The sequence below is a fragment of the Prevotella sp. TF12-30 genome (genome assembly GCF_003436715.1).
Classification (GTDB): domain Bacteria; phylum Bacteroidota; class Bacteroidia; order Bacteroidales; family Bacteroidaceae; genus Prevotella; species Prevotella copri_A.
In genome coordinates, this window is the sequence record NZ_QSQJ01000037.1 from 1 (window position 1) to 43,064 (window position 43,064).

Annotated in this window: 32 protein-coding genes; 16 read left to right on the top strand and 16 right to left on the bottom strand. The window is 46.2% G+C overall.

Going from position 1 to position 43,064, the window contains the following annotated elements:
- Window positions 1–12: 12 nt before the first annotated feature.
- Complete coding sequence (locus DXD25_RS12485) at window positions 13–600, bottom strand: hypothetical protein (RefSeq protein ID WP_117663795.1); 588 nt, start codon at window positions 598–600, stop codon at window positions 13–15.
- Between the two features lie 374 nt (window positions 601–974).
- Between DXD25_RS12485 and DXD25_RS12490 the strand changes: the two genes are divergently transcribed.
- Window positions 975–2,690, top strand: a complete 1,716-nt coding sequence (locus DXD25_RS12490) for a hypothetical protein (protein ID WP_117663796.1) — start codon at window positions 975–977, stop codon at window positions 2,688–2,690.
- A 78-nt stretch (window positions 2,691–2,768) separates the two neighbouring features.
- Here the strand turns inward: DXD25_RS12490 and DXD25_RS12495 are convergent, their stop codons facing one another.
- Window positions 2,769–3,968 (bottom strand): serine/threonine-protein kinase, encoded by a 1,200-nt coding sequence (locus DXD25_RS12495; protein ID WP_158556337.1) that lies wholly within the window; start codon window positions 3,966–3,968, stop codon window positions 2,769–2,771.
- Between the two features lie 199 nt (window positions 3,969–4,167).
- Here DXD25_RS12495 and DXD25_RS12500 point away from each other — a divergent pair, with 199 nt between their 5' ends.
- From DXD25_RS12500 to DXD25_RS12535, 8 genes are all read left to right on the top strand, one after another.
- Window positions 4,168–5,163 carry an NAD(P)-dependent oxidoreductase gene (locus DXD25_RS12500; RefSeq protein ID WP_117663798.1) on the top strand — a complete coding sequence of 332 codons (996 nt, stop codon included), beginning with the start codon at window positions 4,168–4,170 and terminating at the stop codon, window positions 5,161–5,163.
- A gap of 50 nt (window positions 5,164–5,213) precedes the next feature.
- The gene (locus DXD25_RS12505; protein ID WP_233522308.1) at window positions 5,214–6,167 is read left to right on the top strand and encodes a phosphatase PAP2 family protein; all 954 of its coding nucleotides are present in this window, start codon (window positions 5,214–5,216) and stop codon (window positions 6,165–6,167) included.
- Between the two features lie 71 nt (window positions 6,168–6,238).
- Window positions 6,239–7,573, top strand: coding sequence for a tRNA (N6-isopentenyl adenosine(37)-C2)-methylthiotransferase MiaB (gene miaB / locus DXD25_RS12510; RefSeq protein ID WP_117663800.1), 1,335 nt, complete (start codon window positions 6,239–6,241; stop codon window positions 7,571–7,573).
- 182 nt (window positions 7,574–7,755) lie between these two features.
- On the top strand, window positions 7,756–9,609 hold the full coding sequence (locus tag DXD25_RS12515; protein WP_117663801.1) for an ABC transporter ATP-binding protein: 1,854 nt from the start codon (window positions 7,756–7,758) through the stop codon (window positions 9,607–9,609).
- 41 nt (window positions 9,610–9,650) lie between these two features.
- The gene (locus DXD25_RS12520; RefSeq protein WP_117663802.1) at window positions 9,651–10,574 is read left to right on the top strand and encodes a lysophospholipid acyltransferase family protein; all 924 of its coding nucleotides are present in this window, start codon (window positions 9,651–9,653) and stop codon (window positions 10,572–10,574) included.
- Window positions 10,575–10,624: 50 nt separating this feature from the next.
- Window positions 10,625–12,349 (top strand): ATP-binding protein, encoded by a 1,725-nt coding sequence (locus DXD25_RS12525; RefSeq protein ID WP_117663803.1) that lies wholly within the window; start codon window positions 10,625–10,627, stop codon window positions 12,347–12,349.
- A gap of 26 nt (window positions 12,350–12,375) precedes the next feature.
- Window positions 12,376–13,407, top strand: coding sequence for a hypothetical protein (locus DXD25_RS12530; RefSeq protein ID WP_089544752.1), 1,032 nt, complete (start codon window positions 12,376–12,378; stop codon window positions 13,405–13,407).
- A 43-nt stretch (window positions 13,408–13,450) separates the two neighbouring features.
- The gene (locus tag DXD25_RS12535) at window positions 13,451–14,506 is read left to right on the top strand and encodes a glycosyltransferase family 1 protein (RefSeq protein WP_089544753.1); all 1,056 of its coding nucleotides are present in this window, start codon (window positions 13,451–13,453) and stop codon (window positions 14,504–14,506) included.
- Between the two features lie 50 nt (window positions 14,507–14,556).
- Here DXD25_RS12535 and DXD25_RS12540 read toward each other — a convergent pair whose 3' ends face one another.
- Window positions 14,557–15,258 carry a glycosyltransferase family 32 protein gene (locus DXD25_RS12540; RefSeq protein ID WP_117663804.1) on the bottom strand — a complete coding sequence of 234 codons (702 nt, stop codon included), beginning with the start codon at window positions 15,256–15,258 and terminating at the stop codon, window positions 14,557–14,559.
- Between the two features lie 245 nt (window positions 15,259–15,503).
- Here DXD25_RS12540 and DXD25_RS12545 point away from each other — a divergent pair, with 245 nt between their 5' ends.
- Window positions 15,504–17,069 (top strand): DUF6056 family protein, encoded by a 1,566-nt coding sequence (locus DXD25_RS12545; RefSeq protein WP_117663805.1) that lies wholly within the window; start codon window positions 15,504–15,506, stop codon window positions 17,067–17,069.
- A gap of 147 nt (window positions 17,070–17,216) precedes the next feature.
- Here the strand turns inward: DXD25_RS12545 and DXD25_RS12550 are convergent, their stop codons facing one another.
- Together DXD25_RS12550 and DXD25_RS12555 are read right to left on the bottom strand one after the other, a co-directional pair.
- Window positions 17,217–17,969 (bottom strand): lipopolysaccharide kinase InaA family protein, encoded by a 753-nt coding sequence (locus DXD25_RS12550; RefSeq protein ID WP_089544756.1) that lies wholly within the window; start codon window positions 17,967–17,969, stop codon window positions 17,217–17,219.
- Between the two features lie 55 nt (window positions 17,970–18,024).
- Window positions 18,025–18,573: a hypothetical protein gene (locus DXD25_RS12555; protein WP_233522309.1), complete on the bottom strand. Its 549-nt coding sequence runs from the start codon at window positions 18,571–18,573 to the stop codon at window positions 18,025–18,027.
- A gap of 373 nt (window positions 18,574–18,946) precedes the next feature.
- On the opposite strand from DXD25_RS12555, the gene DXD25_RS12560 reads away from it, so the two are divergent.
- The 3 genes from DXD25_RS12560 to DXD25_RS12570 all read left to right on the top strand — a co-directional run bounded on the left by DXD25_RS12560 (window position 18,947) and on the right by DXD25_RS12570 (window position 23,762).
- Window positions 18,947–20,092 (top strand): ATP-binding protein, encoded by a 1,146-nt coding sequence (locus DXD25_RS12560; RefSeq protein ID WP_117663806.1) that lies wholly within the window; start codon window positions 18,947–18,949, stop codon window positions 20,090–20,092.
- Between the two features lie 146 nt (window positions 20,093–20,238).
- Complete coding sequence (locus DXD25_RS12565) at window positions 20,239–22,041, top strand: LTA synthase family protein (protein ID WP_233522310.1); 1,803 nt, start codon at window positions 20,239–20,241, stop codon at window positions 22,039–22,041.
- A 14-nt stretch (window positions 22,042–22,055) separates the two neighbouring features.
- Window positions 22,056–23,762: a glycosyltransferase family 39 protein gene (locus DXD25_RS12570; protein ID WP_117663807.1), complete on the top strand. Its 1,707-nt coding sequence runs from the start codon at window positions 22,056–22,058 to the stop codon at window positions 23,760–23,762.
- Between the two features lie 95 nt (window positions 23,763–23,857).
- Here DXD25_RS12570 and DXD25_RS12575 read toward each other — a convergent pair whose 3' ends face one another.
- Together DXD25_RS12575 and DXD25_RS12580 are read right to left on the bottom strand one after the other, a co-directional pair.
- Window positions 23,858–24,787 carry a glycosyltransferase family 2 protein gene (locus DXD25_RS12575; protein WP_117663808.1) on the bottom strand — a complete coding sequence of 310 codons (930 nt, stop codon included), beginning with the start codon at window positions 24,785–24,787 and terminating at the stop codon, window positions 23,858–23,860.
- Window positions 24,788–24,953: 166 nt separating this feature from the next.
- A complete protein-coding gene (locus DXD25_RS12580; protein WP_117663809.1) occupies window positions 24,954–27,026 on the bottom strand; it encodes a helix-hairpin-helix domain-containing protein in 2,073 nt (690 codons plus the stop codon).
- 207 nt (window positions 27,027–27,233) lie between these two features.
- Here DXD25_RS12580 and DXD25_RS12585 point away from each other — a divergent pair, with 207 nt between their 5' ends.
- Window positions 27,234–27,872, top strand: coding sequence for a DUF4294 domain-containing protein (locus tag DXD25_RS12585; RefSeq protein ID WP_117663810.1), 639 nt, complete (start codon window positions 27,234–27,236; stop codon window positions 27,870–27,872).
- Between the two features lie 1,286 nt (window positions 27,873–29,158).
- Here DXD25_RS12585 and DXD25_RS12595 read toward each other — a convergent pair.
- The 8 genes from DXD25_RS12595 to DXD25_RS12630 all read right to left on the bottom strand — a co-directional run bounded on the left by DXD25_RS12595 (window position 29,159) and on the right by DXD25_RS12630 (window position 37,511).
- Window positions 29,159–29,542: a hypothetical protein gene (locus DXD25_RS12595; RefSeq protein ID WP_147327911.1), complete on the bottom strand. Its 384-nt coding sequence runs from the start codon at window positions 29,540–29,542 to the stop codon at window positions 29,159–29,161.
- A 230-nt stretch (window positions 29,543–29,772) separates the two neighbouring features.
- Window positions 29,773–31,518: a hypothetical protein gene (locus tag DXD25_RS12600; RefSeq protein WP_117663813.1), complete on the bottom strand. Its 1,746-nt coding sequence runs from the start codon at window positions 31,516–31,518 to the stop codon at window positions 29,773–29,775.
- Between the two features lie 8 nt (window positions 31,519–31,526).
- Entirely contained in the window at window positions 31,527–32,558 is a 1,032-nt protein-coding gene (locus DXD25_RS12605; protein WP_117663814.1) for a M28 family peptidase, read from the bottom strand.
- A gap of 4 nt (window positions 32,559–32,562) precedes the next feature.
- Entirely contained in the window at window positions 32,563–34,311 is a 1,749-nt protein-coding gene (locus DXD25_RS12610) for a membrane dipeptidase (protein ID WP_117663815.1), read from the bottom strand.
- Between the two features lie 25 nt (window positions 34,312–34,336).
- Window positions 34,337–34,804: an Lrp/AsnC family transcriptional regulator gene (locus tag DXD25_RS12615; RefSeq protein WP_089544771.1), complete on the bottom strand. Its 468-nt coding sequence runs from the start codon at window positions 34,802–34,804 to the stop codon at window positions 34,337–34,339.
- Between the two features lie 175 nt (window positions 34,805–34,979).
- Window positions 34,980–35,954 (bottom strand): FKBP-type peptidyl-prolyl cis-trans isomerase, encoded by a 975-nt coding sequence (locus DXD25_RS12620; RefSeq protein ID WP_117663816.1) that lies wholly within the window; start codon window positions 35,952–35,954, stop codon window positions 34,980–34,982.
- A gap of 40 nt (window positions 35,955–35,994) precedes the next feature.
- Window positions 35,995–36,870 (bottom strand): FKBP-type peptidyl-prolyl cis-trans isomerase, encoded by an 876-nt coding sequence (locus tag DXD25_RS12625; RefSeq protein ID WP_089544773.1) that lies wholly within the window; start codon window positions 36,868–36,870, stop codon window positions 35,995–35,997.
- A gap of 38 nt (window positions 36,871–36,908) precedes the next feature.
- On the bottom strand, window positions 36,909–37,511 hold the full coding sequence (locus DXD25_RS12630; RefSeq protein WP_089544774.1) for an FKBP-type peptidyl-prolyl cis-trans isomerase: 603 nt from the start codon (window positions 37,509–37,511) through the stop codon (window positions 36,909–36,911).
- Window positions 37,512–37,686: 175 nt separating this feature from the next.
- On the opposite strand from DXD25_RS12630, the gene DXD25_RS12635 reads away from it, so the two are divergent.
- Window positions 37,687–38,385 carry an NAD-dependent deacylase gene (locus DXD25_RS12635; protein WP_117663817.1) on the top strand — a complete coding sequence of 233 codons (699 nt, stop codon included), beginning with the start codon at window positions 37,687–37,689 and terminating at the stop codon, window positions 38,383–38,385.
- Window positions 38,386–38,473: 88 nt separating this feature from the next.
- On the opposite strand, the gene DXD25_RS12640 is transcribed toward DXD25_RS12635, so the two are convergent.
- A complete protein-coding gene (locus DXD25_RS12640) occupies window positions 38,474–40,183 on the bottom strand; it encodes a Na/Pi cotransporter family protein (protein ID WP_117663818.1) in 1,710 nt (569 codons plus the stop codon).
- A gap of 343 nt (window positions 40,184–40,526) precedes the next feature.
- Between DXD25_RS12640 and rnr the strand changes: the two genes are divergently transcribed.
- The gene (gene rnr, locus DXD25_RS12645; RefSeq protein ID WP_117663819.1) at window positions 40,527–42,824 is read left to right on the top strand and encodes a ribonuclease R; all 2,298 of its coding nucleotides are present in this window, start codon (window positions 40,527–40,529) and stop codon (window positions 42,822–42,824) included.
- The last annotated feature ends 240 nt before the right edge of the window (window positions 42,825–43,064 follow it).

Genomic DNA, 43,064 nt, shown 5'->3' on the forward strand with positions numbered 1-43,064 from the left:
TTGTTTGCTTCCCTAATTAAGTTTTCGGACGGCCTCCCCCAGATTCCACTTGATTCCTCCATTCTGACCTGCTACATAGTTGCAGAGCGGGATGCCGGGATGGCTGAGGTTGGAAAGATAAAGTGGCTGATCCTCAACAAACTGCGGACAGGTGAAGGTATCCCCCTTTGCCAGCTTGCTGTTGATGCTATCCACAACCTCGAAGGTATCATTGCCCTTGTACATGATGGTAAGCACTCTGCCCGGGCACCAGGTCAATCTCACCTGTCCCCCCTTCTGCAGGGCATCCGCTATAAGCTTACTCTTCACGAAGAAGCGGCTGGAAGACAAGCCCTCCTGCCCACCTACAAAGGAAGCCCAATCAGGATAGCCCACCATGCGGGAAAGCAAATTGAGATTATACTTGCTCGGATTGCATGGCGAAGCCACATAGCCCCACATACGCTTCAGGGTACTCACCGAGATGGTCTCGTTGGTATAGCCCTCTATCTGGCGGGAGAGAAATTCAAAGTCTTTAGGTGTCTTGACGGATCTTCCCACCAAGGTTTCCACTTCCTGCTTCAAGCGCTCGAAATCTTCTGGATTATAATTATCTATCATTTTCTATTCCTTTCTTTTTTGCAGCAAAGATACACATTTTTTCCCACTCCCAATCATTCTTTTTTCATTTTCTTCATCAGTCTTTGAAAATGAACCAATTTGAACCAATGCTATCTCAAAAGTTTTTCGTAATTTTGCAGCACAAATAGAAAAACTAGGATATGACAATCCATCTATCAAACATAACCAAATAGGAAACAACTCCTATTCCGGGACAGAATCTTCGCTAAGAACGGTACATAGATAGGCTCTCCTCCCAATATTTTAAGGTAGGAGAGCCTTTTTCCTTAAAAAAGTTGGGCGATTAAGAAAAAAATCGTATCTTTGCCCCATATCTATCAATACGGAAAGTAGAAATCTTAAAATTACAGATTATGAATAGAATTTATCCTACTCTCAGTTTCATATTGCTGCTCGGTTTGCATGCAACACCAAGCTTTTCGCAGAACGATGACTTTGTGAAACAGTTCCAGCAGTCAAGACAGGCGATGCTGGATGATTACAACAAGTTCCGCAACACCATACTTACCGACTACGATAAGTATATGCAAGGCGTATGGAAAGAATACAAGAAGTTTAAGGGAGATGTGCGCTCGCAGGTGCCTAAGCCTAAGACGCCACCAACATATACAGCTCCGAAACAACCGGAGAAACCGGTTACCGTGAAGCCTAAGATGCCGGTAAGCCCGATCCTGATTCCGGAAGGCGGATTCGGAGATCTCGTAAACAGACCCGACCTCTCGAAGGTACCAGCCCTGCCAGACGATCCGCTGGCTAAGGTTCCTGCCGTTCCGGTAACTCCGGAGACTCCGAAGAAGCCAGATCCAAAGGCTCCTACCGTCCGTCCAAAAATAGAACCGGTGAAGAAGCCGAAACTGCCAGAGGTAAAGCCTGATATTCCAGACATCGAATACACCGGTTCGGGTATCGAACTGCCGCTGATGCCTGCCGTAGCAGCCGTGCCAGTCATGCCTGCCCTGCCAAACGTGCCTCACGTCAACATTCCGGCAAGCAAGCAGACCATTGACGTCAACTTCTATGGTGCAAACCTGCAGATGCAAAAGGCAACCCGACTCGCTTCCATGAGCATCAGCTCTACCGATGATGTGGTGAACTACTGGAAGAATCTCAAGCAATCAGACCTCAAGGAAGTAACCCAGGCTTTCGCCACCGAATCACGCAAGATGGGACTCAGCGACTGGGGTTCTGCCATGCTCGTAGAGAAATACATCGATACCGCCATGCCAAACGCCAGCCAGAATGAGAAGATCATCGCTTCGCAGTATGTGCTTGCCAACTGCGGCTACAACGTACGCCTTGCCCTGTGCGGCAACCACGTTGTGATGCTCATCCCTTACGTGGAGCACGTATTCGAGAAGTCGTACCTCAATATCGACGGCAAGCGCTACTACATCTATCCGAACGTAGAGGATGAAGGATCCTTCCGTTCCTGCGAACTGCCTAAGGGCGCAGAGCTGGGTAAGGACATGGGACTGAGATTCACCGGCAAGACCGTGATTGGCGATGAAGCCAAGCCATTCAGATACGAAGCTGCGGGCATCACCCTGCAGGGCGAAGTACCAACCGGCGTCATGCCGCTGCTCGATGAATACCCTATCATAGATATTCCTACCGTAGCCGCATCTGTAGTAGATAAGAGTCTGCGCGACGATGTGGTGAAGCAGATCAGAGCACAGGTACAGGATCTCGGCGAACAGGAAGCAGCCAACCGCATCCTGCGATTCATACAGATGGGATTCCCATACGCTACCGATGATGAGCAGTTCCATCGCGAGAAGTATTTCTACTTCGAGGAAAGTCTCTACTATCCTAAGAACGACTGCGAAGACCGCGCCATCTTCTATGCCTATCTGGTACACGAGATCCTCGGACTCGATGTACATCTCATCCAGTTCACAGGACACGAATGTACAGCCGTAGCCTTCCATGAGCCGGTAGAGAACGGAACCTCATACGAGTACAAGGGCAAGAAGTTCTACATCTGCGACCCAACCTACATCGGAGCCAAGATCGGTAAGTGCATGCCTAGCTATGCCAAGGAATCACCACAGATAGAAGTATGGTATTGATACATATATAATAATGCAAATAGCCGCATCCCATGTGAGATGCGGCTATTTGCATTATTATTCGTAATCTATCATATTCTATTCATATTCAATGATATTCTCAAACTGATTCCATGCAGAATTGCGATAAGCATCGAAGCTGCCTTTTGGAACATACAGGATGACACGCTTGAAATCAGATTCACTGAAGACATCCTGAATCCTGGTCTTCCAGATGGCATTGCCGATGACTGGCGGCAAGGCGCTTCGGAAACAGATGCTGTGCAGATTCGGACTGTTCTCCACCATCTGCTTCATCACATGGAACTTGGTATCCGGAAACACCAGTTTCCTCAGATCGGGCTGATCGGCAAACGCCTTCTTTTCGATTTCATCTATCTTATAGGTCATTCCCTGGAAGTTGACCGTTTTAGGTACCTCGATACAGGAATCCTTGGAATTGGCAGCCCTGACCGATACGACTCCACCACCCCACGACTTATAAGCCAGGTTTCCTATCTTAAACTCTGCCACCACATCGTATCCACGAGGAGGCTCGTTCACCTTATTATATATAACCACACCCGTAGTACATGCCGCCAATATTCCCGAAGAAATCCAGAAGGCAAGCAGGTTGCGATGCAGAGAATGAATATGCTGGCGCATGGCGGTCATGTTGGGATATCGCTCCTCCAACGGACGGAGGCAACGCCTCAATCCCAGGCGATAAGAGAAATTCAGCCTCATCTTATCCAGGATAACGCCCACGCTGTAGATATCATTGCGCACATCGGTAGGTCCGCCCTTCTGCTGTTCTGGAGAAACATATCCATCTGTTCCCGCCGGTTCCTTCAGTACGGCATAGCTGTCAGCATCAGCCAATCCGAAATCTATCAGCTTCAGCACGCGTCCATTGCGGGTAACCATTATGTTGGAAGGTTTCAGGTCACGATGCACCACCTGCATGTCGTGTACAAACTCAAGTACCACGAGCAGCTGGTTGGCGATATGCACCCTTTCCATCTTGGAATGATGTTGCAGGAGCCACTCTTCCAGAGTCACTCCATCTATCCATTCCATCACAAGACATTTGCCATATCCGTCCACTTCTTCGATACCCGTCACCTCGACAACTCCGGGATGCTGGACATGCTTCATGATATCGAATTCCTTCTGAAGCAAGCTCTGATACACCTCGCTATTGCGCACAGCGGGAGCGAGCGCCTTCAAGATCCACCACCTGCCATCACGCTTGGCACGGATAAGGATATTAAAGCCACTAGCCGAGATTTCTGTCATGTTGCTGAACTGCGCAGAAGTCGTTTCTGAGGGAGGGAAATAAAAACCCGATACTTGCTCCATGCATGCAAAGATACAACATTTTATAGAAACCCACACTATTTTTTCAAATTTTATCTCCTTTTTGAACAGAATCATGGTGATAAATCATCAAAAAGTCGTATCTTTGCAGCCGAAATTGCAATTTTATATATAATTAATGAAGATTCTAGTAACGGGTGCGTCGGGTTTTATCGGCAGTTACATCGTAGAAGAAGCCTTGCGACAAGGCATGGAAACCTGGGCGGCAGTACGCCCTACCAGTTCCAGAAAATACCTGCAAGACGAGCGCATCCATTTCATCAACCTCAATCTTTCTTCAGAGGAAGAGTTGGAGAAGGAACTCGCTCCGCACGAGTTCGACTATATAGTGCATGCAGCTGGCGCTACCAAGTGTTTGCATGCAGAGGATTTCTATAAGGTTAACACCGAGGGCACCAAGCACCTGGTGAATGCCATCCTGCATCTGGGGATGCCCATCAAGCGATTTGTCTTCGTCAGCTCGCTCAGCATCTTCGGAGCCATCCGCGAGGAGCAGCCTTATCAGGAAATCTGCGAGAACGATGTGCCTAAGCCTAATACGGCATACGGCAAGAGCAAGCTTGCCGCAGAGCGCTATCTCGACAGCATCGGCAACAATTTCCCTTATATCATCCTGCGTCCTACCGGCGTATATGGTCCAAGAGAAAAAGACTATTTCCTCATGGCGCAGAGCATCAGGCAGCACGTGGATTTTGCTGTAGGATTCAAACGTCAGGACATCACCTTCGTGTATGTTCAGGATGTGGTGCAGGCTGTTTTCCTTGCCCTAGACCATGGTATGAACGGCAGGAAATACTTCCTCAGCGATGGCGAAGTTTACCAGTCGGAAGCTTTCAGCGACCTGATTCATAAGGAATTGGGCAATCCATGGATGTTGCGCATCAAGGCTCCTATCTGGGTGCTCCGCATCGTAACCTTCTTTGGCGAGTATCTCGGCAGAATGACCGGTAGGATGTCGGCACTGAACAATGACAAGTATAACATCCTGAAACAGCGCAACTGGCGTTGTGACATCGAGCCAGCCATGGACGAGCTGGGCTATCATCCCCACTACCCTCTGTCAAGAGGTGTAAAGCTTGCCATCAAGTGGTACAAGGATAACGGATGGCTGTAAAAGCATATCATAAAGTTCAATGTTCAAATCTCAAAGTTCAAAGTAACACCGTGATAAAAGATTATTTTAAGATAGAAAAGAACCCCAAGAAGGGACTCCTGCCACTGGAATGGGTGATGCTGGGCTATATGGCGATAACAGTCTTCACCATGCTCTTTACCTTTACCAAGGTGGTGAATCCGGAGTCGATGCTTTGGGGCAGATTGAGAATTCTGGTCATGACCCTTGCCCTTTGGGGCGTATATCGCATGATTCCATGCAGGATAACGAAGATGGTGCGCATCATGGCGCAGATTGCCCTGCTTGCCTGGTGGTATCCAGACACTTACGAGATCAACCGAATGTTTCCCAACCTCGATCATCTCTTTGCGGGATGGGAACAGGATCTCTTCGGATGCCAGCCTGCCCTGCTCTTTGCCAAGGCAATGCCGTGGGCGGTGGTGAGCGAACTGATGTCGATGGGATACTTCATGTATTATCCGATGATAGCAGCGGTAGTACTCTACTATTTCTTCTGCAGATACTACGAGGCAGAAAGAGTTAGCTTTGTATTGCTTGCCAGCTTCTTCATCTACTATCTCATCTACATCTACGTGCCGGTGGTAGGACCAACGTTCTACTTCGACGCCGTGGGAGTGCAGGATATTGCCAAGGGCATCTTCCCGGCAATGGGCGATTACTTCAGTACCCATACCAACTGTCTGCCAACCCCAGGCTATACCGACGGAATCTTCTACCAGCTCGTAGAGGATGCCAAGGAAGCAGGAGAGCGACCTACCGCCGCCTTCCCGAGTTCGCACGTGGGCGTAAGTACCATCTGTATGCTCCTTGCCTGGCACAGCAGAAACCGCAAGCTGCTCTTCACCATGCTGCCATTCTACATCTTCCTGTGTATGGCTACCGTGTATATCCAGGCGCATTATCTCATCGATGCCATCGCCGGATGGATCTCTGCCATAGTCATCTACTTCATGCTGATGGCAGTTTCAAAGAACATGAAATGATGGCGGTATGGAAGATACAGGAAAGAAATCATTTTAATACATCAAACATAAATTAGAATTCATCTAGAACAATGAAGAAACTATTTATTGAAACTTATGGCTGCCAGATGAACGTGGCAGACAGTGAGGTAGTTGCCTCTGTAATGCAGATGGCAGGCTACGAGATTTGTGAGAAAGAAGAAGAGGCTGATGCCATCTTCCTGAACACCTGCAGTATCCGCGAGAATGCGGAAAACAAGATTTACCATCGCCTCGACACCCTCCATGCTGAGCAGAAGAAGGGAAGAAAGGTGATTCTCGGCGTATTGGGCTGTATGGCAGAGCGAGTAAAGGATGACCTCATCCAGAACCACTATGCCAACCTGGTCTGTGGACCCGACAGCTATCTCAACCTGCCGGATATGATTGCGCAGTGCGAGTTGGGTACCAATGCCATCAACATTGAACTTTCAAAGACCGAGACCTACCGTGACATCGTGCCTCAGCGCATCGGTGGCAACAGAGTGAGCGGTTTCGTAAGCATCATGCGTGGTTGCAACAACTTCTGCCACTACTGCATCGTGCCTTATACCCGTGGACGTGAACGCAGCCGCGATGCCGAGAGCATCCTGCGTGAGGTTCGCGATTTGCAGCAGCGTGGCTTCAAGGAAGTTACCCTGTTGGGACAGAACGTGAACAGCTACGGTCTCTCTCCATCGGGCAAGCGCGAGGAAGGCAGTCTTTCCTTCGCCGAGCTCCTTCACATGGTAGCCCAGGCAGTGCCAGACATGCGTGTACGCTTCACCACCTCTAACCCAGAGGATATGACCGAGGACATTCTCCAGGCCATCGCCGATGAGCCAAACCTCTGCAAGCACATCCACTTCCCAGCCCAGAACGGAAGCAACAAGATACTGAAGCTGATGAACCGCAAATACACCCGTGAGGAGTATCTGCAGCACATCGCCGACATCAAGCGCATCATCCCAGGCTGCGGCATCACCACCGACATCTTCGTGGGTTATCACGACGAAACCGAGGAAGACCATCAGGAAACCCTCTCGCTGGTGAAGGAAGTAGGCTTCGACAGCGCCTTCATGTTCAAATATTCAGAGCGCCCAGGCACCTACGCCGCCAAGCATCTGCCAGACAACGTTTCTGAGGAAACCAAGATAGCCCGCCTCAACGAGCTGATCAAGCTGCAGACCGAGGTGAGTGCTGAGCAGAACAAGAAGGATGAGGGCAAGGAATTCACCATCCTCATCGAGAACTTCAGCAAGCGCAGCCGTGAGCAGATGATGGGTCGCACCGAGCAGAACAAGGCAGTGGTCATCGACAAGGGTAACCACCACATCGGAGAGTTCGTAAAGGTCCGCATCACCGGTTCTACCTCTGCTACCCTCTTCGGAGAGGAAGTAAAGGAGTAAGGATGCTCCCTCTAAAAGAGTAAGAATGCTTCTTCTGAAAAAGATGTGAAAATTACCCAATCACTCCCTAAAGAAGAAAAAACGGAGCCAAAACGACTCTTCTATAAGAAAAAACTGAATAAAAGTCAAGAAAGACCGCCAAAAGTTTGGCGGTCTTCCTTAAAAACACTATATTTGCACCTATGAAGGAATTTTTGCAAATCTTACGACGATTCGTCCCTCCCTACAAGAAGTATCTGGGGCTCTCTGTTCTGTTCAATATCCTGTCTGCGGTATTGAACATCTTTTCGTTTGCAGCCTTGATACCAATCCTGCAGATTCTCTTCCAGGTAGATGGCGGAATCCGTGCCAACGACTATATGGAATGGGACGGAACGCTGGGCAGCATCAAGGAAGTGGCAACCAACAACCTGTATTATTATATCCAGGAGTTCATCGTGGCGCACAGTGCATCACTGGCTCTGCTGGTTATCGGCTTGTTCCTTGCCTTCATGACATTCCTCAAGACGGGAGCTTATTTTCTGTCTTCAGCCACCATCATCCCTATCCGTACGGGTATTGTTCGCGATATCCGCAACCAGCTCTACCAGAAGATTACCTCGCTTTCGCTGGGCTTCTTCAGCGAAGAGCGCAAGGGCGATATCATCGCCCGAATGAGCGGTGATGTGCAGGAAGTGGAGAACAGCATCATGTCGTCGCTCGATATGCTCTTCAAGAATCCTATTCTCATTCTCTTCTATTTCATCACACTCATCTGCATCAGCTGGCAGCTCACCCTCTTCACCATCCTCTTTGTGCCACCATTCGGCTGGTTCATGGGAGTAGTGGGCAAGAAACTGAAGGCACACAGTATCGAGGCACAGGCACTTTGGAGCGATACGATGAGTATGGTAGAAGAAACCTTGAGCGGCTTGCGCATCATCAAGGCGTTCTGCGCCGAAGATAAGATGAACAAGCGTTTCGACCAGGTTAACAGCAGCTACCGCGATAACATCATGCGTGTTAATATCCGTCAGCAGATGGCGCACCCGATGAGTGAGTTCCTGGGAACCATCCTCATCGTGGTAGTATTGTGGTTTGGCGGTATCCTGGTTCTGGATTACGGCAGAATCGATGGTCCTACCATCATCTTCTACCTCGTGATGCTCTACAGCATCATCAACCCACTGAAGGAATTCTCCAAGGCGAGTTACAATATCCCAAAGGGATTGGCAAGTATGGAGCGTATCGACAAGATTCTGAAAGCCGAGATCGAAATCAAGGACAAGGAGGACCCTGAGCATATCAGCAGCTTCGAGCATCAGATAGAGTTCCGCCACGTATCTTTCGCCTATACCGATCATCAGAACGATGAGCTGGTTTATGTATTGAAGGATATCAATCTGGTGATTCCTAAGGGAAAGACCATCGCACTGGTGGGACAGAGCGGTAGCGGAAAGAGTACGATGCTCGACCTAATTCCTCGCTACTACGATGTACAGGAGGGCGAGGTGCTCATCGACGGCATCAATGTGAAAGACCTTGCCGTACACGATCTCCGCCAGCTGATAGGTAATGTAAACCAGGAGGCAATCCTCTTCAATGCCAGCTTCAAGGACAACATCCGCTTCGGCAAGACAGATGCTACCGATGAAGATATCGCCAATGCGGCAAAGATAGCCAATGCCTACGAGTTCATTACCAAGTCGGAACATGGTTTCGATACCGGAATCGGTGATCGTGGCGGCAGACTCTCCGGCGGTCAGCGCCAGCGTGTGAGCATCGCCCGTGCCATCCTCAAGAATCCTCCTATCCTTATCCTCGACGAGGCTACCTCTGCTCTCGATACTGAGAGCGAGCGCCTGGTACAGGATGCCCTGGAGAGATTGATGAAGACCCGTACCACCGTGGCAGTGGCCCACCGACTGAGTACCATCAAGCATGCCGATGAAATCTGCGTACTGCACGAGGGCAGGATTGTGGAGCGTGGTACCCACGATGAACTGATTAGAAAAGACGGATATTACAAGAAGTTGCACGACATGCAGCAGGTGTAATTGAGTAAAGAGTTAATAGTTAAGAATTTATAGTTTTACAGATGGTTAAGATTGTTTATGCATTCTTTTATGCGATATCGCTGCTGCCATTCAGGCTGCTCTATTGCATTGCCGATTTTGAGTACTTCATGATGTATCGCGTCATCAAGTACCGCAGGGGTATTGTGCGTAAGAATCTCACCACCTCTTTTCCTGAGAAATCAGAAGAAGAGATTATCGACATCGAGAAGAAGTTCTATCACTGGTTCAGCGATTACTTCTTCGAGGCTGTCAAACTGCTCAGCATCAGAGACAAGGAGTTGCACCAGCGATTCCAGGTCATCAACAGCGAGGAAGTGGAGCAATGTTTCCTGGAAGGTCAGAACGTAGCAGCTATCCTGGGCCATTACTGCAACTGGGAGTGGCTCTCATGCGTGGGTATCGAACTGCCTAAGTCACGCAAGATAGGCCTCATCTATCACCCTCTGCGTAACCATGCCTTCGACGAGCTCTTCAAGCGCATCCGTTCTCACGAGGAGAATGGCGTGGTGGTGCCCAAGAAAGAAATTCTCCGCTATCTGGTGGATTACAAGCGCAAGGGCATCATGAACATCTTCGGCTACATCAGCGACCAGGGTCCCAAGTGGGAGAACATCCACCTGTGGCTTCCTTTCCTCAACCATCCCGAAACCCCAGTGTTTACTGGCGGCGAAAGAATCATGAAAAAGATGAACGATGCCGTGTTCTATGTAGAGATGTCGCGCCCTAAGCGAGGCTACTACACGGCAACCTACAAGCTCATCACCCGTGAGCCAAACACCCTGCCGGAGCACGAGATTACCCGTCGTTTCTTCCAGATGCTGGAAAAAACCATCCGCAAGAATCCACCTTATTATTTATGGACGCATAACAGATGGAAGCGAACCAGGGAGGAGTTTGACAAGCGATATGAAGTGGTGAAGGGGAAAGTTGTGCCAAGAGAATAGAGTTGTTCCAAAAGACTAGAGTTTATCTTAATAATAGAAAGGGTTACAAGATGATAGAAGCCAAAAGAGTACCTTATGGAGTCTCTGATTTCCTGAGAGTTATCAGAGAAAATCAGTATTACGTAGATAAGACTATGTATATTCCGTTGTTGGAGGCTCAACCCGACAACCTGATATTCATTCGCCCTCGCCGCTTCGGCAAGAGCCTGTTCCTCAGTATGCTTGAAGCTTACTATGACTGCAAGCTAAAAGACCAGTTCCAGGAAATCTTCGGAGGTCTCTGGATTGGCAGTCAGCCTACCCCACAACAGGGTAAGTATCAGGTACTGACGCTCGATTTCTCACAGGTAGGAGGAAACATCGACAACCTGGAAGAGCGCTTCAACTCATATTGCAATATCTGCTTTGACGCTTTCATCAACAGATATGCACAATTCTACGATGAAACAACCAGAAAGGCTGTTCTTGCAGAGGATGTAGCATCCAACAAGCTTGCTACTATCCAAAAATACGCAAAAGAACAGAATTATCAGCTGTATCTCATCATTGATGAATACGACAACTTCACCAATACCGTGCTCAACGAGCAGGGCGAAGAAGTGTATCATGCGATGACACATGCCAGCGGTTTCTACCGCGACTACTTCAAGAAGTTCAAGGGCTCATTCGCCAAGATTTTCATGATGGGTGTAAGCCCTGTAACACTAGACGATGTTACCAGCGGCTTCAACATCGGCTGGCATATATCAACCAAGCCTGAGTTTGACAAGATGCTGGGCTTCAGCACAGAAGATGTGCGAGCCATGTTTACCCGTTATCGTGATGCGGGACAGATACCGGCAGATAGCAATATCGAGGCAATGATAGAAGAAATAAAGCCGTGGTATGACAATTATTGCTTCTCAGCGGCATGCTTAAACAGCAAGGTTAGGGTTTTCAATTGTGATATGGTGTTATATTATCTCCGTAACTACATGGACGATGGTAAAGCCCCAAAACAGATGATAGACCCCAACACGAAGACCGACTACAACAAGATGAAGCGACTGCTCCAGCTCGACAAGCTAGACGGCAACCGCAAGGGCATCATCCGCAGGATTACGGAGGAAGGCAGCATCGTATCGAATCTATACGAAACCTTCCCTGCCAGTGAAATCGTGAAGCCGGAATACTTCCCAAGCCTGCTGTTCTATTACGGCATGCTTACCATCAAGGATACTTTCGGCGACCAGTTGCTCTTGGGAATCCCGAACAACAATGTCCGCCGTCAATATTATGGCTATCTGCAGGAGCAATATCAGGAAATCAACCATATCAACCTGAATGAGTTTGGTTATATGCTCACCTGCATGGCGTTTTATGGAAAATGGGAAGATGTCTTGGGCTTTATGTCGAAGGCTTACGCCGAAGTGGCATCAGTAAGAGATGGTATCGAAGCCGAGCGCAACCTGCAAGGTTTCTTTATGGCATATCTCTACCTGAGCAGCTATTACATTACGGCTCCCGAGCTTGAGTTGAATCACGGCTATTGCGATTTCTTCCTCTTACCCGACCTAACCCACTATCCTACCAAGCATAGCTACATCATCGAACTGAAGATGTTGCCAGCCAAGGATTTCGAGGCAAAAGCCGAGGCACAATGGCAGGAAGCAGTAGAACAGATCAATCGGTATGCCGAAGCACCAAGAATAGAAGTCTTGCGCCAAGGCACGACATTGCATAAAATCATCATCCAGTTTGCCGGATGGGAAATGAAACGAATGGAAGAAGTATAAACTTGCACATCTAATCAATAGGCTATATGAAGGAAAGAAGATTATGTTATATCAGCCGCACTTATTACAATCAGACAAGTGCTGGCAACAAGGCAAAGACAGATTACGAAAAGGTGCTGCACTCGATGGGGGCAGCAAGCATCGGCTTGCCTTGCAAAATCGACAACAATAAATTCCTGGCCTTCTTCTATAACCTGGCGAGTACCCTCATCGCCTGCTCTCGCATACAGAAAGGAGATGTCATCGTACTGCAATATCCTGTAAAGAAATATTTTTCCTTCATCTGCAAGATGGCACACCTCAAAGGAGCCAAGACCATTTCCCTGATTCATGATTTGGGCAGTTTCCGACGAAAGAAACTAACCGTAGCCCAGGAATTGAAACGCCTGAGCCACACCGACTATATCATCGCCACCAACCAGGCGATGAAACTGTGGCTTGAGCAACAAGGCTTGGAAAAGCCTATCGGAGCCCTGGGATTCCATGATTATCTGTCGCCATCCGTTGCAGCAGACAAGAAGCACCAGCCCAACAAGGTATGGAATATCGTATATGCTGGCTCACTCAACCTGCGCAAAAACGCCTTTATCCTGAAGATGCAGGAACTGGATTACCAGTTTAAGTTTCATCTTTATGGAAACATGGAAGATTATGATGCCGTGGCAAAAGACAAGAACATCGTATGGCACGGCTTTATGAATGCCGACGATTTCATCAAGCAAGTGCATGGAAACTTCGGTTTGGTATGGGATGGAGATTCCCTGGAAGAATGCCATGGCGACTTCGGAAGCTATCTGAAATACAACACCCCGCACAAGGCATCCTTCTACCTGCGTGCCGGATTACCTATCATCGTATGGAAAGAATCTGCCATTGCTCCGCTTGTAGAAGAGAGGGGAGTGGGATTTGCCATCAACTCCCTGAAAGAACTTCCAGGGCGCCTAGCCGGCATTTCGGAAGAAGAATATGCCGGTATGCTTGCCCAAACAAAGCAGATGGCGATAGCTATTAACAATGGCGAGAATCTGAAAAACGCTATTCAGGAATGTTCGCTTTAGAAATCCTCAACAGTAAGTTTTTAACATAAAAAGTCGATGAACAATGAAGAATATATTAATAGACTTTACACGATTAGCGGAAAAGTGCGGCTTTGGTGAAATCGCAGACAACTACAGCCAGCAGCTCATCAGCATTTCCGACATACAGGATATGCACTTCATCTTCCTGGTAAAGGAGAAGCATAAAGGATTTGCCGGAAACAACGTGGATTATGTATCAGTGGAACATCTGGCACATGATTTAAGGAAGCTCAACAAGAAAATTGATTTGTGGCATTCCACAGACCAATTGTTCATCAAGCGCAAACACAAAAAGGGGATGAAGAACATCCTGACTATCCATGACCTCAACTTCCTGCACGAGAAGAAAGGTATCCATCGCCTGAAAACCCTCTGGAAGATGAAATGGCATATCAGACGTTCTGACTATATCACCGTCATCTCTGAATATGTAAAAGATGACCTGCTGAACCATATCGATATAGGCAACAAACCATTGGATGTGATTTATAATGGCATCAAAGATACGGATCTGGAGCTGCAGAAGAAGCCGGAATACATCAAAGACGACAAGAAGTTCTTCTTTACCATCGGTCAGACCAGAGCCAAGAAGAATTTCAAGACTCTGATTCCGATGATGAAGTTCCTTCCGGAATATAAACTCTATATCTGCGGAAAGCCTTATAGCAAGCACTATTACGAACTGCAGAGAATCAAGGAAGAATGGGGTACGGAGAATGTAATCTTTACAGGAGAAATCAGCAATGCCGAGAAAAACTGGATGTATGCCCACTGTGAAGCCTTCCTCTTCCCTAGCCTTTTAGAGGGATTCGGACTCCCGGTACTGGAAGCCATGAGATTCAACGCCAAGGTCTTCTCTTCCAGATTCACCAGTCTGCCAGAGGTATGTAAGAACCATGCCACCTATTTCGACTCCTATGTTCCGGAAGAGATGGCGGCTACCGTAAAGGCTGGTATCGCCCAATGGAGCAAAGACTCGGAAGAGGCAAAAGCTGCCAGGGAATATTCGCTAGGCTATACTTACAGCAAATATACCCAAACCTACATCAACCTGTATAAGAAGATGTTAGGCATATAAGATATATGATATGACATATAAGATATGGCATGTACTGAGATATGCCCTTCTCACTTTTTGAAAAGGGCATATCTTACTACATGCCATAAATGCTTGATCTTAATCTCGATGAATCGTCCCAGTTTTCTCTTTCGCCAACTACCCGCAACGCGATGCACTCCTATCGTCTCGCTATCCACCGGATAATGATTGTTGGGAGCAACAAGATGCGTAGGATAAACCGTCAAGCCAGGCATCACCTGCTTTTCGTCCTTCATCTGCCATCCGAAAGACTTCGCCACAGCCGACATCGTATAAGGTGAAATCGTATCATTGAAAGAGCCATCCGGATTCTTGAAATGGCGGTTCTGATAATATTCAAACATCTTCTGGCAGAACGCATTGCCCGCAGTACCCATAAAGAAGGCTGCCTGCAAGCCAAACTCCTCTTTATCCTTCTCGTTGAAAGTGGCAAAGCCATCCTCTGGAAGAATCTCATCAAAACGACGATGCAGATAGATATCGCTATCCATATAAATACCACCTTCTTTGTAAACGGCATAGAATCGCACAACATCGGCAGCGAAAGCCCACTTTCGGGCCTCCAGGGCCTCATCGATAAAGGCACAGCCAATAGACTTTGCCGCAGCATAATCCCAAACTTTAACTACATAGTCGGGCATCAGGCACTTCCATGTATCCAAACAAACCTTTATCTCTACAGGATAAGGGTCATTGCTAAACCAGCAAAGGTGAATGAGTTTTGGTGTCATCTCTATTATTCTCTTTTTCTGCAAAGGTACGAAAAACTATCCAAAGAGCAAAAAAAATCCCGGAATATTTGCCATACTCAATTATGTTTAGTACCTTTGCACCTATACACAATATAAGCTTTAACATTTATTGTTTATCTTGCATGCAAGATAATGGCAACAAGGATGTTATAATATATAGAAAGTAAGAAGTAAAGAAAGAACAAAAAGTCAAAAGAAAGTAATATAAAAGGATAAAAGCAGTTATGAATAAGAAGCAATTGAAAATTGTAACAGGAGTAGCTATTGCAGTTCTAATCGTATCCATCATTCCCATGTTATGGATAAGCCAGTATCTTCATCCATTTGCGGATGATTATGTCTTCGGTGCAGAAGTATATAAGATTTGGAATGAGACCCATTCATTTCCGGCTTGCGTTCAGACAGCCTGGAATGTAGCAATGACGATGTATCATACATGGCAGGGCACCTATTCCGCCTGCTTTCTCATGGCTCTACAACCAGGAGTATTCGGCCAATATTGGCTTGGAACATTCATCTTGGTTTCCAGTTTGGTGACCTCCACTTACACCTTATTATATATGGTTATGCGAAAATTACTCCATTCGTCCAGATTGGAATATCTCTTCGTATCTACCCTCTTCGTTCTGATGACCATCCAGTTTACATGGTCATACTACGATGCATTCTATTGGTATAACGGGGCGATGTACTACACTTTATTCTATAGCATGTCTCTGTTTTTAGCATCTCTGCTCATAGGATATCAATTAAGTAGTTCCAAGTTCAAGAAAGCCCTTATCGGAGGGGCTTCCATCGTTCTATCCATCATCATTGCCGGCGGAAACTTCGTGTCAGGACTTGGCATGGGAGCGATTCTGTTTGCAGCCATTCTCATCATGAAGATGGAACAAAGAAGATGGCCACGTTTATATATTAATATTCTCGCCATCTATGGCATCGCCTTCCTTTTCAGCGTGTTGGCTCCTGGTAATGCGTTCAGACAAGTTACCATAGAAAGCAAGCCAAATGTTGTCGTTGCATTCTTCATGGCAATAGGAAAGAGCTTCGAGTTCTTATCAGAATCCATCAATATCGCTCAAATTCTGATGTTGATGCTTCTTAGCCCTACCCTTGTCAAGGCAGCAAGTAGCTCGAGATTCAAGTTCTCTCACCCTTGGCTATGCATCCTGATTACCGTTACGCTTTACAGTTCATTCTTCTTCGCCCACAGCTATGCCATGGGAACAAGAGGACCGGGCAGAGTACAGAATATCTATTCGTATATACACCTGTGGCTCATCTGCATCAACATTTATTATCTTTCTGGAGCTGTTCTGAGAAAAGCTGAGGCAAAAGCGCCATTAAGTTCTGCCATTATAGATTTCGTAACGGCATCTAAGAAGAAATATGCCAACTCGCTGCAGTATGCGCCATATTGTGCCATTGTCATCTTGATATTATCCGTAAGTCTCAAGGAAAGGACAACCAACAGAACCGTTTCACTTATGCTGAAAGGAACTGCCGTGAAATTTGACAAGGAAATGAACGAGCGTGAACTGGCACTGAAGACGAATACCCAAAGTGCCATAACATTGAAGCCTCTTACGGTAAAAATGCCTTCGGATGCATTCAATGACATCATGATTTATCCAGGATATTGGATCAATCAGGGAATGGCCCGATACTACGGCAAAGATAAGATTGTTGCCTCACCTGCCGCAAACATGCAGGAATCTCCAACCATGCTTCTTGCACGTTGCAAAAGAGACGTAGGACCAGGTAATTTGAAATTTGTATATATAAAATAATTGAACTTTCGCATATAAGCTCCACACGCCCTGAAAGGGCAGAAGCTCCTAGCCCAGGGCGTATGGAATTTACTTGCAAGAGTTTAGCTACTTATAGCTCAGGCTTAAACTTGAGAAGTTGCTTATGGCTTAAACTTAATTCGTTTCCTATAACTCCAGCTTAAACTTGATAGGATGCTTCTTGCCATAGCGGGTCCAGAACTTGGCGCGTTCCTTCATCACATAATCCACAGCCTCATCCACGTTGTAATCTCTTACCTTGGCATATTCAGAGACCAGGATTCGGATAAATTCCTTAGGTCCCCAGAACTTTCGGAGATTATAGAGTCCTTCCTTGACGCTGATTTCTCCAAACTTCATGCGATTGATATCCACGATGATGAAATGGAAGCCTTCATCATCCTGTTTCCACAATACGTTGCCTGGCGTAAAATCCTTATGCAGAATTTTCTTGTCGTGCATATCTGCGGCAAAACGTGCCAACGCCTTAGCCAGCTTTTCGTAGGTACCAGGGGCTGCATCACCCACTTCGTAAAGGGTATGCAGGTTATCACACTGCAGGGTGATGAGATAGGTATATCCCAGGAGTCCGATGGCATTACGCTCTTCGATGAGCGCAATAGGCGCAGGGGTTCCGATGCCTTTCTTCTCCAATATCATCGGATATTCAAAGGCACGTTCCCCCTTAGGCTTTCTGATGCCTAGGGAATAAACCAGACTGTTAGGTCCCTTTGGCACATGATAGCGCTTTACATTAATAATGGTTCCATCAGGAGCCTCCATCACCTTAATGAGATTGCGCCCCGTGTAAATCACACGTCCTTCCTTCTCGAACACATCCGGGATGCGTTCGATGAAACTTCTCATCTCTTCGTATTTTGGGTTTATCTTTATCTTCATTTGTTTACTATACTTTTATATTTTTGCCTAGGACGCTTTTGAACTCCAGGGAACATCATTTCCAAACTCTTCTCTTGAGCCACAACGCCAAGATGGGGACACTCATTTCCAGATGCTTAGGGGCTGATATCGTAATCAGATCTTTCACCATCAAGGACTTCTTAAGGCGGGTTACATTGGCAGCAGTACCTAGGCGATAGGTTTCCAATATTGCCGTCTGCGTGAAACCTGTATGTACCCCATTGATAATAGCATGCAGGAAATTCATCTGATAGGCAGAAAGGTCTTCGGTCTGCTGGATAAACAAAGGCTCGCTGGCATCCAGCAACCTGTCTATTCCATATTTCAAGTCCTCTTCTGTAGCTACAGAATCATCCAGTACACGGAACCATACAAACCATGCCAACTGTTGTACATAAGAAGAATACCTATCTGTTACCTGACAGATTTCACGAGCCAACTCTTCCGAGATATGCTTGCCGGTAGATTCGAATCGCAGACAGATATACTCCACCCAGTCTTTCTCGCTTATCTTGTTCAGATAGAAGAAATCTCCAAAGCGATAAAATGGGTAACTGGCATTCTGGAACATTTGTTCCATCATGTGTTTCTTGCTTCCATAAAGGCAGTAAGATACATGGCTCTGTAATTGCCATACGCTACGGAGCTTCTTTACTTTTTCTCATAATTACCACCTTATTTTATACTATACAGCTTTTCTTCTGCAAAGAAAATGCAAACGAGCGCAATGAAAGCTGGCTTTCAAATTGCCGAGTGCAGCTTTTCTTCTGCAAAGATAGCAAAAAAAAACAAATTAAACAAGGTTGTTTAAAACAATGTTGTTTAAAGCCATCTTTTTTTGCAGAAACAGCGATTCTTCGTCTGATAAAAACATAAAGTTTCATAAATTATACCCTAGGGTATAATACCTTTGGGTATAATTTTGTAACTTTGCAGAGAATCAAGACTTTAAGTATATGAACAAGATACCATTCGAATATGGTTCTATCGCTGAAAATGAATATTTCATTGATAGAATTGAAGATAGAAGAGACCTCAAGACTTTTCTTGGAGGAGGCATCAACGTGATGCTGATTTCTCCAAGAAGATGGGGTAAGTCTTCCCTTGTCAAAGCCGCAATGGAAGAGCTGAAGCAAGAGCAGAAAGATGTGAGAGTATGCTATCTGGATGCCTTCAAGATTTTCTCTGAGGAAGAGTTCTACAACAAGTTTGCAAGTGCAGTTCTCCAAGGAGTTTCTTCCACGATAGAAAAGAGATGGGCCGACATCGTAAAGTTCATCCAATCCATATCTCCAAGCCTCACCATCAACAGTGACCCGGTGAATGCCGTAGAAGTAAATCTAAATTTCAAGCCTTTGAAGGAAAGTGCCGAGGAAATTCTCAATCTTCCAGAAAAGATAGCCAAGGCAAAAGGTATTCACGTCATCGTGTGCATTGATGAATTCCAACAATTGGCAAACCTGCCCGACTGGAAGCGACTGGAAGGAACCATGCGTTCGGTGTGGCAGGGACAGCACAATACGACCTACTGTCTCTATGGCAGTAAACGCCACATGATGATGGATATATTCGGCAACTCGAAGAATCCATTCTACCGTTTTGGGCAGATGATGACATTGAAGAAGATAGCCAAGGAATACTGGAAGCCTTTCATCCACGACAGTTTCTACAATTATGGCAAGTCTATCAGCGATGAAATGATAGAGCGAATCTGCAATGCCGTGCAATGCCACTCCTGGTACATGCAGCAATTCTGCTTTCTCATCTGGACTCGTACAGCAACAGAAGTAACAGAGGAAATCTATCAGTCACAGCTCACCAAGCTTCTGGATACCAATGCCGATATGTTCATTACCGATATTGATGGCATGCCTGCCTCTCAAATAGCATTCCTGCGTGCCGTCTGCATGGGAGAGAATCATTTCAATGCCCAACAGGTAGTAGCAGAATATGGACTTGGTGCTCCACGCACCATCACCAAGAACAAAAAGACTCTTGTAGAAAGAGACTTCATAGAGAAATCGGGCGATGGCTTCAAGATGGTTGACCCCGTCTTCGAACTGTGGTTCAAACGGGAATACTGCAACATTTTTCCTCAATAAGATATAGAAGAAACAATGTAAACCGATTAATTCCCCATCACGCAGCCAAAGCGTGATGGGGGATTTCTATTTTTTAGCAAAGATTAATAAGCAAATTAGCCAGTATCTCACAAAATATCAATACCTTTGTACCCATGAAACAGATTATGAAGAAATTATTTCCACATACTTTGTGGAACAGAGATACAACTTCTCTGTTAGGATGTGCAGCCAGTAAATTTATCGTATTCGATATCATCTGGTGCCTGCAGACTACTTTCACCTCTTTTTCCCTGCCAGAGGTGTATGTCAATTCCCTATTGGCAGCTCTGCTGTTCATCCTCCCATTTATGCTTACCGGTAAGAAATGGCTAGAATATCTCGTGCTCTTTATTCTAGACGGACTGCTCATCAGCAACCTGATGTATTGCCGTACTTACAACTCGATGATACCTCTGGAAAGTTATCTGCTGGCTAGCAATCTGAGCGATTTTACGGCGAGTGTGATTGACTCGATGAGATGGATAGATGCCCTACTCCCACTATCTACACTTATCTGCATCTATTCACTCCATAAGAGAAAGAACCGAGAAGCAGAAGCGTCTGGAAGAGAGCGAGGAGCTTACGCCCTGCGAATCAAGCAATACGCCTTAACCACACTTGCAGCATTCCTGCTTTCTGTTATTTTAATCTTTGCTAAAGGAGGACCAGAAAAGGCATTCAATAACTTGGATAATGCCAACATGTACACCTGCAAAGTGCCAATGTACACCATCTTTGGCAATTTGATACACGAAACGAACCAACAAAAAACGGTATTTACCCCTAAGATAAAAGCAGAAATTGATAACTGGATGAAACATCAACCAGCCTATCAGCCACTCGCTGACAGTATCGCCAGGAAGAAAACCCTAGTAGTCATCTTCTGCGAATCGCTAGAAAGTTGGGAAATCAACCGTAAGGTAGAAGGTAAGGAAATCACTCCAAACCTGAACCGTTACATCGCCGACAGTCATACTCTCTATGCTCCACACGTTCTCACTCAGGTGAAAGGCGGACGCAGCATAGACGGACAGCTTCTGGTAAGCACAGGTCTGTTGCCGCTGATGAGCGGATGCTACGCCATGCAATTTCCTTTTACCCACTATCCTTCATTGGTTAAGGCGATGAAGGAAGAGCATCCCGACCTGAGTTCTTATCTGATGACGGTGGACAAGCCTATCACCTGGAACCAGTCTGTGGTGGCAGAAAACTTCGGCATCAGCCAGATGTTCTTCAACGACCAGTGGGTGAACGATGAGAAAGTGGGCAGCCGCAAGAAACTGGGCGATGTATCCTTCATGAAGCAGATTGTGGCAAAGCTCAAGAAAGGCGGAATCATGAAGAAGGGAAAAAGTAATTATCTGCAGATTGTAACTTACTCCGGTCACAACCCATTCGTCCTGCCCGACAACCTGAAGCGTATTCATTTTAAAGGCGATTATCCGGAAAAGATGCGCGACTTCATGATCATGGCCAACTATACCGACCACGGTTTGGGCATCCTCCTCGACTATCTGAAGAGTCGCCCGGACTACAAGGATATGATGATTGTGATAATTGGCGACCACGAAGGTCTTGCTGCCGACCGCAAACCTATCTGCGAATCGCCAGCTGCCAAAGGCATCGTAAGCGACAAGCAGTTTACTCCTTTCATAGTTGTAAACGCTCCTGTAGGTGGAATATATAATAAGGTGATGGGACAGGTTGACCAATATCCTACCATCCTCAACCTGATGCATCTGGATCACTACAAATGGAAAGGTATGGGACAGAGCATCTTTGATCCTCGCAAATATCCTGCTGCTGTAGGTTCAGATAATATGAACGTAGAAACGACAGGTAATGTACCGGAAAAGGAAATCAAGCGACTCACCCAAGCCCATCGCATCTCGGATTTTCTGATTCGCTACGACAAAATTATAAAATAAGACTTCGATAAGACATGAACATCAAGTACAACAAAGCCCTATGGCTCATCATCATCCTGGCTATCGTGATGATGATTCCATTCCTCGGACTCTCTGATTTCAACACCAAGGGAGAACCTCGCGAGGCGGTGGTTGCCTACACCATGCTGGAACATGGCAACTGGATATTGCCTATCAACAATGGTGGCGACATCCCTTACAAGCCACCATTCTTCCACTGGTGCATCGCATTCTTCAGCCTCATCGCCGGCCACGTAAACGAGTTCACCTCCCGTCTGCCATCCGCAGTATCGCTGGTATTGATGACCATTGGCGGCTTCGTATTCTATGCCAAGCGAAAGGATACACAGACCAGCCTCATCGCTGCCATCCTCACGCTCACCGCCTTCGAGGTGCACCGTGCCGGCATGAACTGCCGTGTGGATATGGTGAACTCTGCCCTGATGGTGGGAGCCATGTATCTGCTCTACCGCTGGTGGGAGAGGGGAAAGCACCAGCTGCCTTGGCTCGCTATCCTCTGCATGAGTGGCGCTACGCTTACCAAAGGTCCTGTGGGCATCATTCTGCCTTGCTTCGTAATGGGCGTATTCATGCTTACCCAGCGCGAGAACTTCTGGGGCATCGTATGGCGCATGGCTCTAACCGCCCTACTCTCGCTCATCATCCCATTCTGCTGGTACTATGCCGCCTATCTGCAAGGTGGCGACGAGTTCCTGCGACTGGTGAAGGAAGAGAACATCGACCGATTCATGGGCAAGATGGCATACGAATCGCACGAGAACCCGGCGTGGTACAACCTGCTTACACTCGTGATGGGTTGGGCTCCTTATACCTTATTATTACTGTTCTCGCTCTTCATCCTGCCTTGGAAGAAGTTCTCCAAGACCCGATTCCTGGAGAATGCGAAGAAGGCTACTCCGCTGCAGGTGTTCACCTGGCTCGCCTTCCTCCTGGTGCTCTTCTTCTACTGCATCCCAAAGAGCAAGCGCAGCGTCTATCTGCTGCCATGCTATCCGTTCATGGCTTATCTCATAGCTGAATACATCGTCTGGATGATGAAGGAGAAGGTGGGAGCCATCAAGGTATATGCAGGGGTGATTGCCTCGCTGGCAGTTATCCTCGTGATTGCTACGCTTGTTATACGAGCAGGCGGCATACCAGATACCATTTTCCATGGCAAGCATGCTGCCGACAACATCGCCATGCTCCATGCCATAAGGGAATCTACTCATGGTATCCTATTCTATGTATGCTATATGTTTCTTATAATAGGGGCTTATCATATATTCAAGGCTCTCAAGAAAAAAGAGGCAAGCCAAATGATGAAATATACATTGGTAATGATTATTGCACTTTTCATCACTCTCGACTCCACCCTGCAGCCTGCCGTGCTCAACACGAAGGCAGATAAGCATCTGGCGCCGGTTATCGAAAAGAAGTTTGATACAGGTAAGCTTTACTCCTATATGTCGATAGAGATGATGCATTTCTTCAGCCTCAACTTCTATCTGGGCGATAAGATCCAGCAGTTTGACAAGGTATTGCCGCAGGATGGCGTGCTGATGATTCCGGAAGGAGATATGCCAGACTTCAAGGAGAAATTCGGCAAGGACTATACCTTACAGAAGGTTTGGGAAGTAAGGAAACTCGTAGAATGTCACCATCCGGTAGGCTTCTATCGGTTTGTAAAGACAAGTGCCAACATCGCACAGAACAGATAATCGCACTAAACAAATAATCAGATACAAAAATAGCATCGGGATTCATCAACCCGATGCTATTTTTGTATCTAACAAATTTATTTTCTTTCTTCAAATTATACTCTTTCTTCGATAAAGTATCGTGGGCGGCGCTTCACCTCGGTATAGATTTTGCCGATATAGACACCTGTGATACCCACACCCGTGGTGATGATGCCACCGATAAACCACATGGAAACGAGCATGGAGGTCCAGCCCTGGATGGTCTTGCCCTGGAAATGCTCCACCAAGGCAAAGATAATCATGATGATTGCTACTAAAGTCATCACCAGACCCAGGAAGGTAATAAACTTCAATGGTGCCACGGAGAACGAAGTGATGCCATCGATACTGAAGCTCAGCATCTTGGTGAGCGGATACTTGCTCTCGCCTGCCTCACGGGCCTTGCGGTCGTAATAGACAAATCCTTCACGGAAGCCCAACTGTCGGACAATGGCTCTGAGAAAGAGATTGCGCTCGGAGTACTGCATCAGCGCCTTCAGCGTGCGGTTGGTCATCATGCGGAAGTCGGCATGGTTATACACCGTATCCTTATCCACGCTCTGCATCAGCTTATAGAAAGCCTGGGCGGTGAATCGCTTGAAGAAGGTATCGGTCTTACGCTCCTTGCGCACACCATAGATGATATCCTTGCCTTCCTGCACCTGCTGAACCATATCGATGATGACATTCTCATCATCCTGCAGGTCGGCATCGATACTTACCATCGCATCGCAATGATCTACAGCCGCCTCCATTCCTGCCCAGAGCGCATTCTGATGTCCCCGGTTATGAGATAACTTGATGCCGTGTACATACTTGTGCTCCTTGGCAGCATCGGAAATCATCTGCCAGGTACGGTCACGACTACCATCGTCAACAAGGAGCAACTCCGTGTCGGCATCTGTTTTTACCTTAATGGTCTTGATCAGATTGCCAAGCACCTCCAGGGTCTTCGGCAATACCGCTTCCTCGTTATAGCAAGGAATCACTATGAATATCTTCATCACTTTTCTTTTTTTCGTCGTTAGCATGGATACTTATCAATTGCAAAAATACCCCGATTTTCTTACATACACAAATAAAACGCCAGTTTTTTTATAATCTTGCATCATATTCCTGAAAAGAAGGACTAGGAAAGCAGGATAAACCCCAGATTTTACCACTTCCACCTCACCACTTCCACTTCACTTGTACCTCCAGATCCATCTGATGAGAACCGGCGATTTCCTGTAAGCCGGAAGAGATGTGGGTGCGGTCGAAATAATCGGTGCTGCCCAGCTTTGCGATTACCAGCAGATGATGGCTGATTTCCGAACGCGCCACCAGGGCATAGCGGATGCCCTCGCCAAAGTAACTGCCAAAACTCATCTGATAGAGCAAGCCCGGCTCATAGGCATAGATGCGACTGGCGAAATCCTGGGTGTGAAAATAGCCGAAACTGCCCTGCAGCCTCAGCCACCGCCAATGATATCCGATGTTTTCATTCAGCAGATAACCGCTGCTGGAAGCATTCCCGGTGCCGCTGCCCGCATTTTCTTCCCGGTACTTCGTATAATCCACACTCGTCTTGGAACTCCAGTTTTTCGTGGTAACACTGGCATAGAAACGGAGACGACCGGTAGCGTTTCCCGCCTTTTCCTTATAGCGGACCCGGGCTCCCAGTGTCCAAGAACGGGAAGGAAGATAGAGGATATTCAGCAGATGATCCCAGCTCTGCGTACTCTGGCGGGTATGATACTTAGGCCAGGCAAAATAGGCAAAGTCGCTATAGGCGGTAAGGGTCCAACGACTGCCTGGCGACCACGTAGCCCCCACATACACACCATTTTCATCCTGCACGCTGCTTCCCTCGGCAAAGCTGTTGCTGAACAGGGAATAGTATCTGGCAGAATAGAACCGTTGCACAGCCGTGAGCGAGAAATGATCGGAAAACTGATAAGATGCCGCATTGAGCGTGGCGACGGCTCCACAATCACCTGTTGCCGTTTCGCCACCTATCGTCCAGCGATGGGAAATATAGCCATAATCTATACTCACATTCCAGAAGGCATCACCTTCGGGAGCAAACCGCTTGTACAACTGCACCTTTTCTGGCATCAGCGGAAGGGAGAACGAAGTATAGAAACCAGTGGCTCCAATATGCCAGCCCTGATGGCGATAGTTGATATTGCCACCCACCAGCGTATTGGAGGCTATATCCTGCTTGGCTATCTCCTTGCGTGTACGGTGCAGACCGGTCTTGAGAATGGTCTTGATGCCACCTTCATCACTCAGCGTGGCATCTATCTTGCGATAAGAGAGGAATCCGGTAAGGTCAAGTCCCTTCAACAAGGTATAGGTGGCTGCAGCTCCCTGCAGATAGTTGGCAGAAGAGCGGGAGGAATGAACCTTGACCTGGCTGGTGGTTCTGCCCAGCGAGGACAGTACCGAGAGTTTGCCGAAGCTGAAGTCGTTGTTGAGAATCAGTCCCATTCCCTCGTGCAGCCGATACCTGCCCAGGGTGATATTCTTCCATCTGCCTAATTTCCTGACTTGCAGATAGAAGGAATAGAAATCATATCCCAGGTTGTTCCTGCCGCTTCCGAAAGGTTCGCCCGCATCCTGGGCACCAACGAATCCCATCTTCACATAGTCGCCATACCTGAACTGATAGCGCACCCCGTGCCTATACTTATATCCCAGGTATCCATCGGCTCCCTTGCCATCGCCCTTGCGCTCATAGAAAGGCACTTTCACCATTCCCATCACTTCATGCTTGCCATACTTCAGGATATTCTTCAGGCTCGGGAACTGCTGGCGGGGAGTCTCGTCGGCTACATAGAAGAAGCTGTTCATCAACTGCCGCTGATACCAGCTGATACTGGGGATGAGAGCCAGTTCTGCCATCGTCTTCATCCCATGATAGCGATGGAGATATGCCTGGATATCCTCTACCTGCGAAGGGGTGAGGAAAGGCAGATGCTCCATCTCTTCGCGGGTAGCCGTATTCAGATTCAGCGGATGCTGCGCCAACTCCTCCAGTTCCTCCTCATAATCCTCCCAGGCAGTCTGTTCAAAATCCTCCATCTCCGAGAGTTCCATCAGATATTCCTGCCAAGGTTGCGAAGGGGCATGCTTCTCCCTATCTTCTTCCGACAGGGAAGAGGAGTCTTGAGCACAAACAGAAGGGACATAGAATAACTGGGAGCTGCCTATGAGAAACAGTTTCAACAAAAAGCGGATGATAGGTTGCCAATACTTCATAGACAGGCAAAAGAATTATTAAATTTCCACAAAGATACTGCGAAATTCTGAAAATGAGTAAGAAAAGAGTAACTTTCTTTCTCTAAATGGGAAATTATCTGTAATTTTGCGGCATAATTAGGAATAGAAGAGGATTACACCTCTTTTATATATATGAGATGCTCCGGACAGGGGGCGGATTTTTAAAATTGGATCAAGAAGATTTTTATGAAACAGAAGATATTCTTTTTGCTGGCGATGCTCTTCTGCATCACGCTGCAGACAATGGCACAGACGGATGACGACAAGCCTGAAAACAAGGAAGTCGATATGGATGCTCCTACCTTCGAACCGATGGTGAAGGTGGGAAAGGTGCTGCTCGATCACGACAGCATACAGTATGTACAGGTGAACAACGTGTATGTTTATCCACAGCCGGTGTTCAAGAATGCCAAGGAAAGAATGGCATACAACCGTCTGGTATATAACATCAAGAAAGTTCTGCCGATAGCCAAGGAGGTGAGAAAGATCATCATCGAAACGGGTGACTATCTGGAAACCCTTCCCAACAAGAAGGCGAAGGATGCGCACATGAAGCTGGTGGAGAAAAGCATCAAGCAGGAATATACACCGAGAATGAAGAAACTCACCTATGCACAGGGCAAGCTCTGCATCAAACTGGTGTATCGTGAGTGCAATTCATCCTCCTATCATCTTATCCAGGCATTCCTCGGTCCTATCCGTGCCGGCTTCTATCAGGCTTTCGCCGCCCTCTTCGGTGCCAGCCTCAACAAGAAATATGATCCGAACGGAGTGGATAGGCTCACGGAAAGAGTGGTGAGACAGGTAGAATCAGGACAGATTTAATCATACTCCTTATTAAGAAAACCAATACCCTTAGGGAAAGAAGCATTCCTGATAACAGGAAACGGCTTCCATCCCTAAGGGTATTTTTTGATGGAACAAGGGAAAGTTGTGGATACTATTAGAAGAAAATGTATATACTATTAGGAGAAATCTCCGGTCATAAGTTTTGAATGTGCGTTCAGAAGTTTTGAATGTACGTTCAAAAGCTTTGAACATACGTTCAACGACGCTGAACGGAGATTTTCCCTAATAATAAAAAGAAATGCCCCTAGAGGTAACTGCTTTTTCCTCTAGGGACATTCCTTTTTATTCCTCGGTGTAAAGTAAACCATCGGCTAACCCCGTATTGTGAGGCATGAAACTTTTGCCTATCTTTCCTCTACAAAACGAAAATGATTTCTAACTGTACGGTTGAAACGGGCTGAAAATCCAAAAGCTCCTAGCCCAGGGCATCGTCCTGGGCTAGGAGCTTCTGCCCTTTACCTTTTCCTTCGGCCTGTGACCGTTAGTTCAAGGCGAATTGAGGAATTTCAACCGTGCAGGTCGTTTGTTTTCAGTCTTAGCCTTCAACACCTCTGTTCGGGATAAGAAATAGTGCCTAAAAAGGTTGGTGATCTCCGATATTTTTTTGTATCTTTGTAGTTGAAATTCAATTAGTTACAAACATAAAAAGATATCATTATGGAGAATACCAAGGACAAAGTTACAGAATTATTTTGTATTATTGATGAATTTTAATTAGCCTATGTTCACACTCAGCGATTCCAATACGTTTTACCCCAACCCTTATCCTACGGATATGAGAAAGAGCTTTTGCGGCATCGTCCATAGAATTATCACAACTTTTGGATAATCCTATAGAGAATTGCGTGCGACCTTTAGCTATAGGACGAAAGAACTACATGTTCTGCGAAAATCACAACGCAGCAGAGGAGGAGGCGATCATGTACACAATGATGGGCTGCTGCAAGTTGGCTGACGTTGACTTCCGCAAATGTACTACGTACTTTTTACAACACATCCATGAGTATGATGACGACTACTCAAAAGACCTTACGGACTTTTTCCCTCACATTTTGAAGAAGAAGGGCTTAGTCTGATATTTTTTGAAAAACTAGGAAAGTTTTGCAAGACAACTTTGAAAAACTCTGAAAACCTTGTAGAACTTTTTAAAATTTCACAAGGTTTTCAGAGATTATGCAAGACAGGGTTTACTGATGGCTTACATAACAGCTAAGAGCAAGCCTCATACCCTTAATTGGAAAATGTATATTGTGTCCAATACATTATAGGAGCCTTGTTAAAATTAAGGTACTCTTTTCTGGAGCATAGATTTGCAATACCATTCTATTTCGTGTTTTTTCAACAAGTGTCCAATATCCAGGTATTCCTCCTGAACACCATATTCGCCGATTGACCAGCTTGTAATCGAAATATGAATAACCTACAGAATCAATATAAATTGCTTCATTTGCATTTTGAAAATCAACTTTAAAGTCTTCGATGGTTTCTTTTATCTCATCCTTGTCATTATAAAAATACTGGCAACCACTCCAAGTTGTTTGTACCAACTCGTTCTCCACAAATACTGGTTCCTGCACAGAATCATCTTTACTACAAGAAATAAACATGCTGCACAAACATACAAATATCAATAATATTTTTTTCATAACTATAAACCTAATTACAATAATTGAACATATTTTTCTATTCATAACTTTGAAATTTTTCGGTTGGCAAAATTATAAATAGTTAAGCAGATAATCAAATTTTAAGAAGAGGAAACGTCCACCAAATATACATCGCAGAAAGATTTATCTGCCATAACTTTCTGTTATACAATCAGTAGCAACATTTATCCACCATAAATACACTAATACATATTTATGGTGAATGAATATTACTTTTTATTTAAATTAGCATATAGGGAAGAGGCCGTATTTTCATTATACATTTTTTTATTAGCCTTTTGTTTTGCATTACAGACTGCTTTTGAAGTTGTATTTACGAGCATGGCAATCTCTGTATTATCCATGCCTAGAAAAGATAGTATGCATACTCGAAATTCTTGCTCACTTAACTTGTTTCGCTTAGCATTTTCATACAAAAGAGGCTGACATTGTTGGAAAATAGCAAATAATTCTTCCCAATCTTCTTGTTGAGGTTGCTTACGTCTCTTATGAGGCACAGACAGAGCCTTAAAGTTTTGTACTATATTACTATTAATTAATGCTTGTTTTTTCTCAACAAAATTCAAATCGTTATATTTATCTTTGTATATTTGAAAGCTTGCTTGCAAAGACTTAATCTCTTTTTCTTTTTTCTTTATTAAAATATCTGCATTTTTTTGCAAAATATTTAATTCTTCATTAGCTTTCTGCATTTCTTTATATGTTTGAATATAGTTATTACTTACTTTTTGGAGTTCCGTCTTCATTCTTTTACGTACTTGCTTGTAATGATTGCAAAGACAAATGACACCAAATATCGCTATTAGGGTTATAATTGCAATTATATATTCATTTCTTTCCTGTTGCATTTTTTTTGCATCAACCACCTGCTGTAATTTTTTATAATTGTACAATGAATTTGCAAGGATGACAGCATTAGCTTGCGTACCATTCAATATACTATCCATCTCTTTTTCGCACAAACTAGAATATTTCTTAATAGAATCATTGTTTTGACAAATGCGATATAAAGACAATAAACCTTGGGCCGCTTCATATTTAAAACCATAATTTCCAAGTTTTCGAAAATATAATTCTGCCTTACTAATTTGATTTGTCCCTAGATAATACATCCCTTTAGCTTTATAATAATGCTCATATCCACACAGCATATTTCCATCTCTATCAATTAACCCTGATTGGGTTTCGAAAACATTCATATAAAAATGAGCTTGCTGATATTGTCCACGAAAAAGCAATGTATAAATAAGCAGAGGAAGAACTTGTGCTGCATTTTGGGTAAATCCATATTTATTATTTAAAGCATAACATTTTTTCACTAAATTAATAGCTTGCAGAGTATCTCCTAAAGCATAATATTCAGGAATTCTATTAGCAAAACCCAGAATATAGTTTTCCTTGTCATTGATACGAGCTGCATAATTACTATAATAAAAATATGCATTTATCGCTTCTCGATGAAGATATTGACGGCTATAAACTTCTGCCTTTTGCCCATATATGCTAAACAAAGTAACATAGTCACATTTTTTGCTCAAGGTATCAGCACATTCAATCGCCTTGTTATACCACATCATTGCCTTAGGAGCTTCCTTTCGATCACGAAAAATACACCCCATAAGATAACAAGCTTCCATTTTTTCATTAGATGTTCCTTTGCTATCGTAATAATCTACAACATCTTGAAATGAAGAGTCTGATGGCATTGGGAGATATAATTTATTTTCAGCCTTAGCCTTCAACAATTGATAGCGCATTTTTACCCTTTGTTCATGCCCCTGAGTAAATTCCATTTGATGTTGGCATAAACTATCATAGGCAGCTTGTGGAGTTTTCTCCATCAAGCTGTCTATTCGTTGTAATTTTCTTAACTGTATATGATTGTCAGTACAGCTTACCTCAAAATACAACAAGATAAGAAGGACTAACAAAGTTAAAAAACTGCTTTTCTTCATTGACCTAATTATTCTTCAGTATAAAGCACCTGGATCATAGTCTGACCCACTGCCTTCAATACGTTCTTATCCAGATGAGCCATATCATCGTTCACGGTGTGCCAGGTAGGACCGAAACTGCTCTGCTGGCAATCAGGATAGTAGGCTATCACGTCGATGGTAGGAATCTTCGCCTTCTCGTTTACCGGGATATGATCATCCGTAATCATACCGCCATCGCTCTTAGGGAAGAAACTGCCGTAACCAGCCTGACGGGCTGCAGCCCAAACTCGCTTCACGATGCCACCAGCATACTGCATAGACATTCCTTCGCGATAGAACTTGGCTCCCTGGCCGCCTACCATATCCAGGAGGATGCCATAGCGAGGATTGTAACCCTCTGGCTTGTTCTCGCTCCAATACTGGGCACCCAAAGCCCAGCTGTTGCCATCATCCTGTGCATCAGACCATTGAGGTACGCCCCAATCCTCGGTATCGAAACATACGAAATCTACACCGATACTTGGATTCAACTTCTTGTCAGCCTGCAACTGGCGTGCAATTTCCAACATGACGGCTACTCCGCTGGCACCATCGTTGGCTGCCATCACAGGCTTGCGCCAATTGGTACTGTCGGGATCGTTATCCGCCCAAGGGCGACTGTCCCAATGGGCACAAAGCAAGATACGGGTTTCAGCCTTCGGATTGTAACGGGCAATGATATTGGTATTCTTCAATATCGTGCCATCATAGCCCTTCAGGTCTGCCTTCTGGGTCTCTACCTCGCAGCCAAACTGCTTGAACTTGCTCACAATCCATTCGCCGCACTTATCGTGCGCCTCGCTGTTCATCACGCGAGGCCCGAAATCGCATTGTGCTGCACAATAAGCCAATGCCGAATCGGCATTGAAAGCCGGACCTACGGGATTCAGCTTCTCCGCTTCCTCTACCTCCTGAACATCAGGCGAGCTTGCACTGCTGGCATTCTTATAGCTGATGGTACCAGCCACCAGTCCGGCAGCTACCACCACACCTAATATGATCTTCATTTTTTTCGTCATAACATTATTGTTTAAAGTTCTGCACCTGCGTCATCACTCTGAGCCAGTTGCCTCCCCAGATCTTGGCGATATCCTGCTCGCTGTACTTGCGGCGCAACAGCTGGAGAGTGAAATTAATCAGCTCGGAAGAATCAGCAAGTCCGCGGATGCCTCCATCTCCATCGAAATCGGTACCCAGACCTACGTGGTCGATACCCATCACCTCGATGGCATGCTCCAGATGGGCAATGGCATCCATGATGTCTGCCTCGCCCTCCTTGCGCAGGAATCCATGATAGAGCGTAGTATGAGCCACACCTCCACGGGCTGCCAGGGCACGCATCTGATCATCGGTAAGATTGCGGGGCACATCGCAGAGCGCACGGCTGCTGCTATGGCTGCATACGATAGGAGTCTGACTGATTTCCAATGCATCATAGAAACTCTTTTCGCCTGCATGGCTCAAGTCCACCATGATGCCGTGGCGGTTCATCTCCTGAATCACCTTGGCTCCGAAACTGCTCACGCCATTGTGGGTATTGCAGCCACGGGCACTGTCGCAGATGTCATTATCGCCATTATGGCAGAGGGTGATATATACCACGCCTCGCTGGGCAAAGTACTTCACATTGCTCAAATCGTGCTCCAGAGCAAGACCATTCTCAATACCGAGCATAATGCTCTTTCTGCCCTTTCGCTTGTCGCTGTAAAGATCGGCAGGAGTTCGGGCGATACTCAGGTAGTCGCGGTTCTTGCTCACGATTTCCTCTATCTTGTCGAAGATGAGATCGGCATACTGCAGAGGTCCCTGCACGTCGAAGGCTACCTTGCTGCTGAAGCTCTCGCCTATCTTAGGCTGCGGCAGGTAAGCCACCATGGTGGTAGCATCCTGATGTCCATCGGTCATCTTGTGCAGATCTACGAGAATGCGGGAGTCGCGATGATCGAACTTCACGCCCTGCGGGAAGAACATCGGGGTATCACAATGGGTATCGAGTGTTAGGATACGCTTGTGCAACTGCTTGGCAGCATGGAAATTGCCTGCCTGGTTCACCAGCCACTGGAAGATCTTTCCGCCTTCCTCGCCCAGCCACTCAGGATGCCACTGCACGCCGAGTATCTGCTTATACTCATTGCTCTCTATCGCCTCGATGATGCCATCGGTAGATTTGGCGATGATGCGCATGTGCCTGCCCGGCTCGCTCACAGCCTGATGGTGGAACGAGTTGACGAGAATCTTTTCCGAATTATATATATGATATAAGGTGGAATCCTTCTTGATTTCTACACTATGGGTTGGTTCGGAGCGGTCGGCATCCTGACTGTGCTTCACCATCTGCTTGATGTCCTGATACACTTTTCCGCCCAAGGCTATCGCCAGGGTCTGGATGCCTCGGCAGATGCCGAGCATAGGTATCTGGCGGTTGAAAGCTAGACGGACAAGCATCAGCTCTGCAGCATCACGCTCCTGATTGATATTGTGAAGACGGGGAGACGGCTCCTCGCCCATCCACAACGGGTTATGGTCGCCCCCACCCGTCAGGATCAAACCATCTAGATGCTCCAGGGTATTGATGATGACAGTACTGTCGGCAACTGGCGGGATGATGACAGGCGTTCCACCTGCCGCAATCACCTGCTTGTAATAACGGTCGCGAAGCGTAGCATCAATGTTCTCGTAATTGGCAGTAAGACCGATTACGGGCTGATGCTTCGCTTCGGGAAAAGAAGAGTACGCACCCTTGAGATGCGACTCCAAGTCAAATGTTTCCATTTGTTTATTTCTAAATACAAAAAAATTACTCTTCCTCCAAAAGGACTGGAACCTCGCGCTTGATGCTCTGCTCAAGCGAGATGAGTGTCTCGGTAGATACTACACCCGGAATAGCCTGGAGCTTGTTGTTCAGCAAGTCCATCAACTGCTCGTTATCACGGGCATACAACTTCAAAAGCATGGTATAAGAACCGGTTGTGAAGTGGCACTCCACAATCTCAGGAATGTTCTGAAGGCGCTCTACCACCTTCTTGTACATATTACCACGCTCCAGGTTAAGTCCTACGTATGTACATGTAGAATAACCCAGACTCTTAGGGTTTACATCAAAGCCGCTACCGGTGATGAATCCATCCTCCATCAAGTGCTGGACACGCTGATGGATGGCTGCACGAGACACGCCGCATTCTGCAGCTACGTCCTTGAAAGGAATACGGGCATTCTTGGAAAGGATGCCGAGAATCTTTCTGTCAAGATTGTCTATTTTCTCCATTTCTTCTCTATTATTATGTTCTATTTTAAGGTATTCTTCTATACCAGATAGCAAAATTAATAAAAACTATCGAAACAGACAACAAAATGCACGAATATTTTGCAATATCCGTGCATTTTGTTGTTTTTTATACTGATTTTAACCAAAATTTCAGATTTTTCCTGCTATTTGGTCGTTACTTTCTCTTTCTGGAAGCAGACTTTCTGCCAGCAGACTTAGCTGGAGTCTTAGCCACCTTCTTCTCTGCTCCTACAGCTACATCATCCTTCTGCTTGCTGTCTGCCTCAGGCTTTACCTCTGGCTTCACGATGCTCACGAGCTCCAGGTCGAATACCAATGTAGAATATGGAGGAATCTGACCAGCCTGACGCTCGCCGTATGCCAACTCATAAGGGATGTAAAGCTGCCACTTGCTGCCTACAGGCATCATGGTGAGAGCCTCTGTCCAACCCTTGATCAGGCTGCCGGCACGGAACTTGTCTGTGGCAGCACCACCATGCTTGGAAGTTGCATCGAATACGGTTCCATCAATGAGACGGCCCTCGTAGATAACCTCTACCTCATCAGAAGCCTGAGGAATCTCGCCCTGACCTTCCTTGATTACCTTATACTGCAAACCGCTAGGCAAAACCTTGACACCTGGCTTCTTGGCATTGGCAGCCAGATATTTCTCGCCAGCACCAGCCAAGGCTTCCTTCTTGAACTCGCCAGCCTTGTGCTCGGTAAAGATAGTGGTATCATTGGCAAGAGCTGCCACGAAACCACGGCTGAAGAGTTCGGCATTGATAGAATCCTTGGTGCTCTTCAGCTCCTCGCGGGTTCCAGGCAGGATGCGCTGATTTACCATCTGGGCAATCTGCATACCTACGATATAGGCAGTACCCTTAGGAGTATTTGCCTGCTGGATAGCCTCCTCGTAACCACGGATGAAGTCTGCCATATAAGCAGTATCCACCTGATAACTCTGCTGGATGAATGGAACCAGACCACGGGTGGCATAGACACCAGCCGCATAACTCAAGGAATCACCCTCGCTGGCAAGAACCACTGGAGTTACCTTCTTCACATTCTTCTTCTTGCTTGCAGCACTGGCTGTAAACAAAGAAGCACTCGCCACGAGGACGAGTGCTGTCATTAAATATTTCTTCATTTCTTATAAGTCCTCTACTCAAAATGAGTTCCCACAAAAATTACTTGCCACCTACAGAGATCAACTCAATCTTGAAGATCAATACAGAGAATGGCTTGATCTGACCCTGCTCGCGCTCACCGTAAGCCAACTGCTGAGGGATGTAAACCTCCCATACAGAACCGGCTGGCATGTGAACCAAAGCCTCAGTCCAACCCTTGATAACCTGGTTAGCACGGAGATCTACAGCCTGACCACGCTTGAAAGAAGAATCGAATACCTTGCCGTCGATTGTCTTACCCTCGTAGTTAACCTTTACCATAGATGTATCCTTTGGCATAGGGCCGTTACCCTCCTTGATTACCTTGTACTGAACACCTGAAGGAAGAGTTACCACTCCTGGCTTCTTCTTGTTGGCAGCGAGGAACTTCTCACCAGCCACCTTGTTAGGACCATATTCCTTCTCCATGTTCTTTGCCTTGATGGCCATCATCTTGGTCTGTGCCACCTGAGCAGCCTGCTCTACAGTCATCAAACCCTTCTTGCCGGTAGTACCTGTGATGAAACCTGCCATGAAGTTCTTCAAAGAGATAGTCTTGGTAGAATCGTCACCGAATACCTCGTGGTTGATACCCTTAACCATCTGGTTAGAAATCTGCTGACCAATCTGAATACCTGCATAGTAAGCAGCCTTCTTCTTGTCATCACCAGCGTTGGCACCATCGTTGAGACCCTTGATGAAATCATCCATGTAAGCGGTATCCACGCCCATGCGCTCTACCATAAACTCCTTCAGACCCTGAGTCTGAGACATACCCATGGCATAGCTCATTGTATCTACATCATTCTTGAGATCTGCCTTTGGAGTAGAATTGCCACAAGCTACGAATGTAGCGGCAACACAAGCCACGAGGGCTCCGAAAAATAACTTTTTCATTTTTTACTTTATGTTTTATTCTTTGTTCTCTCTATATATTACTTTACCGCAACAAGCTCTACATCGAAGATCAATGCTGAGAATGGAGGAATGGCTGCACCTGCGCCACGCTCGCCGTAACCCAGCTGATAAGGGATGAAGAAACGGTACTTAGCACCCTCGGTCATCAACTGAAGACCCTCTGTCCAACCAGCGATTACCTGGTTCAATGGGAAGGTAGCTGTCTGACCACGGTCGTAAGAGCTATCAAACTTAGTACCATCGATGAGTGTACCCTCGTAGTGGCACTCTACCTGATCTGTAGCCTTAGGAGCCTTGCCGTTACCCTCGCGCAGGATCTGATACTGCAAACCGCTCTTGGTAGTGATGATACCATCCTTCTTAGCGTTCTCTGCGAGGAACTGCTCACCAGCCTCCTTGGCAACCTTGCCCTTCTCTGCAGCTGCAGCCTGAGCCTTAGCCTCCTGCTCTGCGAAGAAGTTCTGTACCAACTCCTGTGCTTCCTGCTCATCAAGCTGAAGCTTGCCTGCAATCGCATCCTTTACAGCCTGTGCAAAATCATCAATGTTCAAACTCTCTGCACCCATAGAAGCCAACTGGCGACCGATGCCAATGCCTAAAGCATAACTTACTTTATCCATAAATTTATCTTATAACTTTGTATTAATATTCTTTATTTTGTACTTATTGTCCTTAAAACGAGTGCAAAGATAACATTTTTCTCGCTGATAACGATGATATTTAAAGAAAAAAGTGTAAATTTGTGCATTCTTAATAAGAAGATTAAGAAAATATGAATAAATAAAACGCGATAAGATGAAGAAACTCGTATTTTTAACCGGCGCTGGAATGTCTGTGGAGAGTGGTTTCAAAACTTTCCGTGGAAATGATGGCTTGTGGGAGAACTATCCTGTAGAACAGATAGCTACCCACGAGGGATGGGAAGCTGACCCTACCCTAGTAACTAACTTCTATAATATGTTGCGCCATAAGCTCTATGCCGCTCAACCTAACGAGGGACATAAACTTATCAAGGATCTGGAGAAGGATTTCGACGTAACGGTGATTACACAGAATGTGGATAACCTGCACGAGAAGGCGGGATCCAAGAACGTGATCCACCTGCATGGAGAACTCTCCAAGGTCTGCTCTTCGCGCGACCCTTACGACTATCGATACATCAAGGAGTTGCCGGAGAATGACTGTGAGGTGGAACCTGGAACCAAGGCGGGCGATGGCAGCTTGCTGCGACCATTCATCGTCTTCTTCGGCGAGAGTGTTCCGATGATAGAGCCTGCTGCCGAGGCGGTACAGCAAGCCGACATCTTCGTCATCATCGGCACTTCGCTCAACGTGTATCCTGCCGCTGGCCTGATAGCATACACCAAGCCGAACATTCCTATCTATCTGATAGACCCAGGTGCCGTAAACACCAACGGCTACTACAAGATTGAGCATATCATGAAGGGGGCTTCTGAAGGAATGAAGCAGCTGAAGGAGATCCTGGAGAAATAAGCAAGAAAATCGCCCTGTAAGAGCAAAAGCTTTAGAATGAGATGCTTTTGCTTTTACAGGGCGACTTCGTTTTATATCGAAAAGCCAATTATGCCGATGCTCTCGTTCCCATACGTGCCTCGGCTACGTTTACCACGTAATCACCGAGCTTCTCGCACTCCTGAATGATATCCATATACAGGGTTCCTACACCATAGGTATAGAGATGGTTATCCACATCGTCCAGATTCTGGTTTCTCAACTGAGTACGGAAGTTGTTGATTTCCGTCTCAATGTTATAGGTATGGTTCATATTGATACTCTGGCGATCGTGAGCAAACATGAAGTTCATCTGGGTAAGCGACTCATCTACCAGCTTGAACATCTGATGGATATTCTCATTCTGCTTTGCCGTGAACTCCTCCTTGTTCTCTCCCTTGCGCTTGATGGTGCGGGCAAGGTTGTAGCAACTGTCGCCAATACTCTCTATCTCGGAAATCGCACGCAGCATCGAACGAATCTTCGCCTTGGTATCATCACTCAGATGGGCATCGCTCACCTGATCCAGATACTTGGCTATCTCAATCTCCATATTATCCGAAATGCCCTCATACTTCTCGATGCGCTCATAGAGCTTGTCGAAAGTCTTGGCATCCTGGGTATCCATCAACTCTCTCACCATACCAAACATACGATGAATGCGCTCGCCGAAACTGCCGATTTCCTGCTGTGCCTCGAAAACTGAAAGCTCCGGTGTCTTCATGATACCAGCCTGGATAAAGCGCAGGCGGAAATCCTCCTCCTCCTTGTCTGCCTTAGGCTTGATAAGCTTGCAGACCACCTTTTCCAACTGCGGGATAAACCAGATGAGCACACCTGTGTTGCAGACATTGAAGCAGGTGTGGAACATCGCCAGGACGATAGGCAATAACTTCGCCTTCTGCGCTGCCGACATGCTGCCATCAGGATCGTAGCCCACAATAGAGCAGACGAAATCCACGAAAGGATAAAACAGGCAGAGAACCCAGATGACACCAAACACATTGAACACCAGATGAGCCAAAGCCGCACGACGAGCCTGGGCATTGGCACCCAAAGCAGCAAGGTTGGCAGTAGCAGTGGTTCCGATATTCTCACCCATCACCAGCGCAATACCCAGATAGATAGGAAGCACTCCCGTAGAACAGAGCAGGATGGTAATCGCCATCACCGCTGCCGAACTCTGTACGATGCAGGTAATAAGCGTACCTATCAAAAGGAAGACGACAATGGTGAAATGACTCTTCGTATCGAAGGAACCGAAGAAGTCGATAACTGCCGGATTATGCTCCAGATCGAGAGCCTTGCCTGCACTGCTCAACAGAACGAGCGAGAAGAAGAGAAAGGCAATACCGAAAAGGAAATCTCCAAAATACCGGCGCTTCTTGCTATATATCAGCATAATGCCGAGGAAGAACGCAGGGAAAACCACGATGGTTAAATCTACATTATAACCCAGCGACATAATCCATGCCGTAAAAGTGGTACCGATGTTGGCACCCATTATCACGGAAATGGCTTGGGCCAGGGTGAGCAGACCTGCATTCACAAAAGAAACCGTCATCACGGTGGTTGCAGAGGAACTCTGAACAGCACAGGTAATAAAGGTACCTGTAAGCATTCCCGTAAATCGGTTGGTAGTCATAGCTCCTAAAATGTGGCGCAACTGGGATCCTGCCATCTTCTGCAAAGCCTCACTCATCACCTTCATACCATAGATGAGCAATGCCAGAGAACCGAGAATCTGAAAAAAAATCACAAGATATTGACTTGTATCCATAATTAATTGTTTTTGTGGAAATGTTTGTTACGTTTCGATTGCAAATATAATAAGAAATCCGCTTATTACGAAATATTAAGCAAGGATATTTCAAATTGTAACAGCATTGTAACATCCTAAACCAATGAACATCTTTAAAAAGAAACAAAGCGCTCTTTTCTATCTACTATTTATTATATACCGTTTTTCTACTCTTGGTATAGAAGGAAAGGAGAAATTAGTGGCCTATTTTGTTACATATTTAATAAAAAACAAAAAAAGATGCCAAGAAACTTTGTATTCTCCGATTTTTTTTGTTTCTTTGCCTTATAAAACTATAAACAGTCATATAACAGTCGTAATTATGGGAAAAGGTAAAAAAGGCGGCAAAAGAATGAACAAGGCGCAGCTCACAGAGATTCTGCAGCAATTCTTTGCCGAAAGGCCGGGCGAAACGCTCAGCTTTAAAGAAATATTCCGTTCCCTCCATCTCACCACGCATCCGCTCAAGATGCTGGCTATCGACATCATGGAGGAAATGGCATGGGATGACTATCTGGCAAAGGTAAGTGATAATTCGTATCGCCTGAACCAAAGCGTGCAGGTGATGGAGGGTAAGTTTGTTAGAAAGGCAAATGGCAAGAACTCCGTCATTCCTGACGGCGAAGAGAATCCTATCTTCGTTTCTGAGCGCAACTCTATGGGAGCGCTCAATGGCGACCGAGTGGAATTCACCTTCCTCGCCCGTCGAAAGAACCACATCAAGGAAGCACAGGTAAACAAGATCCTGGAACGTGCAAAAGATACCTTCGTTGGTAGATTGAAAGTGGATAAGGATCTGGCTTACCTTGTTACACCAAGCGATGTCTTCGCTCACAACATCATCATTCCAAGAAGAAAGGTGAAGGGTGGAAAGACCGACGACAAGGCGGTGGTACGAATCATAGAATGGCCGGATGGAGAAAACAAGAGTCCTATCGGTGAGGTTGTGGATATCCTCGGACAGAAGGGTGACAACGATGTAGAGATGAACTCTATCCTCGCCCAATATGGATTGCCTTACAAGTATCCAAAGAACGTAGAGGATGCTGCCAACAAGATTTCAGGAGAAATCACAGAGCAGGACTACAAGGAGCGAGAAGACTTCAGAAAGGTTTTCACCTGCACCATCGACCCGAAGGATGCCAAGGACTTCGATGATGCCTTGAGTATCCAGAGACTGGAGAATGGCAATTGGCAGGTGGGTGTTCACATCGCCGATGTTTCGCACTACGTCACAGAGGGCAGCATCATCGACAAGGAGGCCGTGAAGCGTGCCACATCTGTATATCTCGTAGATCGCACCATCCCGATGCTTCCTGAGCGTCTCTGCAACTTCATCTGTTCGCTTCGCCCTAACGAGGAAAAACTGGCATACAGCGTCATCTTTGAACTCGACAACAATGCCGAGGTCAAGAACTACCGCATCGTGCATACCGTCATCGAGAGCGACCGACGATATAAATATGAAGAGGTACAGGAACTCCTAGAAGCAAATGGCGTGATTGATGGTACCGGCGAACCGGCTCCGGCAGAAACCAAAGAGCATCCATACCAAGGTGAAAATGCCCTCCAGCTTATCACCCTTGACAGACTGGCAAAGAAACTTCGTGCTGCAAGATTCAAGAATGGAGCCGTGAAGTTCGATCGAGAGGAACTGCATTTCGATATTGACGAGAAAGGCAAGCCTATCAGCTGCTACTACAAGCGCTCTAAGGATGCCAACAAACTCGTGGAGGAATTCATGCTCCTAGCCAACCGTACGGTGGCTGAAAGTATCGGAAAGGTGAAAAAGGGAAAGAAGCCAAAGACGCTTCCTTATCGTATTCACGACAATCCAGACCCACAGAAGTTGGAAACCCTGCGTGAATTCGTTGTGAAGTTCGGCTATAAGATGAAGACCGAGGGCACCAAGGGCGCCACAGCCAGAAGCCTGAACAAGTTGATGGCTGACTGCGAAGGCAAGCCTGAGAACAACCTCATCCAGATGGTAGCTCTCCGTGCAATGATGAAGGCAAAGTATTCCGTCCACAACATCGGTCACTTCGGCCTGGCATTCGAATACTACACTCACTTCACCTCGCCGATCCGCCGTTATCCGGATACAATGGTACACCGCTTGCTCACCAAGTATGCACAAGGCGGCAGAAGTGCCAACGAGAAACATTACGAGGAACTCTGTGAGCATTGCTCCGACATGGAGCAGATTGCACAGAATGCAGAACGAGACAGTATCAAATATAAGATGGTAGAATTCATGGGCGATAAGCTAGGTGAGGAATTCGATGCCCACATCAGCGGTATCACTTCTTACGGCATCTATGCAACCATTGATGAGAACCATTGTGAAGGTATGATTCCGATGCGAGACATCGCAGACGATTACTACGACTTCGATGAAAAGAACTTCTGTTTGATTGGTCGTCGTCATCACAACAAGTACCAATTAGGTGATGCTATCCGCATCAAGGTGGCGCAAGCCAACCTGGAGAAGAAGCAGTTGGATTTCGCCCTAACCGGCGATTCTGCTCCTATACGCAAGGAAAAGCCTGAGGCTAGTACTTCTTCCAAGAAAACAAAGAAGTCGAAGCAGAAGACACGTAATCATCGTAGAAACAAATAATCTCTCCATATCAAACTGGGCTGACCTTTAAGGTTGGTCCAGTTTTTTTCTGCGTCATCCAGGACCGAACAGGTCAAAAATCTGCGCACATCTGTGAAATCAGTGTGAAAAAGAAAAAGCACCAAAGAAAAATCTGCGTCATCTGCGAAATCTGCGTGACCTAAAAAACAATTCGCGTGAGAAAGAATAAAATCTGCGTGAAAACAAAAAAGCCTCAGAAATCTTTCGAAATCTGAGGCT

What these genes read in the sequence shown, in the direction of transcription:
- DXD25_RS12550 (WP_089544756.1), bottom strand. Translation starts at nt 17,969, where the DNA reads ATGAAGATAAAGATAAACCCAAAATACGAAGAGATGAGAAGTTTCATC.
- miaB (WP_117663800.1), top strand. Translation starts at nt 6,239, where the DNA reads ATGAAGAAACTATTTATTGAAACTTATGGCTGCCAGATGAACGTGGCA.
- rnr (WP_117663819.1), top strand. Translation starts at nt 40,527, where the DNA reads ATGGGAAAAGGTAAAAAAGGCGGCAAAAGAATGAACAAGGCGCAGCTC.
- DXD25_RS12515 (WP_117663801.1), top strand. Translation starts at nt 7,756, where the DNA reads ATGAAGGAATTTTTGCAAATCTTACGACGATTCGTCCCTCCCTACAAG.
- DXD25_RS12485 (WP_117663795.1), bottom strand. Translation starts at nt 600, where the DNA reads ATGATAGATAATTATAATCCAGAAGATTTCGAGCGCTTGAAGCAGGAA.
- DXD25_RS12545 (WP_117663805.1), top strand. Translation starts at nt 15,504, where the DNA reads ATGAATAAGAAGCAATTGAAAATTGTAACAGGAGTAGCTATTGCAGTT.
- DXD25_RS12565 (WP_233522310.1), top strand. Translation starts at nt 20,239, where the DNA reads ATGAAGAAATTATTTCCACATACTTTGTGGAACAGAGATACAACTTCT.
- DXD25_RS12520 (WP_117663802.1), top strand. Translation starts at nt 9,651, where the DNA reads ATGGTTAAGATTGTTTATGCATTCTTTTATGCGATATCGCTGCTGCCA.
- DXD25_RS12605 (WP_117663814.1), bottom strand. Translation starts at nt 32,558, where the DNA reads ATGACGAAAAAAATGAAGATCATATTAGGTGTGGTGGTAGCTGCCGGA.
- DXD25_RS12615 (WP_089544771.1), bottom strand. Translation starts at nt 34,804, where the DNA reads ATGGAGAAAATAGACAATCTTGACAGAAAGATTCTCGGCATCCTTTCC.
- DXD25_RS12490 (WP_117663796.1), top strand. Translation starts at nt 975, where the DNA reads ATGAATAGAATTTATCCTACTCTCAGTTTCATATTGCTGCTCGGTTTG.
- DXD25_RS12535 (WP_089544753.1), top strand. Translation starts at nt 13,451, where the DNA reads ATGAAGAATATATTAATAGACTTTACACGATTAGCGGAAAAGTGCGGC.
- DXD25_RS12625 (WP_089544773.1), bottom strand. Translation starts at nt 36,870, where the DNA reads ATGAAAAAGTTATTTTTCGGAGCCCTCGTGGCTTGTGTTGCCGCTACA.
- DXD25_RS12530 (WP_089544752.1), top strand. Translation starts at nt 12,376, where the DNA reads ATGAAGGAAAGAAGATTATGTTATATCAGCCGCACTTATTACAATCAG.
- DXD25_RS12580 (WP_117663809.1), bottom strand. Translation starts at nt 27,026, where the DNA reads ATGAAGTATTGGCAACCTATCATCCGCTTTTTGTTGAAACTGTTTCTC.
- DXD25_RS12610 (WP_117663815.1), bottom strand. Translation starts at nt 34,311, where the DNA reads ATGGAAACATTTGACTTGGAGTCGCATCTCAAGGGTGCGTACTCTTCT.
- DXD25_RS12630 (WP_089544774.1), bottom strand. Translation starts at nt 37,511, where the DNA reads ATGGATAAAGTAAGTTATGCTTTAGGCATTGGCATCGGTCGCCAGTTG.
- DXD25_RS12555 (WP_233522309.1), bottom strand. Translation starts at nt 18,573, where the DNA reads ATGATGGAACAAATGTTCCAGAATGCCAGTTACCCATTTTATCGCTTT.
- DXD25_RS12525 (WP_117663803.1), top strand. Translation starts at nt 10,625, where the DNA reads ATGATAGAAGCCAAAAGAGTACCTTATGGAGTCTCTGATTTCCTGAGA.
- DXD25_RS12570 (WP_117663807.1), top strand. Translation starts at nt 22,056, where the DNA reads ATGAACATCAAGTACAACAAAGCCCTATGGCTCATCATCATCCTGGCT.
- DXD25_RS12635 (WP_117663817.1), top strand. Translation starts at nt 37,687, where the DNA reads ATGAAGAAACTCGTATTTTTAACCGGCGCTGGAATGTCTGTGGAGAGT.
- DXD25_RS12540 (WP_117663804.1), bottom strand. Translation starts at nt 15,258, where the DNA reads ATGACACCAAAACTCATTCACCTTTGCTGGTTTAGCAATGACCCTTAT.
- DXD25_RS12595 (WP_147327911.1), bottom strand. Translation starts at nt 29,542, where the DNA reads ATGAAAAAAATATTATTGATATTTGTATGTTTGTGCAGCATGTTTATT.
- DXD25_RS12560 (WP_117663806.1), top strand. Translation starts at nt 18,947, where the DNA reads ATGAACAAGATACCATTCGAATATGGTTCTATCGCTGAAAATGAATAT.
- DXD25_RS12495 (WP_158556337.1), bottom strand. Translation starts at nt 3,968, where the DNA reads ATGACAGAAATCTCGGCTAGTGGCTTTAATATCCTTATCCGTGCCAAG.
- DXD25_RS12640 (WP_117663818.1), bottom strand. Translation starts at nt 40,183, where the DNA reads ATGGATACAAGTCAATATCTTGTGATTTTTTTTCAGATTCTCGGTTCT.
- DXD25_RS12500 (WP_117663798.1), top strand. Translation starts at nt 4,168, where the DNA reads ATGAAGATTCTAGTAACGGGTGCGTCGGGTTTTATCGGCAGTTACATC.
- DXD25_RS12600 (WP_117663813.1), bottom strand. Translation starts at nt 31,518, where the DNA reads ATGAAGAAAAGCAGTTTTTTAACTTTGTTAGTCCTTCTTATCTTGTTG.
- DXD25_RS12575 (WP_117663808.1), bottom strand. Translation starts at nt 24,787, where the DNA reads ATGAAGATATTCATAGTGATTCCTTGCTATAACGAGGAAGCGGTATTG.
- DXD25_RS12585 (WP_117663810.1), top strand. Translation starts at nt 27,234, where the DNA reads ATGAAACAGAAGATATTCTTTTTGCTGGCGATGCTCTTCTGCATCACG.
- DXD25_RS12620 (WP_117663816.1), bottom strand. Translation starts at nt 35,954, where the DNA reads ATGAAGAAATATTTAATGACAGCACTCGTCCTCGTGGCGAGTGCTTCT.